Source organism: Pseudomonas sp. Pseusp49 (genome assembly GCF_059491875.1).
In genome coordinates this window covers 2,932,729-2,990,399 of the sequence record NZ_CP168514.1, presented here as the reverse complement: position 1 = coordinate 2,990,399, position 57,671 = coordinate 2,932,729, and the positions used below count along the sequence as shown (strand labels likewise).

Genomic DNA, 57,671 nt, shown 5'->3' with positions numbered 1-57,671 from the left:
CAACTGCTGGGGCATCTCGACCGAGCCTACGAGCGAGTGCAGCCGGATATCGTACTGGTGCACGGCGATACGACCACCAGTTTCATTGCCGCCCTCGCCGCCTTCAATCGCCAGATACCCATCGGTCACGTCGAGGCAGGCTTGCGTACCGGCAACTTGCGCGCCCCTTGGCCGGAGGAAGCGAACCGCCATCTGACCGGTGTCATCGCCGACCTGCATTTCGCGCCGACCACCAATAACGCAGACAACCTGATGCGCGAAGGCGTGCCCAAGGCCAACATCGAGGTCACCGGCAATACGGTGATCGATGCTCTGGTATGGATGCGCAATCACCAACAGCAAGTCCACTGGCACCCGGCCGCCGACTCGCCACTGGCCGTGCTCGACGACACCAGGCGCATGGTGCTTATCACCGGGCACCGCCGGGAAAACTTCGGCGGCGGCTTTCGCAACATCTGCCTGGCCCTGGCCACCCTCGCCGAGCGTTATCCCGATGTGCAATTCGTCTATCCGGTGCACCTCAATCCACAGGTGCAGAAAGCGGTCTACAGCGTTCTCTCGGACAAACCCAATATCTATCTGGTGGCGCCGCAGGATTACCAGCATTTCGTCTGGCTGATGGACCGCGCGTATTTCATTCTCACCGATTCCGGTGGCATCCAGGAGGAAGCCCCCGCCATTGGCAAACCGCTGCTGGTACTGCGCGAAGTCACGGAACGGCCATTGGCGCTTGAAGGCGGAACAGTGGTGCTGGTGGGCACAGATACCGACCGTATCGTCAGGGAATCAAGCCTGTTGTTCGATGATGACGCCACCTTCCAGCGCATGAGCCGAGTCCATAGTCCTTATGGCGACGGACACGCCAGCGAACGCATCGCCAATCGCCTTGGCATTTGGCTGAAACACCGTGCGGTGGCGGGTAAAGCCGTATGAGCCTGGCGTTTGTCGACTTCTTTGCCTATGCGTTGTTCGGACTCAAATACCTCGCCATTACCCTGGCCTTGCTGATGTTCATACTCGGGCTCGATGACCTGTTCATCGACCTGGTGTACTGGACCCGCAAACTGATCCGACGCTGGCGGATCTATGAAAAATTCAGGCGCGCCGATGAAGAACGACTGTACAGCATCGGCGAAAAGCCCCTGGCGATCATGGTACCGGCGTGGAACGAAGTCGGTGTGGTCGGTGAAATGGCGCGCCTGGCCGCCTCGACCATCGATTACGAGAACTATCAGATTTTCGTCGGCACCTACCCCAACGACGCCGAGACCCAGGCCGACGTCGATGCGGTGTGCCGGCATTACCCCAACGTGCACAAAGTGGTGTGCGCACGCCCCGGCCCGACCAGCAAGGCCGACTGCCTGAACAACGTGATCGACGCCATCCTGCGTTTTGAAAACGATGCAAAGATCCAGTTCGCCGGTTTCATCCTGCACGATGCCGAGGACGTGATTTCACCCATGGAGTTGCGCCTGTTCAACTACCTGCTGCCCGCCAAGGACCTGATCCAGATTCCGGTCTATCCCTACGCGCCGGAGTGGAATGGTTTCACTGCCGGGCATTACGTCGACGAGTTCGCCGAGAACCATGGCAAGGACGTCATCGTGCGTGAAGCGCTGACCGGGCAAGTGCCCAGCGCGGGGGTCGGCACCTGTTTCAGCCGTAAGGCCATCAGTGCCCTGCTCGAGGACGGTGACGGTATCGCCTTCGACGTGCAGAGTCTGACCGAAGACTACGACATTGGTTTTCGCCTCAAGCAAAAAGGCATGAAGTGCATCTTTGCCCGCTATTCGGTGACCGACCCGAAACTGGCACTGGAACAACCCTGGGTGTTCGGCATGGATCGCGCGTTTTCCCAGGTAATCTGCGTGCGCGAGCACTTTCCCCGGGACTTGCAATACGCGATCCGGCAGAAGTCGCGCTGGATCGTCGGCATTGTGTTCCAGGGCACCAAGAATCTGGGCTGGAGCCGCAAAGGCCTGCTCAACTATTTTCTGTGGCGCGACCGTCGTGGCCTTATTGCGTACCTGTTGAGCTTCCTGGTGAACCTATTGCTGGTGGTGTTGCTGGCGATGTGGCTGGTCACCGTGATCGCGCCGGATGCCTGGCGGTTCCCATCGATCCTCTCTGACAGCGCCTTGTTGGCGAGCCTGCTGTGGCTCAATGGCCTCATGCTGCTCAATCGGCTATTCCAGCGTGGCTGGTTTGTCACCCGTTTTTACGGGCTGGGCGAAGGGCTGCTGTCGGCCCCCCGGATGGTGTGGAGCAATTTCGTCAACTTCTTCGCCAACCTTCGAGCGTTGCGCCAGGTGATGGAAATGGGCGATTCGCGTCGCGTCGCCTGGGACAAGACCACTCATGAGTTTCCGGCCCTGGCCGAAGCCCAGCGCACCCCGCTGGGCCATCGCCTGGTGGAAAAAGGCCTGCTGACCGAGGATCAACTGGAAGCTGCGGTGACCAACCCGGTGCGTCGACGCCTGGGTCGGGAACTGCTGCTGCGCGGGCACATCGACACCACGCAACTGGTGCAGGCCCTGGCCGAGCAACTGGATCTGGAATGGGCGCCACTCAACCCGTTCAAACTCGACAAGCGCCTGATCGCTGCGGTGCCTCGCAAGATCGCCACGCACTATGGCGTGCTGCCGGTCGCCGAGGAAGGCGACACCCTGGTGCTGGCGTCCGAAGGTCCGGTGAGCCAGGTATCCCTGGGAGCCATCAGCCGTCAACTGAAACGCCCGGTGCGTTGCCGCCTTGCACCACAAGGCCGGGTGACGCTGGGGATCCGCTACTGGTACGCCAGCCCTCGTCAAAGCGAGGAAGTTCATCAGATGCTTGAGGTGCTTGAGAGAAATCAGGACGACGAAGACCTGATCGAGCGCGTCAGCCATCATCAGGTGTTGCTGGGCAACCTGTTGCAAGTACGCGGCATGGTGCCGCCCACCCTGTTCAATCAGGCGCTGATCGATTTCGATGCGGAAAAAATGTCTTTAGGTGAACACTTGATTGAACGCGGCATGATCACACAGGAAATCCTCGAACAGGCCTTGGTCGATCAGGCGAGCGAGCAGCACGCTGCCTACTGCATTGCCCGGGAGGCTGCATGAAGCCTGTCCATCGTCAGACCTTGATGGCCGGTAGCCTGTTGCTCTGCCTGAACACGACAGCGTGGGTGCAAGCCGAACCCATGACCGATTTCGATCAGTTCCGCAGTTACCCCTATATGGACCGCAGTTACCGCGAAGCGAAAGCCGGCAACTGGAAGGAAGTCGAACGGCTGATGCGCCATCTGCTGAGCAAAGTGCCGGGAAACGATGAGGCACGGGCGCTGCTGGTGCAATCGCTGGTCAAGCAGCAACGCTACGAGGACGCCGTGCAAGCGCTGCAGGATACCCCTGCCAATAGCGACACCCTGCTCAACCTGCGACTGGCCTGGATCGAACAGGATCCGCCGGACAGAAAACAGGTGGAGCAATGGATAGCCTCCAGCAATCCGGAGCATCGTGTGCGCCTGTGGCAGGCCTACAGCGCGAGCCTGGCCAAGCGCGGTGGCGCCGCCTCGGCCCATGACTGGCTGGCCCAGTTGCCACCCAAGGGGGACGAGCGCGCGCTGCAACAGGCCCGGGCCAACTGGTCCGAGCAATTACGCGATTGGGATGGCACCATCAAGGAACTCGCGCCCCTGGCCGCGAACCAGCAACTCGATGCCCAAAGCTGGCAACGCCTGGCCAACGCCTACGTGCAACGCCTTGACGAGCAACCCTTGCAGCAATTGCTGCAAACGGCGCCAAGCCCGGAAGCTGCGCGCAAGACTCGACTGGCCATGGTCGACCGGGCGATTGCCATGGGTCACGTCCAGCAGGCGCAACGCTGGATGCAAACGCTGCCGCCCGCCGATCTGGCCGATCCGGCGCAACGCCAGCGCCTGTGGGAACTGGCGCGGCAAACCGGTGACAGCGCAACGGTACAACGCTTGAGTGGTGAGTTGCAGCGGCCGTGCCTGGAGACCGCCGACTGGCTGTCGCGTCGTGATCCGCAAGCGGCGCTGACCCAATTGAAAGCTTGCCAGCCCGAAGACAATCCGCAAGCCTGGCTGGTCCTCGCCCAGCGCCTGCAAGCCACCGACCTGCTGCAAACGACCCGCCTGCCGGAACCCTGGGACACGCAACGCCGCGAACAGCTGCTCGCCGCCTGGCAGGATGAAGGCCGCAGCGACAAAGTCATGGCCTACCTCGCCAGCCAGCCGCAGACCGCCGACGTGGTCAAACGTCGCGCTGAACTGCTCCAGGCATCGGATCACGATACCGAAGCGGCGGCATTCTGGGAGCGGCATTACCAGCAGACAGGCAACCTCAACTCGCTCAATCAGGCAACCTACCTGGCGCTCAAAGCCGGCCAGCGGGAACATGCGCAACAGTTGCTCGAGAGCGCCTTCGACCGCCACGGCGGCAAGCTGCCGACGCCCCTGCTGCAACGGTTGGCGGGGTTGTATGCCGCATCGACACCGACCACGGCACAACAACAACGCATCGTTACGTTGCTCAACCGCGTCGACCCCGCCACTCGCGGGCAACTGCTGGCGCAACTGGCGGAAAACGGCCAGTGCGGCGCGGTTCAACAGGCGATTGGCGATAACCCGCAAGCCGCAGGCGACTACCGCGCCCTCGGTCGCTGTGCAATGCCCGAGCGTCCCGGCGAAGCGGTGGTGTACTACCAGACTGCCGAAAAAATGGGTGACCAGAACACCCGCCTGCCACTCGCCTACGCCCTGGAAGCCTCTGGAGATTCGGCGGGTGCCCTGGCCATCTGGCGCAGCATTGCGGACGCCGAACTCAGCGACAATGCCCGCCTCACCGCCAGCCGTGGTGCCCTGAATATCGGTGACACGCAAACGGCCGAACGTTACTGGCAATTAAGCCGCACCCGTGGCGCCAATGAGTGGACGTTGGGTGCGGCGATTGCCGATGCCCGGGGCGATCACGCGCTCGCACTGCAGCGCCAGCGTTCCGCCCTGCAACTGGTGCCGGATGCCGAGCATTACTATGCGGCTTCGGTCACGGCACAAAAGGCCGGCGACCTGCAGCAAAGTAACGAATGGCTTGCCGAAGCGGTGCGCCGTGAGCCGGACAATCCCCGATATCGTGCCGACTACGGCGTGCGCCTGGCCGGGGCCGAGACCAAGGCAGAACGCGCCAGCTCCATCCCGTATCTGCAACGCGCCACCCAGGACTTCCCGGAAGACTATCGCCTCGGCGAAACCCTGGCCTGGCGTTACGACGAGGTCGAGGACAGCGCCTCGGCGCGCAAGGAACTGGAACGCGTGATTGACCTGGAGCAGAACCCGGTGGCCGCCGATGACGAGGAAGGTAGCATGGAGGCACGGCGCTATCGTCAGCGTCGCGCTCACGAAAGCCTGTCCCGTCGCGACTCATTCACCATCGCCAGTACCTGGTCGCCGGCCGGGATATCGACCAACGATTTCGTGCGCCCTGACCAGAGCACCGGCACGCAGCGACGCTCCAGTTCGCAGAACGTGCAACTGGCCATGTGGGACCACGCACTGGGCGATGAACCCAGCCGCGCCGGCAGCACGCTGTCGGTCTATGGCCGTTTGTTGCTTGGCGGTGTGGGCCGGTCGAGCTATGCCGAATCCCTGGGTGCCGGCGTCGGCCTGCGCTACAAGCCCTGGGGCACGGCCAACATCAACTTCTATGGCGAGATCTACAAACAAAGCCAGTTCGATGACCAGGACAACCATGGCCTGAGCCTCGGCCAAATGCTGGTCCCCGACAAGGTATCCGATCAGGCCGAGGATCACCGCGATGATGGCCACACCACCACCGACTACCTGCTGCGGTCAACGGCGTCGTTCCTTGATCAGGGTCGATTCCGCAACGATTGGCGGGTCGATGAAAGCGATTGGGAGGAGCGCTTCCTCTACCTCGACGCGGCGTGGTGGACCAAGGCCGGCGACCATCAATGGCTGTCGCGCTTCCAGCAAGGTCACACCTGGAAGCTGCCGTTCAACGGCGCGCAAACGGTCATGCCATACGGTTTCCTTGAATTTGCCAGCCAGGACCCGAGCAACGACTGGCGCCAGGATCTGCGCACCGGTCTGGGCCTGCGTTGGCAATGGTGGTTCAACGATGACATTTACAACGCCTATCGCGCGCACCTGACGGTGCGCACCGAGTATCAACAAGCGTTGGGCGGCAATCTGTATGACGGCGGCAACGGCGTGCTGGTGGGCGTGGAGTTGAATTTCTGATGAAGCGACTTCTTTTGGCTTTGTGCCTGTTGTTGGGCGCCACGGCGCCCCATGCCGACGAACGGATTTTCTATCAGCCGCTCAACGCCGATGCCAGCCTGAGCCAGGCGCAATGGCAGCGAATCTGGCAGGACACCGCCCACCAGGGCGTGCATACGGTGATCGTGCAATGGACGGCCTATGGCGATTCGGACTTCGGCGGCGCCAACGGTTGGCTCGCCTCCAGCCTGAAACTGGCCCGGGCGCAAGGCTTGAAACTGGTGCTGGGCCTGCACATGGACCCGGCCTATTACCAACGCATCGATGAGCTGGACAGCGCCGGACTGGCAACCTACTGGCAGGCGCAATTGGGGCAGTCGCGGGCCCGACAGCAAACGCTGCGCGAGGACTGGAAACTGCCGGTCAGCGGCTGGTACCTGCCCATGGAACTGGATGACCTGCACTTTCTGCCGCTTGATCGCCGGAAAACCCTGCAACGCCAGCTCAAGGATTTCGCCGGCAAGCTCGACGCGCCGCTGCACATCAGCGTCTTCAGCGTCGGCAAGCTGTCGCCACAGGTGAATGGCCAGTGGCTTGGGGAACTGGCCAGCACAGGGATTCAAGTGTGGTGGCAGGACGGAGCCGGCACCGGACGCTTGCCAGCCGTGGTTCGCAACGGCTATGCCCAAGCCCTGCCCTGCTCCATCGGCATCGTCAGGGAAGCCTTTCGCCAGGTCAGCGTTGCCGGGCAACCTTTTCGTGCCGAACCCATGCCTCCCCAATCCACATCGCCGGGCTGCCATCCGACGTCGGTTTTCTCCCTGCGCTACCGGCCGTGGGGTAAGGTGATTCTCGACAACCAGCACAACAGCAAGGTCGGCGATGTACAAAACCATTGAAGACGAAGTGCTGAGAAAGTCGGCGCCGGCCAAGCTCAAAGCCGAGTTCCTCCAGCATGAATTTGATCGGCTACGCTCCTTTTGCGTATTGATCTACATCGCCAGCATTGCGATCTGGATTGCTTACGACCTGATCCTCAGTTTCATCGGCGGACAACCATTCACCTGGCTTTCGCTGGTGTTTATCGGCGCCTTCGCGACTTTCGTCATCGTCCTTCGGCTTATCCGCGATGCCCGGCATTTCCAGACGCTGAACCTGCTGTTTGTGTTTGCCATGGCATTCGGCACGCGACTGCTCACCGAAGGCCTACCCGACGATCACCAACCCGGATGGCTGTTGCTGGCGGCTTCGACCACCCTGTTCACGGCCTCGGTATTGCCGCTGAACCGCTGGTCGTTCTTTGCCGCGCAAATCGTCACCTGGTCGTTTCTCAACCCGTTCTACAACACGGATCTCGGACACATGGAGCTGAGGGGGGTGATGGCCATCAGTTACTCGGCATTTATCTGCGGCCTGACCATCTACAGCTTCCTGACACTGCGCAAGGCCAAGCTGTACAACTTCATCATGTCCAAGCTGCTGCTGGACCAGGCCTACATCGACACCCTCACCGAAATCCCCAATCGCCGCTCGTTCATGACCCGCGCCAACCAGCATTTGAACAAAGTGCCGCGGGAGAACGACCACTACTTGGCGATGGTCGATATCGACAATTTCAAGAAGGTCAACGACGTCCATGGCCATGACATTGGGGACGAGGTCCTCAAGCGCATCGCCCAGGACATCAAGTCGGTGATGACCCGTCACGAATATGCGCGCCTCGGTGGCGAGGAGTTCGCGGTTTACCTGGCCGGGGCTCGCCGCGAAGACGCCGAGGCGCTGGCCGCTGAGTTGTGTCGGGTGGTGCGCGAACAAGCCACTCGATACCCGGTGACCATCAGCATCGGCCTGGCCCGGGTGCTCGACGGCGACACGCTGAACCAGGCGCTGGTCAAGGCCGATGAAGCCTTGTATGAGGCAAAGCATACGGGGAAGGATCGGTATACCTTTCATCAATGAACTGATCTATCTCACACTCTGCACTGAGCGTTTCTCATCGGTACCGAACGTTAGGCGTCCATTGAAAAAAGATCTGTTTAAACCCGAAAAAACTGATCACTACTGTCAACTATGACAGTAGACGCTTCGAAGCATAGGAGGAAATACTGGCCGTAACCTTCTGTCAACACCAAAGGGAATCGGACATGAATACGGCCAGAACTCTACTTTTTTGCACAACGCTGGGAATGGGTTTAACGGGCTGCAGCGTCCATCAGGACGCGACTGTTTCTACGGTCAACGAAGAGTGCCACGACTTGGTCGACAGAGGGCGCATTGGCCAGAATGGCCCGGAAGTTTGCGTCACAACCCCCCTTTCAAAAAGTGCCACATCCATCTCCGGGACTGTCGTTGGGACCAAGGCCACAGGCCCTTTCATCGTAACGGCGGTAACCAGCGATGGGGACATCTTGAAACAGGTACCTACTCTGTCGAACCTCAACTTCACGATGTCTCAATTGAATCTGCAAAACCTGCCAGGCAAGGGCATTTCATTTTCGGTGTTTGTAAACGATATGAGTTCACCGCCTACCAACATGGTCATTGGCCAGGAGCCACCTTCAACATGTTTACGTAACACTCCAAACTATCCGCTGTGCGGTACTCACCCGGGCGCAATCTTTTTTCCGATAAAAACATCCATCACCACTATTTTTTTGGTTCCGTCGAAGGCAAATTACGGAGCGACGATGCTCCCCAAATTAATGGGGCTGAACCCGATTAACTGGAAGGTAGACCGATTTATCAGCTACTTGCCAAACGTTCCAGTTCAGATAAAGCCAGGGGAAGTACAAACCGTTTTTGCGACCATTAACGACGACGAATCATTTGCCTACCCGGTCAACCAGACTGTTCTGCCAAGTCAACCGCAGCACTGAGCTGACCTAGTGCTTGAATGACGTCATCACCCGTTCGGCATTTTCATCGCAACTCATGCCCTCAGGCTTCGCCTGGATGGTGTCGATCCACCCCAGCAACTGCGCCTTGCTATGGGCCAGGTGCCGTTGCATCTCTTCGATCTGCTCGACCTTGCGATACAGGCCGGCCATCAGCTCATCGTGCTTGAATGCGCCGGTCACATTGTCGGGGAGCAACTGTTTGAGTTCTTCCAGGCTGAAACCGGCCTGTTGTGCGCATTGGATCAGTTGCAGGGTTTGCAGCGCCTGTTGCGAGTAACGCCGATAACCGTTGGCAGAGCGCTCGACCTGGCGGATCAAGCCCTGAGACTCGTAAAAACGGATCCGCGATGCGGTCAGGCCGCTCAACTGCGCCAATTCACCAATTTTCATTGCGACCTCATTTGCCTGCTTGACATTAAAGTTAACTTTAAGCTTAGCCTCTGCTCATCAGTATGAGGAGTCAAGCATGTCACCCTTCCAAACCTTGAATTTGCCCAACGGCCAGACCATCGGCAATCGCATTGCCAAAGCCGCGATGGAAGAGAACCTCGCCAACACCGATCAAGTACCCGATAAGGCGCTGCTTCGCCTGTATCAGGCCTGGGCCGAAGGAGAAACCGGTTTGTTGCTGACCGGCAATGTGATGATCGACCGCCGCGCCATGACCGGCCCCGGTGGTGTCGCACTGGAGGACGAGCGACATCTGGAACGCTTCCGCCAGTGGGCCCGTGTCGGGCGGGCCGGCGGTGCGCACTTCTGGATGCAACTCAACCACCCTGGCCGCCAGACCATGGCCAACCTCGGCCAGCAGGCACTGGCGCCGTCGGCGGTTGCGCTGGATCTCGGCCAATTCTCGAAGATGTTCGCCGAACCGAAGCCGATGAGCGAGGACGACATCCAGGAGGTGATCCGCCGTTTCGCCACCAGCGCCGCACTGGCGGAGAAAGCCGGTTTTACCGGCGTGCAGATCCACGCCGCCCATGGCTACCTGCTCAGCCAGTTCCTGTCGCCGCTGACCAATCGACGCACCGATCGCTGGGGTGGTTCGCTGGAGAATCGCGCGCGCCTGCTGTTGTCGGTCGTCGAGGCGGTTCGCCAGGCGGTGTCGCCGCAATTTTGTGTGTCGGTAAAGCTCAATTCAGCGGATTTCCAGCGCGGTGGTTTCGATGCCGATGATGCACGGCAAGTGATCCAGTGGCTCAACGAGCAACCGATCGACCTGCTGGAACTCTCCGGCGGCAGTTACGAAGCACCGGCCATGCAAGGCGAAGCGCGCGACGGCCGGACCCTGGCCCGGGAGGCGTACTTTCTGGAAATGGCCGGTGAACTGGCCAGCGTGGCGCGCATGCCAGTGATGGTGACCGGCGGGATCCGGCGTCTGGCAATCGTCGAACAGGTTCTCGACAGTGGCATCGCCATGGCCGGCATCGGCACTGCGCTGGCCGTGGAACCGCACCTGGTCAAGCACTGGCGTGAAGGCCAGAACAGCCACCCGCAACTGCCGCCGATCCGTTGGAAGCGCAAACCCCTGGCGGCGCTGGCGAGCATGGCGGTGGTGAAGTTCCAGCTGCATAGCTTGAGCCGTGGGCGCAAAACCCGACCTGAGGTCTCGGCGCTATGGGCGTTGATTGTCGACCGGTTGTATATAGGCAAGCGTACCCGGCAGTATCGGCAGGCGATGGGCAAGTAATTCAAAATTGATATTGACTGACCCACCGCCTTCGCGAGCAAGCCCGCTCCCACATTTGGAATGCGTTTCCCCCCCTGTGGGAGCGGGCTTGCTCGCGAAGAGGCCAGCCTGGGCAAAGGAGAATTCAGCCAGGAAGCAACTCGTCAATATGCCGATACTCGGCCTGCAACTGCGCCGCCAGCACCCTGCTGCGCCCGAGCCGGATCGGTCCGCGCTCGATGTCGATCAACAGTCCCGGACACGCAAGCACAGGCAACAACGACCAATCCTTCAACCGGCCATCGGTCACCAGCAGCAACCGCTGCTGCTCCGCCGGAAAACGCTTTTGCCTTGCTGCGAGCCATCGCCCCGCTTCGCCCAATGCCGCCAGCAACGGCGTGCCACCACCCGCGCCAAGGCCATCAAGCCAAAGGCGCAGCCCCGTCGAGGCCTTCAGTCCCTGCACCTGCCACTTGGGGGCAGCACCGCTGGCCGTGAGCAACGCCAGTCGCGCACGCTGGCGATAGGCATCGTCGAACAACTGCGCCAGCAAGCCCTTGGCATCGCTCAACGCCTGATGACGGCGGGTCGATGCGGAGGCATCGACTATCACCAGCCACAGTTCATGGGGCGAACGCGTGCGCAGTTGAAACATCAGGTCGTCGCGCTGACGCGGCCGGCCATTGAGCAATGTACCGGGCCAGTTGACCGAGCCATTGCGTGCGGCGTGACGCTTGCCCTGCTTGCCGTGGTCCAGCCGCCCGGCTCGGGGTCTGGCATTCGCCCCCGCGTCGCAACGAGGGCGAATGCCTAGGGCTTTTTTGGCCAGGTCGGCACTTCACGTCGTGCACCGACCGCCAGCGTCTGGGCAGGCAGTTCGCCCCACTGGCCCTGCCCTTCACCCGGATTGTCGTTCTGCGGCGAGGGTTGTGGCGCAGTTTGGGAGTGCGCAGGTGCCGGCGGCGAATGCTCGCGACGACGATGGCGCAAGGCGAACTCGGCGACGGCGTCGATATCTTCCTCGGCGATAGCGCTCGCCCCGCGCCAGGCGGCGTGAGCCCGGGCGGCACGCAGCCAGACCAGGTCGGCGCGCAAACCATCGACGCCAGCGGCAAAGCAGCGCTCGGTAATGTGTGCCAGTGCCTGGTCGTCGAGGGGAATGCTTGCCAGCGCATTACGTGCGTTCTGGCAACGTTCACGCAAATACGCCTGCGCGGATTCCCATTCAGCGCAGAAACCTTGCGGGTCGCTATCGAAATCCAGGCGACGGCGGATAATCTGGCCTCGTTCGGCAGGCGCGGTGTGGCCACCGAGGGCGACATTCAAGCCGAAACGGTCGAGCAGTTGCGGACGCAGTTCACCCTCTTCCGGGTTCATGGTGCCAATCAGCACGAACTTCGCCGAGTGCCGATGGGAAATGCCGTCGCGTTCGACCAGATTGGTGCCGCTGGCGGCCACATCGAGCAGCAGGTCAACGAGGTGATCGGGCAACAGATTGACCTCGTCGACGTAGAGCACGCCACCGTCAGCCTTGGCCAGTACGCCAGGGGAAAACTGGGCGCGACCTTCACCCAGCGCCGCGTCAAGATCGAGGGTGCCGACCAGGCGCTCTTCGGTGGCGCCCAGCGGCAATGTGACGAACTGACCGCTGGCCAGCAGGTCCGCCAGACCACGGGCCAGGGTCGACTTGGCCATGCCGCGCGGGCCTTCGATCAGCACTCCGCCGATTTTCGGGTCGATGGCGGTCAGGTACAGGGCCAATTTCAAATCGTCGGCGCCGACCACGGCGGAGAGCGGGAAATGCGGGGTGTCGGTCATTGTTCTATCTCGGTCATGGTCGGTGATCTCACAGGCGCCTCAATCCTTGTGGGAGCGGGCTTGCTCGCGAAGGCAGTGTCTCATCCAACCTATATGGTGACTGACACGACCTCTTCGCGAGCAAGCCCGCTCCCACAGGTTTTGCGGTGACTAGCTGTCTTCTTCTATATCCAGCAACAGATTCTCCAATGCCTCGCGGTAGGCGCCCGGTTCCTTCCACATCCCGCGTTGTTGCGCCTCGAGCATGCGTTCAGTCATATCGCGCAAGGCATGGGGATTGTGTTCACGGACAAAATCCCGGGTGTCCGGATCAAGCAAATAAGCGTCGGCCAGCAACGCGTACTGGTGATCGTCGATCAACTGCGTGGTGGCATCGAAGGCGAACAGATTATCGACGGTCGCGGCCATTTCGAACGCACCTTTGTAGCCGTGGCGCTTTACCCCATCGAGCCACTTCGGATTGGCCGCCCGGGAGCGGATCACCCGGTTCAGCTCTTCCTTCAAGGTGCGAATCTTCGGCAGGTCCGGCTGACTGTGATCGCCATGATAACTGGCCGCCGCCTCGCCTTTCAGGCTTTCCACCGCCGCGAGCATACCGCCCTGGAACTGGTAGTAATCGTTGGAGTCGAGCAAATCGTGCTCGCGGTTATCCTGGTTTTGCAGCACCGCCTGTACCTGGCTCAGGCGCTGGCTGAACTGTTCTCGTGCGGCGGTGCCTTCGTCGGAACCGCCGTAAGCGTAGCCGCCCCAGTTGAGGTAAACCTCGGCCAGGTCCTCGCGGGTTTGCCACAGGCGACCGTCGATGGCGCCCTGCACGCCTGCGCCATAGGCACCGGGCTTGGCCCCGAAAATCCGCCAGCCGGCCTGACGTCGCGCAGCGTCTTCATCCAGCCCGGCCTGCAACAAGGCTGCATGCTCGGCACGCACTTTGGCCGCCAACGGATTGAGGTCGTCCGGCTCATCGAGGTCGGCCACCGCTTGTACCGCCGCGTCAAACAGGCGGATCAGATTGGCAAAGGCATCACGGAAGAAACCGGACACGCGCAAGGTCACGTCGACCCGAGGACGGTCGAGCAAACTCAACGGCAGAATCTCGAAATCGTCGACCCGCTGACTGCCGGTGGCCCAGACCGGACGCACGCCCATCAACGCCATCGCCTGGGCGATGTCATCGCCACCGGTGCGCATGGTCGCGGTGCCCCACACCGACAGACCGAGCTGGCGCAGATGATCGCCGTGGTCCTGCAGGTGCCGTTCGAGAATCAGGTTGGCCGACTGGAAACCAATGCGCCACGCCGTGGTGGTCGGCAAATTGCGCACGTCCACCGAGTAAAAGTTGCGCCCGGTGGGCAGCACGTCCAGACGACCGCGACTCGGCGCACCGCTGGGGCCGGCCGGGACAAAGCGACCGCTGAGGGCGTCGAGCAGACCGCGCATTTCCGCTGGGCCGCAGGCGTCCAGGCGCGGGGCGACTACTTCGCGAAGGCCATCGATTATGGCACTCACTTCAGCCCAACCTGCCTCCTGTGGGAGCGGGCTTGCTCGCGAAAGCAGTGGGTCAATCGACATCAATGTTGAATGTTCAACCGATTCGCGAGCAAGCACGCTCCCACTGGGGTTATTCAACGCGTCCGAAATCAACTGCGCTGCATACAGTTCCAGGCGTTCACGGGTATCGCCCGCTGTGCGCCAGATCTCGTCACTGATAAGCAAAAGAGACTCGGGACGCGGCCCGGTCCACGGCTCGGCCAATGCACAATCGAGCGGATCAAAGCCCAACGCAAACGCCTTGGCCAGCGCCCGCAGCAGGCTCGATTGCGCACCTCGGCCATCGCCCCGTGGAATGCGCAACAACGCCAGCAAGGTGTCGATACGCAAGCGACCGGTGGGCGATTCGCCGAACACATGCAGGCCGTCGCGGATCTGCGACTCTTTCAAGTCGCACAGGTACGTGTCGAGTCGCGGCAACCAGATCGCTGCGTCGGTATCGCTGTCGAGCTGCTCGTCCAGTTGCAGTTCACGGTCGATGTGTGAGTCACGCACCAGTTGCAGGATGTCGCGCTGCAACTCGCGTGCGCGGCGCGGATCGAGCAACTGAGCTTCGTAATATTCGTCCGCCAGCAGTTCGAGGTTGCGCAGCGGGCCGTAGGTTTCGGCGCGGGTCAGCGGTGGCATCAGGTGATCGATGATCACCGCCTGGGTGCGCCGCTTGGCCTGAGCGCCCTCGCCCGGGTCGTTGACGATGAACGGATAGATGTTCGGCAGCGGCCCGAGCAGCGCATCCGGCCAGCAGTTTTCCGACAGCCCCACGCCCTTGCCCGGCAGCCATTCGAGGTTGCCGTGCTTACCGACGTGGATTACGCCGTGGGCGCCATAGGTGTGGCGCAGCCAAAAGTAAAACGCCAGGTAGCCGTGGGGCGGCACCAGGTCCGGGTCGTGATACACCGCGCTCGGATCGACCTGATAACCCCGCGCCGGTTGAATGCCGACGAAGGTCAGGCCAAAGCGCAGGCCGGCGATCATCATCCGCCCGCTGCGGCACATCGGGTCGTTCTCCGGCACGCCCCAACGTTCGAGCACCGCCGCGCGATTGGCTTCGGGCAGTGCATTGAACATCGCCAGATAGTCGTCCATCCCCAGGCTTTGCTGGCACGGACGCAGGTCGAGGGTATCGAGATCGTTACTGACGCCGCCCAGCAGTTGCTGGATCAGCGCGGTACCGTTGTCCGGCAATTCGGCCGGCAACGGATAACCTTCGGCATGCAGTGCCCGCAGGATATTCAGCGCGGCGGCCGGGGTGTCGAGGCCGACGCCATTGCCAATGCGCCCGTCGCGAGTCGGGTAATTGGCGAGAATCAAGGCAATGCGTTTTTCGGCGTTTGGCACCCGCGCCAGTTCGACCCAGCGCCGCGCCAGTTCGGCAACGAAGTCCATGCGCTCCGGTTGCGGCCGGTAGCAGACCACATCCGACTGACTGCGCTCACTGCGCCACGCCAGGTCCTTGAAGCTGATCGGGCGGCTGATGATGCGCCCGTCCAGCTCCGGCAAGGCAATGTGCATCGCCAAGTCGCGCGGGCCAAGCCCCTGTTCACTGGCGCGCCACCCCGGCTCGTTGTCCTGGGCACAAATCGCCTGGATCACCGGGATGTTGCGGCGAAACGGCCGCAGGTGCGGCGCTTCGGGGCTGGACTGGGCGAAACCCGTGGTGTTCAGGATCACCGAGACGCCGGCTTCATCCAGCCAGTCCTCGACTGCAGCCAGGCAGCCGGGCTCTTTCAGGCTGGCCAGCGCAATCGGCAACGGATTCAACCCCGCAGCCTGCAAGCGTTGGCAAAAAACATCGATGAACGCGGTGTTCGCCGCCTGCAAATGCGAGCGGTAAAACAGCACCGCCGCCACCGGTTGATCGATGTGCCAGTCGGCCTGCCAGTCACTCAGTGCGGCCGAATGCTTGTGCGGATGGTAGATGGCGGTGCGCGGCAGGGTTTGCGGCTCGCCCCAGGTGTAATCGCGGGCCAGCCATCGGTTGGCCAGACAGCGGAAGAAATCCAGGGCGTTGGCCATGCCACCCTGACGCAGAAACTGCCAGAGCCGGTCGCGGTCCTCGGCGCCGACGGTACTCAAGTCACTGAGCTCCGGGTCCGGGCGGTCGTCGCCCGGCACCAGAATCACCTGCACGCCGCGCTGGGACAGCTCGACCAGGCGCTCGATGCCGTAGCGCCAATAGGCGATGCCGCCGTGCAGCGAAATCAGGATCACTTTGGCGTGGCGCAGCACCTCATCGACATACAAATCGACCGAGGCATGGTTCTGCACCTGCATCGGGTTGGCCAGGCGCACGCTCGGGTAATCCTCGGGCAGCTGCTGCGCCGCCTCGGCGAGCAGCGCCAGGCTGGAGTCGCCGCTGCACAGGACCACCAGCTCGGCGGGGGTTTGTCCAAGGTCGGCGATGTTGTCATCCGACACGAAACCGCCGGGCTGGGTCCTGAGCAGGTGCATGGGTTACACGCTGAGCGCAGCGCGCAGTTGCGCTTCTAGTACGGCGGCGTCCAGTTCCTGGCCGATCAGCACCAGACGGGTGATGCGCGCCTCTTCGGCTCCCCACTGGCGGTCGAAGTGCTTGTCGAAACGCGTGCCCACGCCCTGGATCAGCAGGCGCATCGGTTTGTTCGGGATCGCTGCAAAACCCTTGACCCGCAGGATGCCGTGCTGGACCACCAGTTGGGTCAGCGCATCCATCAGCAGGCTTTCGTCGGCTTGTGGCAGTTCGATGGAGATCGAATCGAAGGCGTCGTGATCGTGGTCGTCATGATCATCGTCGCCATCGTGATGATGGTCATGGTGGCTATGGCGGCTGTCGATGTGTTCTTCGGAGCCGGCACCAAGGCCAATCAGTACATCCAGCGGCAGGCGACCGCTGCTGGCTTCGATGATTTTCACCGCAGGCGGCAATTCTTCGGCGACTTCCAGACGCACGCGGGCCAGGTCGGCCGGGTTGATCAGGTCGGATTTGTTGAGAATCACCAGGTCGGCGCTGGCCAACTGGTCGGCAAACAGCTCGTGCAATGGCGATTCGTGGTCCAGGTTCGGGTCGAGTTTGCGCTGGGCATCGACCTGGTCCGGGAAGGCGGCAAAGGTGCCGGCGGCCACGGCCGGGCTGTCGACCACGGTGATCACCGCGTCAACGGTGCAGGCACTGCGGATTTCCGGCCACTGGAAAGCCTGGACCAAAGGTTTTGGCAGGGCCAGGCCCGACGTTTCGATGAGGATGTGGTCGAGATCGCCGCGACGAGCGACCAGTTCGCGCATCACCGGGAAAAATTCTTCCTGGACGGTGCAGCACAGGCAGCCGTTGGCCAGTTCATAGACGCGGCCGTTGGCTTCTTCTTCGGTGCAACCGATGGAGCACTGCTTGAGGATTTCGCCGTCGATGCCCAACTCGCCAAATTCGTTGACGATTACCGCGATGCGGCGACCCTGGGCGTTGTCGAGCATGTGTCGCAGCAGCGTGGTTTTACCCGAGCCGAGAAAGCCTGTGACGATGGTGACGGGAAGTTTGGCCAGTGTTTTCATCGGATGCCCTATGACGAGTGTGGCGGGCATACGGGACGACGACCGGCAACGCAGATGCGCGTGCCTGAAGAGTTCGCCACCGGATCACCCCGCCCGGTTGAATTTGAGAATCTGTGTCGAGGCAGGTCTCCTGGCTGACGGTGTGCCGGCTTGAGCCTGGCATTCGCTGCGCCTTCCCGCCGGCCTCGTGGATTGAGCCTGCAGTGGCATGGCAACGAACATCACCGTTCACAGTTGCGGGGGCAGCCGCGGCATTGACCGCGTTCCCTTCTTAGCTTCGACAAACGCCGAAGAACCTCGAAAGCGCAAGGCTACGCATGGTGGTAAGACCGGTCAATCACTGTAGGAGCTGCCGAAGGCTGCGATCTTTTGATTTTGCTTTTAAAAACAGGATCAAAAGATCGCAGCCTGCGGCAGCTCCTACAAAGAGCCGGGGATCGTTTCGATTCAGTTGAGAACCCTTGCCAATTGACGCCCAACCCTCGCCCATGCTCTCCTACGCATCTTGTTACGGGTGCCCTTCACAGGGTGAAACGGGAAACCGGTGAATCATGTGCTTTACTCTAAAGCCATGTCAGTCCGGTGCTGCCCCCGCAACGGTAAGCGAGCGAAGCATCAGATCCACTGTGCCACTACGGCATGGGAAGGTGATGTTTTCAGGTTCAGGCCCAAGCCTTTGCCCCTCGTGAGCCCGGAGACCGGCCCGCAACATAATGTGACCATAACGATCACTGAAACAACAAACCCGCGGTGGGCGGGCGCTGTTTGAAACCCTGCGCGCCTGGTCGTGCAGGTTTTTGCATGCGCTCTTGATTCCCCGCTGACAGACCAGAGGGAAACGCCATGTCGATCATCAGCAGCACCGGCCACACTACAGCCAGCACCACTTCTACCCTGACCCAACGCCTGACCGCCGCCGTCTGCGCGTCGATCCTGGGCGCGTGCCTGGTGTATTTCGCCGGTTTCTCGCACATCGAAGCGGTGCACAATGCCGCCCACGATACCCGTCACAGCTCCGCGTTCCCGTGCCATTGAGACCTGCTGACATGATCAAGCGTATTGCGCAAACCGCAGGTTTCACCGGGCTGCTGGCCGCCCTGCTGCTGACCCTGCTGCAAAGCTTCTGGGTCGCCCCCCTGATTCTGCAGGCCGAAACCTACGAAAAAGCCGAACCGGCTGCCGTTGAAATGCATGAACACGCCGATGGCGCGATGGCTGCCCACACCCACGACGCCGAAGCCTGGGAGCCGGAAGACGGCTGGCAGCGCGTGCTGTCGACCACTGGCGGCAACCTGGTGGTGGCCGTCGGTTTCGCCCTGATGCTGGCCGGCCTGTACACCTTGCGTGCGCCGACCAAAACCTCCCAGGGCCTGCTCTGGGGCCTGGCCGGTTATGCGACCTTCGTGCTCGCGCCGACCCTCGGTCTGCCACCTGAACTGCCAGGCACGGCCGCTGCCGATCTGGCACAACGGCAACTGTGGTGGATCGGTACCGCCGCCTCCACCGCCGTCGGTATCGCGCTGATCGTGTTCAGCCGTCACTGGCTGATGAAAGTCCTCGGTGCGGCAATCCTTGCCGTTCCCCATGTGATTGGCGCACCGCAACCGGAAGTGCATTCGATGCTCGCTCCGGAGGCACTGGAAACCCAATTCAAAATCGCTTCGCAACTGACCAACGTGGCGTTCTGGCTGGCCCTGGGCCTGATCAGCGCCTGGTTGTTCCGTCGCAAAAGCGATGGCCAATACCACGCATGACGGACGCCAGCACAGCGCCGACCCTGGTGGTCGGCCTGGGCTGCCAAAAGGGCTGCCCCGTCAGCACCTTGCTGGCGCTGCTCGACCAGGCACTGGAGGCGCACCAGATTGCCCGCCATGAAATCAAGGCGCTGGCCAGTATCGATTCGAAGCGCGACGAACCTGCACTGATCGAACTGGCTCAGCAGCTTGGCCTGGAATTGCAGTACTTCAGCAGCGAACAACTGGCCCCCTATGAGCCGCAACTCAGCCATCAATCGCAAATAGCGTTTGAACGCACCGGTTGCTACGGCGTGGCGGAAAGCGCCGCACTGGCCCTGGCCGAACAACTGGCCCAGGCCCCGGCAAAACTGCTGATTCCCCGACAAAAATATGCCCAGGCAACCCTGGCATTGGCCGGCGCGGCATAAAATCCCCGATAATCCCCGCCTCGATCATGAACATTCTTCATCTGAAGCCCTGTTCAGCCCCCTTTTATTCCCACAGGAACCGACGATGACCGTCTACTTCATTGGCGCAGGTCCCGGCGACCCCGAACTGATTACCGTCAAGGGCCAGCGGCTGATTCGCAGTTGCCCGGTGATCATTTATGCCGGCTCGCTGGTGCCTGCCGCCGTACTGGAAGGTCATTGTGCCGAGCAGGTAGTCAACAGCGCCGAACTGCACCTGGAACAGATCATCGACCTGTTCAAGGCCGCCCACGCCAAGGGCCAGGACGTGGCCCGGGTACACTCCGGCGATCCGAGCCTGTATGGCGCCATTGGCGAACAGATTCGTTATCTGCGTGAGCTGGGCATTGGCTTCGAAATCGTTCCGGGCGTGACGGCCACCGCCGCTTGTGCCGCGCTTCTGGGTGCAGAACTGACGCTGCCGGACGTTTCACAGAGCGTGATCCTGACGCGCTACGCCGACAAGACCGCCATGCCACCCGGAGAGGAATTCGCCAGCCTGGCCCGGCACGGCGCGACCATGGCGATTCATTTGGGGGTCAATCACCTGCCGAAGATTGTTGAGGAGCTGCTGCCGCATTACGGCGCCGATTGCCCGATTGCGGTGGTTCACCGTGCGAGCTGGCCGGATCAGGACTGGGTGACGGGAACGCTTGAGGACATTGCCGAAAAGGTTGCCGCCAAAGGGTTTCGGCGCACGGCGTTGATACTGGTAGGACGGGTGCTGGGCAGTGACCATTTCAGCGAATCGTCACTGTATCGCGCGGGGCATGCACATCTCTACAGACCCTAATCACCCGGTGTAGGAGCTGCCGCAGGCTGCGATCTTTTGATCTTGTCTTTTAAAAATCAAAGTCAAAAGATCGCAGCCTGCGGCAACTCCTACACAGGGGTTTCGATAGGGCATAAAAAAACGGCGCTCACGGGGCGCCGTTTTTTTATTTCGCAGCGAACACCTTAGTAGTAGGCGTTTTCTTTCTGCGTGTGGTCGGTCACGTCGCGAACGCCCTTGAGCTCGGGAATACGCTCGAGCAGAGTGCGCTCGATGCCTTCCTTCAGCGTCACGTCGGCCTGGCCGCAGCCCTGGCAACCACCGCCGAACTGCAGGACGGCGATGCCGTCTTCGACCACGTCGATCAGGCTGACCTGACCGCCGTGGCTGGCCAGCCCCGGGTTGATCTCGGTTTGCAGGTAGTAGTTGATGCGCTCGTTGACCGGGCTGTCGGCGTTGACCATCGGTACTTTGGCGTTTGGCGCCTTGATGGTCAGTTGGCCGCCCATGCGGTCGGTGGCGTAGTCGACAACGGCATCGTCCAGGAAAGCTTCGCTGAAATGGTCGATGTAAGCAGTGAAGCTTTTCAGCCCCAGCGCGGTGTCTTCGGGTTTTTCTTCGCCCGGCTTGCAGTAGGCAATGCAGGTTTCGGCGTACTGGGTGCCAGGCTGGGTGATGAAGACGCGGATGCCGATGCCCGGGGTGTTCTGCTTGGAGAGCAGATCAGCCAGATAATCGTGGGCGGCGTCGGTAATGGTAATAGCGGTCATGGAAACTCCTCGCAGGCTTGGGCGCAGTTTACGCCAATCGGCGCGCCGGACAAAGTCCCAGTATTTTTGTCAGGAAAGATTCCGACGATCCCCCTGTGTAGGAGCTGCCGCAGGCTGCGATCTTTTGATCTTGAATTTTAAAAATCAAAGTCAAAAGATCGCAGCCTGCGGCAGCTCCTACACAAGGGTTCGGTGATTGGTCAGAGGTTCTCGTAGCGGTTCATGTCCAGCACGCCCTCTTCCACCGGATCGGTCTCCTGGATGTAGCGGCTCAGGTCATGGAAATACTGCCAGAATTGCGGATGACTGCGCCGTATTCCCCAACGTTCGACGATTTTCTCAAAGCTGTCGCTATCCTTGGCGTTCTCCATCGCATCCACAAACGCCGGTACTTGCCCGACCGGAATGTTGAACATGAAGTTCGGGTAGCTGCTGAGCACACCCGGGAAAATCGTCAGGGTGTCGAGCCCCGGCTGATAGCGCAGCGATTCGCCGAGCAGGAATGCCACGTTGCTGTGGGCCCGGTTGCGCAGCAGGCTGTAGACCTCTCGCTTGCCGCTGCCGGTTTCGATGCGCAGCAGGGTCGCTTCCGGCAGTTGATCAATCACTTTCAACCCCGCCGCCGGACGCGAAGTCAGGCGGCTCAACACCTGCTCGGCATTTTGCAGGTCCGGATCGATGTTCGGCCGCGAGCAGTAGGCGCCGTCGCAGCGGTTGATCGGGTCGGGCCTGGCATTGAGGTCGCCATAACGAGCCAGCAATTGCTGGGCGAAATCGCGCTTGGGATCCTGCGGATCAAGCTTGAGCGCTGTCGGTTTGTCATCGTCGATGGACTCGTAGTCCAGCCACATCTTGAATTTGCCACTGTTCTGATACCAGTCGTCGAGGTAGCCCTCCCGCGAATCGGCGGGCATCAGGCGCAGGAAATTCTGCTCGGCGCCGTTACGGATCAGGTCGAAATACAGGCGCGTCTGGGCCTGATGGGACACATTGCCGAACACATCGAAATTGACTGCCAGTTGATAGTAGGTGCGTTCCAGCAGCGGATAGTCGAACAGCCACATCGTCTGCGGCACTTCACCGATCAGGCCTTTGGTCACCGAGGCGCTGTCGAAATGGCGAAAGATGCTCAGCAGTGCGTTGTCGTTGCCGGCCCACAGGGTCGACCAGCTCGGTGCCGGCTCGTCGGCGTAACTGTCGCGGCGCAGGGCCTCGTATTCGTTGCGTTTGTCGCGGTAGTCATGCCATAGGGTCAGGACGCTGCCGACATCATCATTCTGCCCCGGCATCGCCAGCAAGGGCGTGGCTTGCCCGCGATAGTTCGGGTCGGTGATGTAGAGGTCGTGTTCAGGTGCCTGGAACAGCGCCCAGAAGTTATCGCGAATCACGTCCGTGGCGATCTGCCCACGACACACTGGCCCACGGATAAAGGTGCGCACGAAGTACTCGGCGTTATCGAGCATGAACTGATAGCGCGCCTGGGCCGGGATCGCTTCGAAGGTGGCAAAGGGGTTGGCCCGGCTCTGCGGCCCGTAGCCCGGCAATGCATTGACCTCCCAGTTGCCGCTGTAGAACAGGGATTTGACCCGCGCCAGCTTCGCCGCACTCAGGGGATAGGAGATGTGGGTCTTGTGCACGATCACGCCCTGCACCGGCCACAAACGGTAGTAAAACTCCGTGCCCGGATCATCGTTGGGGCGCCGGGTATTGATCAGGTCAATCGGCTGGCCGGTCGGCGTGCGTGAACGCACCCACTGGAAGAAATGCCCGGGCTCACCCTCCTTGAAGTAAAGATGGGCGAGGAACCAGTGTTCATACAGCCAGCGTCCCACCAGGCTTTGCCGGGCGCCCGGCGAATTGAGCAGGTTTTCCCACTGGATCACTTGCTGCGCTTCCTGCGCACTCGGGGCCAGGGCCTGTTGATCGATAGGTGCGCCTGCGGCCAGCCAGCGTTGCAGCGTCTGGTACTGCTGGTCGGTCAGGCCGGTCACCGCCAGCGGCATGCCTTCCTTCGGGTGCGAAGCGGCGTAGCCATCGAACTGCGCGGGCATGGCACACATGTTCTCCCGGTTCAGGCCCAGGACGATGTCTTGGGGCAGCCTGGCGTTGGGTTGCAAGGGGGTGTTGTGGCCCAATTCCAGCATCCGCGCCATCAATCCGGCCTGGCTACCCTGGGCATCGAGCACCGAAAAGAAGCCCTTTTGCTGCCAGGCGGCTTTTCCGGAGGCGTCCAGAAACAGCCGCGTCGGCGCCACCGCCTTGGTGCGGTCACCGTCGTAGACCGGGACTTTCGTCGCGCCGCGTGCCGCGCCCTCGCCGCTGCCCAGGTTGAGCTGACAGGCGGCGTCGTTGCAGGCGTGGCAGGCCACGCACTTTTCAGTGAAGATCGGTTGAATGTCTCGACTGTAGGAAATGGCAGAGGAATTCGCCGGACTTTGCGCCGCAGCGCCCCAGCTTAAAAGCATCAACACACTGCTGATGACGAAGCGATAAGACATGTCCCTGGTCCCGGATCCTGAAAAAACGCCGCGATTCTACCGGTCTGCCATCCTTTCCAACATGAACGATATTCATGCAAAATCGAGTCATGCTCTAAAAGCGCACAGGTTTGCTATCATCCCGGCCCTTCGTCATGGCCTTACCGAGTAGTCCAAATGTCCGATCGCAGCGTTCGCCTTCAAGCTCTCAAGCACGCCCTCAAAGAGCGCATCCTGATTCTCGATGGCGGTATGGGCACGATGATCCAGAGCTACAAGCTCGAAGAGCAGGATTACCGTGGCAAACGCTTCGCTGACTGGCCGAGCGATGTCAAAGGCAACAACGACCTGTTGGTACTGACGCGCCCGGACGTGATTGGCGGCATCGAGAAAGCCTACCTCGACGCTGGCGCCGACATTCTGGAAACCAACACCTTCAACGCCACCCAGATCTCCCTGGCCGACTACGGCATGCAGGGCCTGGCGTATGAATTAAACGTAGAAGGCGCTCGCCTGGCACGCAAGGTCGCCGACGCCAAGACCCTGGAAACCCCGGACAAGCCGCGCTTCGTCGCCGGCGTGCTCGGGCCTACGAGTCGCACCTGCTCGTTGTCCCCGGACGTGAACAACCCCGGCTACCGCAACGTGACCTTCGATGAGCTGGTGGAAAACTACACCGAATCCACCAAAGGCCTGATCGAAGGCGGCGCCGACCTGATCCTGATCGAAACCATCTTCGACACCCTCAACGCCAAGGCCGCGATCTTCGCCGTACAGGGCGTGTTCGAAGAGCTGGGCGTCGAACTGCCGATCATGATTTCCGGCACCATCACCGACGCCTCTGGCCGCACCCTGTCGGGCCAGACCACCGAAGCCTTCTGGAACTCCGTGGCCCACGCCAAGCCGATTTCCGTTGGCCTGAACTGCGCCCTCGGCGCCAGCGAGTTGCGCCCCTACCTCGAAGAGCTGTCGAACAAGGCAGGCACCCACGTCTCGGCGCACCCGAACGCCGGCCTGCCGAACGAATTCGGCGAGTACGACGAACTGCCGTCGCAAACCGCCAAGGTCATCGAAGAGTTCGCTCAAAGCGGCTTCCTCAACATTGTCGGCGGCTGCTGCGGCACCACGCCGGGCCACATCGAAGCCATCGCCAAGGCCGTGGCCGGTTATGCGCCGCGCCAGATCCCGGACATCCCCAAGGCTTGCCGCCTCTCGGGCCTGGAACCCTTCACCATCGATCGCAGCTCGCTGTTCGTCAACGTCGGCGAGCGCACCAACATCACCGGTTCGGCCAAGTTCGCCCGGCTGATCCGCGAGGACAACTACACCGAAGCCCTGGAAGTCGCCCTGCAGCAGGTCGAGGCCGGCGCCCAGGTGATCGACATCAACATGGACGAAGGGATGCTCGATTCGAAGAAGGCCATGGTGACCTTCCTCAATCTGATTGCCGGCGAACCGGACATCTCCCGCGTACCGATCATGATCGACTCCTCGAAGTGGGAAGTGATCGAAGCCGGCCTCAAATGCATCCAGGGCAAGGGCATCGTCAACTCGATCAGCATGAAAGAAGGCGTCGAGCAGTTCATTCATCACGCCAAACTGTGCAAGCGCTACGGCGCCGCGGTGGTGGTGATGGCCTTCGACGAGGCCGGCCAGGCCGACACCGAAGCGCGCAAGAAGGAAATCTGCAAGCGCTCCTACGACATACTGGTCAACGAAGTGGACTTCCCGCCGGAAGACATCATCTTCGACCCGAACATCTTCGCCGTGGCCACCGGTATCGAAGAGCACAACAACTACGCCGTCGATTTCATCAACGCCTGTGCCTACATCCGTGACGAGCTGCCGTACGCGCTGACGTCCGGTGGCGTGTCCAACGTGTCGTTCTCCTTCCGTGGCAACAACCCGGTGCGTGAGGCGATCCACTCGGTGTTCCTGCTGTACGCCATTCGCGCCGGGCTGACCATGGGTATCGTCAACGCCGGGCAACTGGAGATCTACGACCAGATCCCGGTGGAACTGCGCGACGCCGTCGAAGACGTGATCCTCAACCGCACCCCGGAAGGCACCGACGCCCTCCTCGCCATCGCCGACAAGTACAAGGGCGACGGCAGCGTCAAGGAAGCCGAGACCGAAGAGTGGCGCAACTGGGACGTCAACAAGCGTCTGGAACACGCATTGGTCAAAGGCATTACCACCCACATCGTCGAAGACACCGAAGAGTCGCGCCTGTCCTTCGCTCGCCCGATCGAAGTGATCGAAGGCCCGCTGATGGCCGGCATGAACATCGTCGGCGACCTGTTCGGTGCCGGCAAAATGTTCCTGCCCCAGGTGGTGAAATCCGCTCGTGTGATGAAGCAGGCCGTGGCGCACCTGATCCCGTTCATCGAACTGGAAAAAGGCGACAAGCCGGAAGCCAAGGGCAAGATCCTCATGGCGACCGTGAAAGGCGACGTGCACGACATCGGCAAGAACATCGTCGGCGTCGTACTCGGTTGCAACGGCTATGACATCGTCGACCTCGGCGTGATGGTCCCGGCGGAGAAAATCCTCCAGGTGGCCAGGGAGCAGAAGTGCGACATCATCGGCCTGTCCGGCCTGATCACTCCGTCGCTGGATGAGATGGTCCACGTCGCCCGCGAAATGCAGCGCCAGGACTTCCACCTGCCGTTGATGATCGGTGGCGCCACCACCTCCAAGGCGCACACCGCGGTGAAGATCGAGCCGAAGTACAGCAACGACGCGGTGATCTACGTCACCGATGCCTCCCGCGCCGTGGGCGTGGCGACCCAGTTGCTGTCCAAGGAACTCAAGGCCGGTTTCGTCGAGAAAACCCGCCAGGACTACATCGAGGTTCGCGAGCGCACGTCCAACCGCAGCGCCCGCACCGAACGCCTGAGCTATGGCGCGGCCATCGCCAAGAAACCGCAGTTCGACTGGGCGAGCTACACGCCGGTCAAACCGACTTTCACCGGCACGCGGGTGCTGGACAACATCGACCTCAACGTGCTGGCCGAGTACATCGACTGGACGCCGTTCTTCATATCCTGGGACCTGGCCGGCAAGTTCCCGCGCATTCTCCAGGACGAAGTGGTCGGTGAAGCCGCCACCTCGCTGTACAACGATGCCCGGGAAATGCTCACAAAGCTGATCGACGAGAAGCTGATCAGCGCCCGTGCGGTGTTCGGTTTCTGGCCGGCCAACCAGGTGCATGACGACGACATCGAGCTCTATGGCGATGACGGCAAGCCAATGGCCAAGCTGCATCACCTGCGCCAGCAGATCATCAAGACCGACGGCAAGCCGAACTTCTCCCTGGCCGACTTCGTCGCGCCCAAGGACAGTGAAGTGACCGACTACGTGGGTGGTTTCATCACCACCGCAGGCATCGGTGCCGAAGAAGTGGCCAAGGCCTACCAGGACGCTGGCGACGACTACAACTCGATCATGGTCAAGGCCCTGGCGGACCGCCTGGCCGAAGCGTGCGCCGAGTGGCTGCACCAGCAGGTGCGTAAAGACTATTGGGGCTACGCCAAGGATGAAGTGCTGGATAACGAAGCGCTGATCAAGGAGCAATACACCGGCATCCGTCCAGCGCCGGGCTACCCGGCCTGCCCGGATCACACCGAAAAAGCCCAATTGTTCGCCCTGCTCGATCCAGAAGCTCAGGAAATGCGCGCAGGCCGCAGCGGCGTGTTCCTCACCGAACACTACGCGATGTTCCCGGCAGCAGCGGTCAGCGGCTGGTACTTCGCTCACCCGCAGGCGCAGTACTTCGCCGTGGGCAAGGTCGACAAGGACCAGGTACAGAGCTACACCTCGCGCAAAGGCCAGGAGTTGAGCGTGACCGAACGCTGGCTGGCGCCGAACCTGGGTTACGACAACTAAACCAGGAAAAGGCTTGCTGCGATGGCGCTCCCCGCGACGCCTTCGCGGGCAAGCCCGCTCCCACAGGTTTTTTTGTCGTTCAAAAAATCCTGATCCACACCGGATCCTGTGGGAGATTCTATGGTTGAGGGAAAGCCCTCAACTGGCTTTTTGGTTGATATTCGCTTTGCCCTTTCAGCAAGGCGAATACCACCCGAGCAAGCTTGCGAGCCAGCATCACCAACGCCTGAGTGGTGCTGAACCCCCGAGTTCTTTGTTCTTCGTAATACCCTTTCCAGGCTTTCGTACGGCTAGCCGACATCGCTGCATTGTGCAGAAGTCGGCGGGCCTCGGGGTCACCGCGCTTGGTCAAACTGCGGCGAGCGTCTTTCTGTCCTGATTTCGCCACCCGTAAATCCATGCCCAGGAAGGCGATAAATGCATCCGCGTTTCTAAAATCCCCTCGCTGAAATGCGGTTATCAAGCGGGCCCCAGTCAAAAAACCAATACCCTCAACTTTCAGGCAGCGCTTCAATTGACCGAGCAAACCGGCTTCTTTGAGCTGATCGTTGATCGTCTTTTCGATCAGCGTCTCAAGCTGCTGCATGGACTTCACTTGCTCGGCAAAAGCCGCCTTGAGCAGCGGCTCATTCGACCAGCTCTGCACCAGGCCGACCCTGGCCTGGACCAAGGCTGCGCGACGGCGGAAAAGGCTCAGGAGCTGGCGGTACAGCGGTGAGGGCGGGGTCCAAGGACGCAACTCCTCGGCTTCGTTCTTCAGGTAACGAGCCAGTAGCTTGGCATCCAGCGCGTCGGTTTTGGCGCGGATTTTCACGCCTTCGCGATAATGTTTGAGTTCATAGCCTCCCACCATGTAAATCGTGCAACCGGCCTCATAGGCCAGATCAGCGAAGTCCAGGTGGTAGATGTTGGTCGCCTCAATGGCAATAGCCACCGTCCCCGACAACGCCTTCAGCCACTGCTTGATGGATGTTTTGGTGTTGGCAATCTCTTCAAGAAAATCACCATCAGACTGATAAATCACCAGTTCATTCTTGGCGACATCCACACCCACGATCGGTTTTGATAGAGAGACCGGCATTGCCACAGGATTTCCTCCGGGATAAGGTTTGAGCACTTGAAGGGCTCACCCAGAGGCGCAGGCTTGTTCCTATCGTCGGTCTAGCCAGATGCATTCTTTATCGGCGCTTGGGTGAAAGGAGGAGGGGCGATATCTCCCACGGTCTGTACTGCGTCAACAGTCAGAATCGAGCCTTGTCCCTCCTCCTCCCTTCAAGTCCTACCATACAAGCGAGCCTGCTCGCGATGAGGCCCGCAGATTCAGCATTCTCTTCGCAGACCAGGCTCAAGCGTCTGGTTCAGACGCCCTCGACCTCCTTGCGAGACAGCTCGATCATCTTGCTATTGCGCGCAGCAGCCAGGTCGAACAACTTGACCATCAACGCCGCATCGTCAGCGCCGTCACCCTCCTCCGGCATTTCCGCCTCATCCAGCGTGCGGAATTCTTCAGGGTATTTTTCCTTGAGGTATTGCACCCAGTAATCACGCTGGATCAAGTCTTCATAGAATTTGTCCGATTGTTCCGCGCTGTTCACCTCGATCCGGGCCTCGGCCAGTTGTCGCGGTGTTACGCCCGAGGCATAGGTCATGTGTTTGGGTTGCCCTGGCAGTTCCAGACCGTCGCTCCAGCCATCCGTCAAGCCGATTCGATAACCCAGACGAACTTCCGCTTCATCCCGACCTCTGTGCGCAGCGGCTTTGGTCGCCAGTTCGTCCACCTTGTCCAGGCGGAAAAGTTGCCGGGACAATCTCAGCAGCGCTTCCCCCTTCGCCGCCAACTGCCCGGCAGGAATGTCGAGCAAGGCATTGTGGGTGAAGACTTTGCTCTCCAATCCGCTGAAGGTGAGGATTCGGCCATCGACACAGGTGCCATGGGTATTGGCGCTGGCAAACAGAACCTCCCTCAGTTCGCTATTGCTGGCCGCGGCGTCCATGACCGTCCATACCCGGCGCGTAAGGTCGGCATTCGCCACCCTGAACTCCTGCGTATCCTGCAATCGTGACAACAGATGAAAGAACGCGGCGTTGTCCGGCTCGGCGGCGAGTTGATTCCATACCCGGGTTTTTCCAGCCAGTTCCCTGGAAGTGGCATTGGCCAGCCACGGCGCACTTTGCTGGAAATCGGGTGCTACGTCGGGCAAGGACTCATCGGATTCGAAGCTTTCACTTTCGCCGTCAGCCTCGCCGCTGGCCTCGGCAATCATTTCGTCGAGTTCGGTACGTGAAAGCCCCAACACTCTTTCCCGCGCACCTGCCTCGCGGTAATCCCTGAGTCGTTCGAGACTCTCCAGCGCCACATTGAAGTTTTCGCTCAGATCGGTACCGGACATCAGCGCATCATGCGCACCATCCAGCGCTTGGGCAGGAATCTCCGTGATGTCGTTGCTGCTCAGGTTCAGCTTGACCAGGTGGTTGGCATCCAGCACGCCTTGCGGCCATTCGGTCAGATTGTTGTGGCGCAGATCGAGCGTTTCCAGTCGCACAAACACCGCGACATCAAAGTCGTCCAGGGCGTTGTGCCCCAGATCCAGCCATTTCAGGTGCTCCAGGCGGTTCAACGCGGCATACAAATGCCCGGTATCACCGAAGCGGTTTGCCGAAAGCTCCAGCCGTTCGAGGCTGGTCATGCTCTGGATGGGTTCAGGCACCGCTTGCAGGCCATTGCCATTGAGTTTCAGGGATTTCACCTGGGTAAAGGCCTTGAGAAAGCCATCCGAACCTTGTCTGGACAGCCTTACGCCCGTCAGGTCCAGCGTGTCAACGTGAGAAAAAACTGCAGGCAATTGGGGAAGATCACCCAATTGCAGACCGTTGAGATTCAGGATCTCTCCCGTCGCACCCGAGGTGCCGGTCAGCCCTCCAGACCAACATTCGAGTATGCGTAAAGCACCTTGCCGACGACTTTGCGCCGATACAATCCAGCCCGCGCCACGCGTCTCCCGTGTGAACAGCCAACCGTTCAAGCGACTTGTCAGGTCGTCGAACACCTGGTCCCACTGGCCAAACCGCTCGCGGAGCTGAACGTCAGTCGCACCACGCTCACGCATCTGTTCAATCGCTCGCAGCGCTTGGTCATCGGCAAGCGCCGGATTGAATCGCTGCAGCCGTTGGGCAAAATGCGCACTGCCTTCGCCCGCCGGGACTGCCTGCAGGGGCAGCAAATGCCGAGCGATGGAATAGCCGCTTTCAGTCGGCGGGAAGCTGGCGGGCACCTCTTGCAGATCGAATTTCTCCAGCGTGCCGACCGGCAGGCCATGGGCAATTTCAACGCGCTGGCGAGCCGCTTTGAGCGCCGTAGTCGCTTGCGACGTCAACGATAGGCCGGTCAGTTGGGTCTTGAGCAGCAGGTCATCCACAATATCCTCCGGCAGCGAAGAGATCTTGCTGCCTCGCAGATCCACCCAGGTCAACTGCGGCAGATCCTGCATTCCCGTGGGCCATTGCTGCAGATCCGTATCGCGCAGGTTCAAGGCCTTCAGGCGAGTCATGCCACTGACATCCAGCGAGGTCAGCGGGTTATCGCTCAAGTCCAGGCTCTCGACTGCGTGCAGGCCATCAAGCACTTGCTGCACCTCAGGATTGATGGCGATCCGGTTACCGGAAAGATCCAGACGGTTGAGCTTCGCAAGGGAGCCCGGTGCAATCGGCACCTGGGTCAAACCATTCGCGCTCAGGTCGAGAGTTTGCAGCTCGGTAAACCCTTGGATAAAACCACGGAACTGATCGGCAGGCGCCTGCACGCCCTTGAGATACAACTCTTGCACATGATCGAAAGCCCCGGCGGGCAGCGAGGGGAACTCACTGAACTGCACTTTCGGCAGTGCAAGCACCGAAGCATCGGCGGTCGAGCCGTAGCGCCTGAATACACCGTGCCGCCAGTTAGTCTTGAGGAATGCCGCGGCCCAGGACCGCCCTATCACTTCCTTCAGTTCGATGTTCTGCGCCATGGTATGAGCGGACCAGTCGTTCAGTTGCCCCTCCAACTCCCGGAACTGTGCGCTCAAGGCATCGACGGCTTCGAATCGCGCATCGGCCCCCTTCCACTGCTCGACAAAATTGTTGAACAGGCCCACCGAGGGTTCGTACAAGCCGTCTGCCAGGCGATTGAGCTCACTTCTACAGTAGTCCCTGACCATCTCTTCCCGGTCAATGATGTGTTCCGGATGATTCTTGACGTACTCATAGGCAGGCTTGAAGTTTTCCCGGGTAAAGTGCGACCAGTCCAGCGACAACCCTGACCAGAACTGTTCGTGCCCTTGGAACACGCCATCCGGTAGCGAGCTGATGCCCGTGCTTCTGAGATCCAGACGTACAAGATTGGGTAATTCAAGAACCCCGGCGGGCCATTGATACAGCGAAGGTGCAAGGACTTTCAATTCACGCAGATTGCGCATGCGGCTGACATCCAGTGTCAGCGGCGCATAGCCAGAGGAATACACACTGAGTTCCTCAAGCGTCGTCAGTGCACTCAGCCGGGACGACATATCGGCCGCGTAGGGCGCCGCTGAAGACAGGCTCAGGCTGGTAAGGTCCGGCATCGTGCTCAACGCATTCGGTACGTTGGTCAGCTCGTCGCTGGTTGAATTGATCCGCAGGCGTTTCAGCTTGGGAAATGCGCCCAACAGCGCATCGACATTGGCGTCCGTCACACATCGCCCCCAAAGAAGCAGCCCTTCCACATGCGAAAAATCTGCCGCCAGTGCCGGAAGCGGGTCGTCACAGACCGCCTCCAGTAATCGCAAGTGTGGTTGTTCCTCGGCCAACGGCGCATTGCGCCAGGCTTGCCTGATGTTTCGCGCAGCAGCGCTCTTGCCTCCCAGCATCGAGCGTAAAACCGACTCGGAACCTGGTTCGCCGGCCCATTGGTCGAGTGTGGTCTCAAGCTGTTGCCACTCGCGCATGCGCGTCTGCAAATGATTGAAAATCTGTGCGTCGGTTTTACCTTCTCGTAACTGCTTGAGGATGAAGGCGTTGGCCTGCTGATCGGTGAGTTGCGGATAAACATCCCGCACGCGTGTCACCAGCGACGGATTTATCCCTTGTCCGCGCCCGCTGGCGTAGTAGCCCAACGTACGCTCCGCCACCCGAACGGGCGGCTTGAACGCTTTGCGCCTTCCCGTGCGCTGCAGCAGCCGTTGCGCCAGTTCAGTGCGATGCTCACCTGCCGACTCAATCACCGCTTTGCGCAGCGCGCTGCTCTGCGCCACATGCGGAACGCCCAGTGCCTGGCGAGACTGATCAGGCAAGGCATGCATGATCGATGCGAAAAAATTGTCGCCCTCCGACGGCACGCCATTGAGTGCTTCGCCTGCCTCATCGAACGCTTGATAGGTCGGTCCGCTTTTCACCAGGTATTTGCGACTGGTTGCAGTCTCGCTGCCGATGCCATCGAGCAGCGGACCAACGACGCTGCCATCGCGTATTTCCAGACGCACCTCGTCGGACCAGCCGGGCAACCTTTCCAGCGCATGCAGTGCGAGCCATCGGCTATCGGCGGACGCCATGCGCTGCTGTTGCAGGCTGGCAAACGCCTGATTTACCCGCCCTTGCCGCGCATACCAACGCGCGTCCTCGAGCATTTTCAACGGCACCCGACGGGTTGCTTGCAGGCGTGTCAGTTCTTCGGCATTGGCATCGAGCAGCACCCGTTGCGCTGCGGATTGTTCGAGGCCGGGGCATGCGCGTTGCAACATGCCGACCATGGACCCGCGATTGGCCTGGAGGACATGAACCGATTTCGCGTCTGCCTCGAACAGGCGCAAGGCATCGGTCAGTTCAGGTGGCGGCGGCAGATGATCCCTGTGCATTTTGCGCAAGGCGTTGTCACTGATACCGCTGACGTCGGCGATCTGCAGCAGTTGCTCATCGGTAAACGCCTCGGTGACAGGGCCCATGCGCCGCAGCAACGTCAGGCGGTCCCACTGAAGCGGGCGCTCCAGCGTATGACGCCAGGCGCCGTGGCCGTTGTGTTCGAGTATCGGTTGGTAGGCCTGCGCGTTGTGCGGATGCTGGATGCGCCACTTTTTCAGCGATTCATCAAAACGGGTTTCATAGACCTTGCCTGACTGGCGGATGTAGGTCTTGCCGTTGAGTCGATGGTGTCCCACTGCATCGGGAGCGGAATGGCGATCGAGCACATCGTCACACTCATAGGCGCTCAGATCGGGTTTCCATAAACGGCTTTGTCCACTGGGCAGCGTGACGGGCTCCAGGCATTCAACCACCGGTTCGGGTTTCACCGCGGTCAGTTTGCCGAGCCCCTTGCCCACGCCGGCCATGACGCCGATCAGCGCCAGGTTTTCTGCCACGTCGATCAGGTGCCTCTTGGCGGCTTCGCGATCCCCCTCGCTCCACTCGATCGCGCCCTCGAAGGACTCGTACAACAGTTGCCCGGCCATCACCGTGAGCATGATCTCGCCCAGCACCGGGACGAACATCGACACCATGTTCAACCCCAACAAACCGATTTCCAGCAGATGGTTGAGTTTTTCCGCTCGCACTTTCGCGTCGACATCAGCCGTTGGAACCGCATGGCTACGCGCATCGGCAATCACCTTGTCGCGACTCTGCTCGTACAGATAGACGAACAGATCGGTGTTGGCGGACCAGAGCCCGTCGACCCCCTTGCGATTGACACCGAAAGCGTTGAGGTATGGGTCTTCAACAGGCTCGCGAGGGGGCTGACGCTCCGGCGGCAGTTCTTTGATGCGGGCAATGGTAGAAAACGGCGGGATGAATTGGGCGACTTTGACCCAGATGGAGTGCAACGGATCGGACGGCGCATCCGCCGCTCTGCGAGTGAACTGACTGAAGTAATACGGTCGGTCGGCATAGGCGACGAACTGGCTGAAAAAGCGCTGGTGAGCCGTCGGCCCCTGTGCGCCGGAGGCTGACGCATCGCGGGCGGTGAATTGACGTTTGAACTCATCACGCCACTGCGCTTTGGTATAGCGCTTGAGCGGGTGTTCTGGATCATGAGGGATGTAGACAATGAAATCATCGGTGTAGCGATATTGTTCGCAGATGCTGAACACCACGCAGCCCGTCATCCGGCGCTTCATCAGGCTCAGGTCGCGAAACCACACCGGCCTGTTGCCGACGCTCGGATGAACCTCGCCGTTGACGATCGAGACAATCATTGTGTAGTCGTCGGGTTCGATGTCTTTTTTCAACAGCGCCAGTTCGGCAGCTGCTTTCAGCGCAGTTTTCTGACTGGCGATGAATGACTGGCGAAGGGTCGCCTCCTGTGCCGTCGCAGACTGGAAGAATGCTTGAACGCAGGTTTGATACTGCGCGCCGATATCCAGGGCACGACAAAGCGACAGGAACGCCCTGACCGTCATGTTCAAGGTAATGGGCTCGAAAGATCCGGGCGTGGTTGTTTCCACGACAAATCCGGACGCACGATGAAAGGCACCTTCCTCGCATTCCGAGGCTTCGAAGTTATGCAACGCGGCCTGCAGCAACGTGAGCTTCATTACCTCGAAGTGGGAGATTTCGATCTCGAAGTCACTGACTTCCAATGGTCGCCTCAGACACAACAAGGTTGTATTGACGTCCACGTCCACACCGAACCGATCCTTGAGCGCACTGGTCAGCAACGGCGCGGCGAACGCGTCGATGTCCTGCAAGGCCGACATCGCGTTGTCGAGCTGTGTCTGGGCCGTGAAACTGGCGTTGAAACTGCTTTTCAACGCCTGCTGTTGCTGGACCGACGCGTGCCGGTACCAGCCTGGCAGGCGCGTAGCGGATGCTCTTATGGCGGCCTGCCTTTCTGGCGCGGCCTTGATCAACCAGTCGGGAGCCATCTGCTCGAGCAGGTCGCGATGAATGCTGGTTTTTTCCGGGGCAATGGTGAGCATGTTGTCTCTCCTGGCAAATGGAGGGACAGGACACCATTTCGCAAACACGGGTTTGCGGTAGATAGTTATGGCTCTGGCACTGGTTTGTTACCAACGGCGTCAATAGATGGCCGCCGCCCCGCACACGAATCGCCGGATTGACTATGCTTTTTGAGGACCACTTTCAGGCGAGGGTTTTATGGACGATCCGGCCGACAACAAGCCGCCGAGCTTCTGGCAAATGCTGCACAGCGTCATGGCGGCGGCGTTCGGGGTGCAGAGCGGGAAGAACCGGGCCCGTGATTTCACGCACGGCAAGCCCAGCCATTTCGTGATTCTGGGGATCCTGTTCACGGTGGTGTTCGCCTTGACGCTGTTCGGCATCGTCAAGCTGGTGCTACTCCTGGCCGGGGTTTGACGCGGCTCAGTGCATCAGGGTTTGCAGGGTGAACGGGTAACGCCAGGACGCGGGACGCCCCTTGGCCGAGAGTTTGTGAAAATCCACACCGAAGTCCTGCGTGGCGCCCATCGCCAGCAGTCGCCTGGCCTGTGCCCGGTCGATCAGTTGCAACAACGGTATCTGGCGGTCGCGGCCGCCGTACTGGCTGATGTCCACGCCTTCATCGTAGTCATGCAATTGCACCAGCGCCCAGCCACCCAGACTGAAGTGCCCGCCCAGCAACACGCTCAGGCGACGGTCCAGCAGTGCCTGCAACGCTGCGGGTGAATTGTTGATCGCGCCGAACAGTACGCCTTTGCCTGGCTCTCCACCGGCCTCGACATACGCCTGCATCACACCGAACGCCATCTCGTCGTTCGCGGCCCAGACCAGCGACGTCTGCGGGTAGCGCTTGAACAACAACCTGGCCTGCTCGTAGGCACGTTGCCGGGTCCAGCCGCCGTACACCAACTGGCGCAAACGCACCTCCGGGTGCTCGGCCAAGGCGCGCCGCAGGCCTTTCTCGCGATATTGCGCGGAGGGGGTGATCTTCAAACCGGAAAAGGCCAGCAGTTCAATCGTCTGGCCGGGGGCCACCGGGCCGTGCTGCCGGATCAGTTCCTTGAGCATCAGGTAGCCGCCCTCTTCGTCATTGGGCACCAGGCTGCCGAGCAGATCGGGATACTTGTCAGGCCGCGCGCCAATCAGTTTCATCTGATCGGCCGTCAGGGCGTTGTTGACCATGAACAGCTTCACCCCGCTGCCTTTGGCCAGCCGCAGGATCTCGGGGGCGATGTATTGTTCGTTGACGAAGACCAGGTAGTCGGGACGATGGTCGCCCTGAAGGGCTTCACGAGCCTGGCGAATGGTGTTTTCGGAGACGCGGTCGGAATACTGGATACGCAAGTCCATCCCCAGGTCCGTCGCCGCAGCCTGCATGAACTGCGAGTAACTCGACCAGAAAGCTTCCGTTGGGGTTCCCGGATTCAGGAACAGCACTGACGCCGCTTGGGCACAAGGTCCCACGACCATGCCCAGCGTCAGCAATACGCCATACAGAAACTTCAACATTGGTCGTCCGAGCCCCCGGAAATTCGCCGCGCATTATAGCCAGCGAACTTCCGTAGAACGGCGATTTTTCCGGTTTTTGTCGGACAATCGTCGGAACCGGGCCCGGACGGGTCGTTTATTGGTGGCTGACCCAGAAAACCGCCGTCCCCACGACCAGAATGATCAGGAACAAGATTGCCCAGGCATCTACGCTGCTATCGCTTTTCCGTGCTTTGGTTGGGTTGCTCATTGCATCGCCTCTTGTCGGTTTTATCGGTGATTGCATAAAGACTCGAGCAGAGTAAAGACGACGATTGCCCGCATCACAAACAGGGTCTTTGCAACAACGATTCTCATTAGGCGATTTGGTTCTTTACATATGCTCAAACATCACTTTTACGCATAACTGCAAACTGGTATCTTGCCCCGGCTCCGTAGGGAGTGCGCGGCCGTGCGCGCAGAATTGCCGAGGTTTTATCGGACGCCAGCCAGCCAAAAAACGCCGCTGTTTCCGACCGGCCCAAGCCTGAGAACAGGACTTATATGTACGTATACGACGAATACGATCAGCGGATCATCGAGGACCGCGTCAAGCAGTTCCGTGATCAGACCCGACGCTATCTGGCAGGCGAGCTGAGCGAAGAAGAATTCCGCCCCCTGCGCCTGCAAAATGGCCTTTATATCCAGCGTTTCGCACCGATGTTGCGAGTCGCCGTGCCTTACGGCCAACTGACTTCGCGGCAAATGCGAATGATGGCCAAAATCGCCCGGGACTACGACAAGGGCTACGCCCACATCAGTACCCGGCAGAACGTGCAGTTCAACTGGCCGGCCGTGGAAGACATTCCGGACATTCTCGCTGAACTGGCCACCGTGCAGATGCACGCGATCCAGACCAGCGGCAACTGCCTGCGCAACGTCACCACCGACCAGTTTGCCGGTGTCGCCGCCGACGAACTGATCGACCCGCGCCCATGGTGCGAGATCGTGCGCCAGTGGACGACTTTCCACCCGGAATTCGCCTACCTTCCGCGCAAGTTCAAGATCGCCGTCAACGGTTCGACTTCCGACCGCGCCGCCATCGAAGTCCATGACATCGGCCTTGAGCCGGTGCACAACGCCGCTGGCGAACTGGGCTTCCGTGTGCTGGTCGGTGGTGGCCTGGGCCGTACGCCGGTGGTGGGGGCATTCATCAACGAGTTCCTGCCATGGCAAGACCTGTTGAGCTACCTCGACGCCATCCTGCGGGTCTACAACCGCTATGGCCGTCGTGACAACAAGTACAAGGCGCGGATCAAGATCCTGGTGAAAGCGCTGACGCCTGAAGTCTTCGCGCAGAAAGTCGACGCGGAAATGGAGCACCTGCGCGGTGGCCAGACCACGCTGACCGAAGCCGAAGTGCAGCGCGTCGCCAAACACTTCGTCGACCCGGACTACAAGGCGCTGGACAACCAGACCGCTGCCCTGGCCGAGCTCGACCTGCAGCACCCGGGCTTCGCCCGCTGGCGCGCACGCAACACCCTGGCCCACAAGAAACCGGGCTACGTGGCCGTGACCTTGTCCCTCAAGCCTACCGGCGTTGCACCGGGCGACATCACCGACAAACAGCTCGACGCCGTGGCCGACCTGGCCGAGCGTTACAGCTTCGGTCAACTGCGTACCTCCCACGAGCAGAACATCATTCTGGCCGACGTCGAGCAGGACAAGCTGTTCGTCCTGTGGGGCGAGCTGCGCGAGCAAGGCTTCGCCACGCCGAACATCGGCTTGCTGACCGACATCATCTGCTGCCCGGGTGGCGACTTCTGCTCCCTGGCCAACGCCAAGTCGATCCCGATCGCCGAATCGATCCAGCGCCGTTTCGACGACCTGGACTACCTGTTCGACATCGGCGAGCTGGACCTGAACATCTCCGGTTGCATGAACGCTTGCGGCCACCACCACGTGGGCCACATCGGCATCCTCGGGGTGGACAAGAAAGGCGAAGAGTTCTATCAGGTTTCCCTCGGCGGCAGCGCCAGCCGTGACGCCAGCCTGGGCAAGATCCTCGGCCCGTCCTTTGCCCAGGAAGCCATGCCTGACGTGATCGAAAAGCTGATCGACGTGTACATCGAACAACGTACCGAAGACGAACGCTTCATCGACACCTATCAGCGTATTGGTATCGACCTCTTCAAGGAGCGTGTCTATGCAGCGAATCATTAAGAACAACGAGGTCGTCGACGAGACCTGGCACCTGCTGCCCAAGGACTTCAGCATCGACGAGATCACCAACTGCGACGACTACATCGTCCCGTTGCAGTTGTGGCGCGAACACAGCCGTATGCTCCTGGCCCGCGATGGCGGCCTGGGCATCTGGCTGGACGCCGATGAAGAAGCCGAGGAAATCGGTGAAGACGTCGCGCAGTTCCAGGTCATAGCCCTGAACTTCCCGGCATTCACCGATGGCCGCAACTACTCCAACGCCCGCCTGCTGCGTGACCGCTACGGCTTCAAGGGTGAATTGCGGGCCATTGGCGACGTGCTGCGTGACCAGTTGTTCTACATGCATCGCTGTGGTTTCGACGCGTTCGCCATTCGCCCCGACAAGGATCCGCACGAAGCCCTTGAAGGTCTCAAGGACTTCTCGGTGACCTATCAGGCCGCGACCGACGAACCGCTGCCGCTGTTCCGTCGCCGCTGACCGTCACCCCTTGAACCCCGACCCCGGGGTTCAAGGGGTTTTACCCTTCGCGCTAGAACACCGGATGATCCGCCAGTGGAATCGGCCGCCCCATGGCCACCCAGTCACGGTATAGCCGGACTCGTTCTTCCAGCACCACGAACATCCTGAACGGGTTTTGCGCATCACCAACCCGCGTTTCGATACTCTGACGCAACCAGCCCCACAACTCTTCTGACGTATCCGCTTCGTGCAGCAAGCGCCACACACGCGCCTGCAGCGCCCGATAGCCGACCTGGAAATCCGCCGTCAGGCGCAATCCATCCATGACCCGCAGCAATGCACTGCCCGATGGCTTGACGGCCAGTCGTTGCCAGATCTGTTGCCGCGCCTCGCGCACGCCTTCATCGCCCTCCTCCAGCCAGGGCGTCGCACTGCCGTAATCGGCACCCGGTTCACTCAGCCACAGGTTGATGCCGGTACGCTCGCGATGATCGACCAGGCGCAGCAAGGTATCTTCATCCGTCAGCGGATTACCCCACAGCTTCACCCGGTCCCGGGAGACCGCCTGATTCAGTATCGCCTGGGGAACCCGGCTGATCCGGTTGCCTCGCAAGTCGAGCAAGGTGAGGTACGGCTGATCGGCGATGCCCACCGGGCAACGGCTGATCCCGGTGTTTCTCAGGTTCAATACACGCAACTCATTGAGCCCCAGGACAACGGGCGGGACGGTCAGAGGGTTGTCACTCAGGTCCAGCTCTTGCAGGCTCACCAGATCACCCAACTGTGCAGCCGTGCTCTCCTGAAGCTGCAGCAAAGTGGCGCTCAGGTTCAGCGTAGTGAGACGGGTCATTTGCCGAATCGGTGGAGGCAACACACCCTCCAGTACGCCGTCGGCGTTGAGTAGACGCAGGTCGACACGCTCCAGGTTCAGGGAACGCAAGTTTGGAAAACTTTCGAGAAAGGCGCTCAGGCTATCTCGCTCGACCAGGTGCAGGCCCTGCATCGATAACTCGACGACCTCATTGAAGCGTACGTTCATCGTCGGCAACCGATGGTAGTCCTCGAAAGCCAGGTCCAGCCTGTACCCGGAGAACGCCTCACCCGCCATCACTCTATTGATCCGGGGCGGGCATTTTTGCCAGATGCTCATCAGTTCATCGCCCAGCTCGGTCCGAGTTTCACGCTCGAAATCGATCACGGTTTGCAGCAGTTGGACATTGTGCGCCGCCACCTGCCCCAGGGTCATTCCCTCTGCTTCATCATCGCCAACGGACAGAAAATCGATGTCCATGTCATCGGCATCCAGCACGGACTGGTCGATCCACTGGCGCAGATCGGCATGCAACTGCTGCATCTGTGCTATCAGGCGATCCACCAGTGCCTGAGCCCCGGCACCCGCTTCAATCAGCAACTCATCCGCCTGGGCATCGGTGAAATCCGGATACAGATCCTTGACCTGCAGACGCATGACTCCATGGGACAGCTCTGCGGCCTGTGGCGTGTTCGGGAAGCCGCCACCGCGCAATCCCCCGGCTTCGAAAGGCAACCGCGAATCCATTCGATTCAAGCCCAGTATCAACTCGGAACGGGCCAAGGCATGACCGCCAATGCGCAACCGCAACGCGCTGGCAGCATCCGGCGAGTCAAGCGACATCGCCGTACGTTCCTCCACGGACAAGAGGTCGACCAGCGCGGTAAACAGATCCGAACCCTCGCCGTCGGTAACCGCCACCGCGGTGTATCGATAGCGCTCGCCGACCTTGATCAAACGCCGGCAATCCATGGAATCGAGCGGACCGCAGCGGTCGAGGACACGGCCGCTGATTGCCCCGTCGAGTACCTCGATGCGCAGGCCTTGCGGCCAGTCGGGCAGGCGCTGCAGGGAGTGCAATGCCAGGACATCGGTGTCGGGGTACTGGACCGAACGCAAGTACAAGCCTTCATAGGCCCGGTTGAGTCGTACATGCTGTTGGTAGTCTCGCGATTTGTTGTCCAGTCGCTTGAGCAATTGCAGCGCCTCATCAGCGTCGAAGGGCCGATGGATGTCGACTCCCGAACGGTCGAGGATTTGCTCCACGGCGCCTTTCGGCAATCCGGGGTATTCGCGCTGAAACAGGCGAACCCATTCCCGCTCCGAGTGCTGGAGCGCCTGATAGCGGGCGTTGAACAATCCGGCCCGCGCTTGCGCATCGGTGACGCCTTCGAGTTCCTGATCGAGCTTGAAGCGCGTGATGGTATCGGCCAGCAACGGCGTTGGCGGGCGACCTGCCTGCATCAGGCGCAGCATATCGTCGTCGACCGTGCTGACCCGGGCGATCTGCCCCAGTACCTCATCAGTGAAAGCCGCATGGGGTGCGCAAACCTCACGCAACAGCGCTACGCGGGTCGACACCGGCGCCGGAATCGATCCGCCTACGGGCTTGGCCAGCGTACCGGGATGCGGCTCAATCGCGGGCTCTCCGGGCTCGTGCAGAATTCCGGCGATTTTTTCTTCGCCTTTGAGTGCCACCACGGCCCCGACCAGCGGGAGCGCATTGAGCAAGCCGAACACGCTGCGCGTCACGCCCTCGGAGCGCTGCTCCGGTGTTTTGCCGTTGATGGCCTGATCAAGGCCATAACCGGCGTCGATCAGGCCGGCCAGCACCAGGACGCCCTCGCCTCCCGGAATGAACAATGCCAATGGCCCCAACCGGTTGATCCAGCGCACCAGCGGTTCCACCACCGCGCTCAGGTTGTCGCGATTGACCTGGGCATCGTCACGAATGGTTTTGACGCTGGCCATCGAGGCCTGCTTCATGGCCAGCACCAGTTGCGCGAACGGATCGGTGCCGGAGGGCGGGCGCTCAAGATCGATGTAATCCTGCGGGTCCCAGAAACCGTCATCATTGAAGAGCCCGGCGCTCCTTTTCAGCCAGTGTTCCTTCGGGTAAACCGCCATGCCCTCCAACGCGGTCGACACGCCCGCATGGAAGGTGCCGTCTTCCCGATCGTCCTCGGCAAAATGCGCGAGCAGCGCCTGGCGTGTGGTCGGCACCTGGCCCTGGGCCACGATCCATTGGCGCAGGTGCCGCCAGTCGGCGAATTCATGCAAGGGTGAGGAGTTGCCCGGGATATTCAGCAGGATCCGGCCGCTGTGACGGTGGCGATAACACCAGATATCGTCCGACGTGTAGCGATAGATCGTCAGCCGACCGGCCTCGATCGGCGCGCTGACACGCGTCGGCGCCTGTAGCTGATCGAGGGTCAAGGCACTCCACGCCTGCCCCGCTGGCAAGCCGGCGGCCTGCATGGCCAGGGCCAGGCCCTCCTGACTCAAACTGCCCTCCTGCTGTTGCAGGCAGGCGCTCATGATAAAGGCGGCCTTGGCCGAGGTTCTCAGGTCGCAAGGTTGCGCCTGGACGATTCGCTTGTCAGAGGGCCATGTGCGATCAAGGTAAGCCTGGTAGCGGGTTTGCAAATCCAGATCCCACACCCACTGTTTGAACGCCGCCGGCCTGAGGGCAATTTGCGTTGCCGGTCCATACGCCTGGGGTGTGGTCTGGCGGTAGATGCCTTCGTAGGTATGGTGGTTGCCATTGCCGTGCTCGGCGAACTCATCGACATGCTCCACGATGCGAATGGACGGGCCGACATCGGGCGGTGTGTACAAGCCAAACGCGCTTTCGGCGAAGCGCCCGTCGCCGACTGTCTGGTAGTTCTCCAGCAACGCCTGGACCAGGGTTTGGGTGCTTGCCACTTGACCTTGCTCGATGCCGTCCTGCGCCGGGTGCCCGTGGTAGCGGTAATCCAGGGTGACCAACAGCGCGGTTTGCGGGTCGATGTCTTGCCCCCATTTCTCCTTGATCAACTGTGCACCGAACTGCTCGGGAGACTGCGGTAAAGCCGCGCTCACCACAGACTGCAGTGTTTCGCGCAGAGGCGCAGGCTTGGGATTTAGCGGTGTCTGAAGGTCATTCATGTGCATTCCATGGCAACTATTTTTGGAACACCAACATAACCAGCCACCGCGTTGCCGAAAGCAGGAACGGTCACCTGCCGACTACAGAGATTTCGCCGCGCCGTGGAAGACATAGGGCAAGCGTTCGCAGGCAAAAAAAAGATTCCCGGGAACCTGTAGGAGCCAGCCTGCTGGCGATGGACTCCTATGCGCCGCGTTCATCCGGCTCACACGCGTTATCGTTAACGACCATCGCTGGCCAGTTCCTACCGATAATTGAAGACGACACAAATGCCGAAGTGCTTGAGGGCATCACGCTGCGCGGTTTATCCCGTTCAGCGAGCTGTTCTGAAACGGCACGAACCCTGTAGGAGCTGCCGCAGGCTGCGATCTTTTGATGTTGTCTTTCAAGATCAAAAGATCGCAGCCTGCGGCAGCTCCTACAGGGTTCGTGCCCACGCTGAAATTGACGTGCCTTCCGAACCAATGCCCCGGCTGGATGTTTGGCAATATTTCCTGGCCCGTTACCAGAAACGTTGCTGGGTCAAACGACTCCACCAACTCAACAGCACGCGATCGACCGAGCCGCTGGCAGCCATGCCGATGCGCTCCGGCAGGCTTTTGCGTTCGGCGTAATGCAAGTGATAGAGCTCGGACTTGCTGGCGCGCTCGGCGAGGTATTCATCGCTGGTCTTGAGTTCGTCGACCAGGTGCTTGTCCAGCGCCGCGACGCCCAGCCAGATTTCGCCCGTGGCCACTTCATCGATCGCCAGTTGCGGACGGTAGCGCGACACGAAGTTCTTGAACAGTTGATGGGTGATGTCCAGATCCTGCTGGAACTTCTCCCGGCCTTTCTCGGTGTTTTCGCCAAACACGGTCAGGGTACGTTTGTATTCACCGGCGGTCAGCACTTCGAAATCGATGTCGTGCTTTTTCAGCAGGCGATTGACGTTGGGCAACTGCGCCACCACGCCAATCGAGCCGAGGATCGCGAACGGTGCGCTGATGATCTTCTGGCCGATGCACGCCATCATGTAACCACCGCTGGCCGCAACCTTGTCGATGCACACGGTCAGGGGCACGCCGGCTTCGCGGATACGCGCCAGTTGCGAAGAAGCGAGGCCGTAGCTGTGAACCATGCCGCCGCCGCTTTCCAGGCGCAGGACCACTTCGTCCTTGGGGGTGGCGAGGGTCAGCAAGGCGGTGATTTCGTGGCGCAGGCTCTCGGTGGCCGAAGCCTTGATATCGCCGTTGAAATCGAGCACGAACACCCGGGGTTTTACCTCGGTTTTTTTCTTCTGCTTCTTGTCGGTCTTAGCCTGGGTCTTGCGCAGGGCCTTGAGCTGATCCTTGTCAAGCAAGGTTTGCTCCAGGCGTTCACGCAGCCCTTTGTAGAAATCATTCAGCTTGCTGACCTGCAACTGCCCGGACGACTTGCGCCGCCCCTTGCTGCGCAGGGCCGCAAAACTGGCCAGGACCACCAGAATGGCGATCACCAGGGTCACGGTCTTGGCCAGAAAAATGGCGTACTCGGAAAAAAACTCCACGGGGACTCCTCAAACGATGCGCGGCTTGAACGCGCGCGGGATACCTCCAGCATACCCATGCGCCGACCTTGCGACCAGCCGTGAAACCTCTGGCAACGAGCCTGTAACGAGCATTTCAAACAAGCGTATGTTTTTTCATTGACAGCTCACCGCCATCCTCATAACCTCGCCAAACCTTCAACGTACCGGGATGACGCGGACGTGGGCAGTATCTATTTGATTCGACATGGCCAGGCCTCCTTCGGTGCAGACGACTACGACGTCCTGTCGCCGACCGGCATCCGTCAGGCGGAAATCCTTGGCCGGCACCTGGCCGAACTCGGGATCAGCTTCGACCGCTGCCTGGCAGGGGATCTGCGCCGCCAGCAGCACACGGCCAACAGCGCGCTGGAACAATTCGCCGCGGTGGGCCTGCCGGTGCCGCTGCTGGAAACCGACTCCGCCTTCAACGAATTCGACGCCGACGCGGTGATCCGCGCGCTGTTGCCGGCCATGTTGCCGGACGAACCCGAAGCGCTGAACATCTTGCGCAACGCCGCACAAAACCGTGGTGAGTTCCAGCGCATCTTCGCCCTGATCATCGAACGCTGGCTCGCCGGTACCTACGACACACCGGGCCTGGAAAGCTGGCTGGGGTTTGTCGAGCGGGTGCGGGCCGGCTTGCATCGCATCCTCGACCAGGCCGACAACACCCAGAAAATCGCCGTGTTCACTTCCGGCGGCACCATCACCGCCCTGCTCCACCTGATTACGCAAATGCCTGCCCGGCAGGCCTTTGAATTGAACTGGCAAATCGTCAACACCTCGCTCAACCAGCTGAAGTTTCGTGGTCGCGAGGTGTCGCTGGCTTCCTTCAACAGTCATGCGCACCTGCAACTGTTGAAGGCCCCGGAACTCATCACGTTTCGCTGAGTCCGGACTATTGTGACCCTGGCTGTAATCACCCAGCTCTTATTACCCAAGAAAGGATCGAACCATGACCTCCGTAGCAGACGCCGTACAAGCAATGAAAGCCAAGTTCAACCCAGCCGCTGCTGCCGGTCTGGACCTGGTCTTCGGTTTCCGCATCGACGACACCAAGAACTTCTCGCTGATCGTCAAAGACCAGACTTGCGAGCTGCAGGAAGGCGAGAACCCGGACGCCCAGGTGACTCTGGTGATGGACGGCGAAACCCTGGAAGGCATCGTCAGCGGCGAAACCGACGGCATGCAAGCGTTCATGGGCGGCAAACTGCGCGCTGAAGGCGACATGATGCTGGCCATGAAACTGTCCGAGCTGTTCCCGTCCTAAGCACCTGGCTCCCGATCTTCGGGAGCGTGCAAGGCCGCAATCGAATCCCGCCCCTCGTGGCGGGATTCGTCGTTTCAAGGCTCAACGAGTACCGGCGTCATCCATTTCTTCGAAGACTTTGATGTACCCTTCGTGCTCTTCGTTTGTGTTGTCCACTTCCACCACCTCACCGTCGAAAGCAAGGTTGCCATCGTCTCCATCAAGCTGAACACCGATGACAAACCGGCGATAGCTCACTTGCAGATAAAGGTTGTAAATATCCGACGGCTTGTCCGGGGCGCTGAAGACGCTGTAGTCGTAACGCACACGCCGGGTCAGTACTGGCCAGGCATTCCAGACGGGACTGGTGTTCACTTCGGGCTGAACATCCTCCAACGCCTCAATGGCTGCCTGGATCAGAAACTCGTTGTCCTTGGCCTTGAAAACAAAGGGCTTGCTGCGAGTCATGATGTAGGGATTCACCTTGCCATCGAGTTCCTGAGGCACGTACATGCCACTGCGGAACCATTTCGTGGCATCGAACATGGGCCCGCTCGCCCCTGTCGCGCGACTCGTCATCATGATGGTGTCAGGCAGGTTGCTGGCTGAGATGGTGCGCACAGGAGTCCCGGCCAGGCCGACGGCTATCAGCGCCGCGATCAAGAGGCCTTTTGGGTTACTGCCATTAAGAAATAACACTGGGTAGCTGTCCTTGTCTGTCGGATCGAGCGGGGGAATCTACCCGATCTATCACGGAGTTAAAACTGACTGCCGGAGAATGTGTCGTCCGTGCACTGGCAGGGCAATCATGGAAGCGGCCTGGCTTGGGTATCCGAAGGGAGTGAGTGAACTTACAATGCCCGAACTCCCCACACCGGCCGCCCCATGGACATCGACCTCGCCCGCACCTTCCTCGAAATCGTCCGCCATGGCAGCCTGGCTGCCGCCGCGCAAAAGCTCCATGTCACCCAGACCGCGATCACCGCAAGGGTGCAGAAACTCGAGAGCCAACTGGGCAGTACCCTGTTCGTGCGCAACCGTGCCGGCGCTCGCCTGACGCCCAACGGTGAAGCGTTCGTGGTGTACGCCAATCAACTGGTGCAAACCTGGGACGCCGCGCGGCGTGATCTGCCCTTGCCCGAGGGTTATCGCGATGTGCTGCACATCGGTGGCGAGGTAAGCCTGTGTAACCCGCTGATGCTCGGCTGGGCCGGCGCAATCCGCAAGCACATCCCCAGCCACGCCCTGCGCATGGAAATCCATGACGGCGAAAACCTCCTGCGCCAACTGGAGTTGGGCGTTCTGGATGCTGCGCTGGTGTATCAGCCCGAGTATTGGCCGCGTTTGCAGGTCGAGCAGGTGCTCGAAGAAAAACTGATTCTCGTGCGCCTGGCCGACAGACCCGATCCTTATGTGTACATCGATTGGGGCGCCGAATTCCGGCGCCAGCACGATGCCGCCCTGCCGGAAAAAGCCAAGGCTGCGCTGAGCTTCAATCTTGGCCCGTTGGGCTTGCAGTTCCTTCTCGAAAACGGCGGCAGTGGTTACTTCCGCACCCGTGTCGTGCAAAGTTATCTCGATAGCGGTGCCCTGGAACGGGTGCCCAAGGCTCCGGAATTCAGCTACCCGACCTATCTGGTCTACTCCCGCGATCGTGACTCGTCGACGCTGCAACACGCCTTCGACCTGCTGCGCGAGGTGATCGATTCCGACGAAGACTGGTCGCAACGCTGGGACCCGCTGACCTGAGACCGGTTTGCACCGGATCATGGCCGTTGTGTCCTCAAGGTTCACCCCGCCAGAACAGCGCAATCGACTAATCTGCAGGAGATAACAATAACCACAGGTGATTGCAGTGAGGCAGACCACCGAAGGATTCCGCAGCCGTTACCGCGCCGCCATTCATCCGCTCTACAACCCTTGGCTGCACGGCGCGTTCGTCCTGTTGTTCGGGGCGCTGGCGATCAGCGCTTTCTGGAGCAACGTGCATCAGGTACAGCCAAGGGAATGGCTTGCAGTACCCGTCACGCTGCTAGCGTTCAACCTCGGCGTGTACGTGGTGCATCGCCACTTGGGGCATCATAAAAAGCGCTTCGCCCGGATGTTTTATGCCCGTCACGCCGGCGACCACCACAGTTTTTTCACCCCTGGCCACATGACCTACGACAGCGCCCGCGACTGGCGGGTGATCCTGTTTCCGGCCTGGCTGATCGTACTGCACACGCTCGCCGTGGCCCTGCCCATCTGGTGGCTGCTCAAGCACTTCGATAGCAACGTCGCCGGACTGGTCGGCGGCGTTCTTGTCCTCGGCTACCTGGCTTATGAAGTGTTTCATGCCTGCGAGCATCTGCCGTCGCACAATCCGCTCACACGGCTGCCGTGGATCCGCCAGATGCGCCGGCTGCACGAACTGCACCACCGCCGCGAACGGATGCAGGAGCGCAATTTCAACATCGTTTTCCCGCTGATGGACTACCTGTTCGGCACCCTCTATTGGGAGCCGGAACCTGCGCCGCTCAACCCGACGAGAACGCCCATGACCCGCATGCAGCATCAGATTGTCATTGCCGGACACCCGATCGATGTATTGGCCTACGCCAGCACCGTGACCCTTTGGCCGCAATGGCACCCGTCGTCGCTGCATATCGACGGGCCAAAAGGTCCATTGCAGGCCGGCGCACGTTTCGAGGAAGACATCCGTGCCGGCGGCCGTGAAGGACACTTGATCTGGGAAGTGGCGCACTACCTGCCCGGCCAGCGCTGGAGCGCACGCGCCCAGGGTGACCATGGCCTGTCGCTGGTGGTGACCTACGAATGCGAAGCCGAGGGCCAGGACACACGTTTCGTCCGCACCCTGGAATACCGATTCAGCGGTCTGGCGATGCGGATTGCCAACCGGTTGTTGCTCAAGCGGCGAATCGATCGGGAATCGGCGGCGTCGATGCAAGCATTGCGCGAGATGGCGCAGAAATACCTGGTGGCAACTGGAGTCAACGCGTGAGCAGAATCCTCAAATGCCTGCTGCTGGTCCTTGTCGTCATCGGCGCCTTCCTGCTGCTGATGCCGACCAAGGTGCGACCGGTGGCCTGGACGCCAAAACCCGCGCCATCCCTCTCCAGCGGCATCTACGCCGACAATCAGCGCCTCAAAGGCGTGGAGCGCGTCGGTGCCGCCGACATCGACGGGCCGGAAGCCCTGCTGCTGGAAAACGACACGCTCATCACCGGCCTGCACGACGGGCGCCTGATCCGCACCAGCCTGGATGGCAAGACCACCAAAGTCCTGGCCGACACCGGTGGCCGGCCATTGGGCCTGGCCCGGCATCCCAATGGTCTGCTGGTGATCGCCGATGCCGTCAAAGGATTGTTGTCTCTCGACGCCCAGGGTCGCCTGGTGGCCTTGACCACAGAGGCTGGCGGCGTTCCCTTCGGATTTACCGATGATGTGGTCATCGACAAACCCGGTCACTACGCTTATTTCAGCGACGCTTCGAGCCGCTTCGGTTATGGCCACGACGGAGAGGCCGTGCTCGAACACGGTGGTGACGGTCGATTGCTGCGCTACGACTTCCAGACCGGCAAGACGGCGGTTGTGCTGGACAAGCTGGAGTTTGCCAACGGCGTGGCCCTGGGACCGGACGATGCCTACGTACTGGTCAATGAAACCGGCGCCTACCGCATCAGCCGCTATTGGCTCAGCGGCCCCAAGGCCGGCACCCAAGACCTGTTCATCGACAACCTGCCGGGCCTGCCGGACAACCTGTCGTTCAATGGTCACGACCGGTTCTGGGTAGCGCTGTATGCCCCCCGAAACGCCCTGCTCGATGGCACGGCGGCGCATCCGTTCGTGCGCAAGATGATCGTGCGAGCCATGACCGTCCTGCCCAAACCCGTGGAAAAGCGCGGGTTCGCCCTGGGCCTGGACCTTGAAGGCAAAGTGATCGCCAACCTGCAGGACGGCAGCAGCGACAACTACTCACCGATCACCACGGTGCGCGAGTATGGGGACTGGTTGTATTTCGGTTCACTGAAGGCACGGAACATGGCGCGGCTGCCTTTGAGCAAGGCGTTGCAATGATCTGTTGAGTTCAACCAAGCACCAATGTGGGAGCGAGCTTGCTCGCGATGGCGCCCGACCAGTCCGTATTTATATCGACTGACCCACCGCTATCGTCGGAACGCCGCCCGGAGCAAGCTCGCTTGTATGGTAGGACTTGAAGGGAGGAGGAGGGACAAGGCTCGATTCTGACTGTTGACGCAGTACAGACCGTGGGAGATATCGCCCCTCCTCCTTTCACCCAAGCGCCGATAAAGAATGCATCTGGCTAGACCGACGATAGGAACAAGCCTGCGCCTCTGGGTGAGCCCTTCAAGTGCTCAAACCTTATCCCGGAGGAAATCCTGTGGCAATGCCGGTCTCTCTATCAAAACCGATCGTGGGTGTGGATGTCGCCAAGAATGAACTGGTGATTTATCAGTCTGATGGTGATTTTCTTGAAGAGATTGCCAACACCAAAACATCCATCAAGCAGTGGCTGAAGGCGTTGTCGGGGACGGTGGCTATTGCCATTGAGGCGACCAACATCTACCACCTGGACTTCGCTGATCTGGCCTATGAGGCCGGTTGCACGATTTACATGGTGGGAGGCTATGAACTCAAACATTATCGCGAAGGCGTGAAAATCCGCGCCAAAACCGACGCGCTGGATGCCAAGCTACTGGCTCGTTACCTGAAGAACGAAGCCGAGGAGTTGCGTCCTTGGACCCCGCCCTCACCGCTGTACCGCCAGCTCCTGAGCCTTTTCCGCCGTCGCGCAGCCTTGGTCCAGGCCAGGGTCGGCCTGGTGCAGAGCTGGTCGAATGAGCCGCTGCTCAAGGCGGCTTTTGCCGAGCAAGTGAAGTCCATGCAGCAGCTTGAGACGCTGATCGAAAAGACGATCAACGATCAGCTCAAAGAAGCCGGTTTGCTCGGTCAATTGAAGCGCTGCCTGAAAGTTGAGGGTATTGGTTTTTTGACTGGGGCCCGCTTGATAACCGCATTTCAGCGAGGGGATTTTAGAAACGCGGATGCATTTATCGCCTTCCTGGGCATGGATTTACGGGTGGCGAAATCAGGACAGAAAGACGCTCGCCGCAGTTTGACCAAGCGCGGTGACCCCGAGGCCCGCCGACTTCTGCACAATGCAGCGATGTCGGCTAGCCGTACGAAAGCCTGGAAAGGGTATTACGAAGAACAAAGAACTCGGGGGTTCAGCACCACTCAGGCGTTGGTGATGCTGGCTCGCAAGCTTGCTCGGGTGGTATTCGCCTTGCTGAAAGGGCAAAGCGAATATCAACCAAAAAGCCAGTTGAGGGCTTTCCCTCAACCATAGAATCTCCCACAGGGGACGGTGTTTACTCTGGATCGTTGTCGACACCTTCATCGTCCGGCCATTCATCGATGCCCGGTTCTTCCTCGGGATTGACCGTGGTGTGTTCGGGGCTCAGCGGTTCGGGATGAGTGGGTATCGGGTCGTAGCCACCCTGTTGTTCACTGGGATATTTGGGCTGGGTCATGAGGCACCTCGTCGAGAGCCGTAATATCGGTCTCTGAGCATTCGAGGTGCCGGTTCTGGTGGCCGTTCCAACTTTCCAGTCACCGATCGTCGGTGGCAGGCACGCTGGATCAGGACCGCAACTGGAGTTGTTTGACGATCTTGTCCTTGACCTCCAAGCGCTTCGCCTTGAGCTTCGTCACCGCATCATCGCTGGATTTGGCTTGCTCCGCTTTCACCACATCGGCATCAGCCTGGGAATACTTGTTGATCAGTGAATCCAGTAACGGATCCTTGGTGCGTTTCTGCTGGATTTCTTCCTTTGTGCAACTCAGATCCTGAAAAAGGTCATGGGGCACCGGCATGGAACACCTCCGTTTGTTAATCGGTAGCAAACGCCGACTGATTGCGTTCACCAACTATCAGAATGGCCTCGGTTGGCCCATTCTGTCGACCACCTGTCAGACCAGCGGTGCCCGTTCGTCGTCCTGTCGCAAATGCGATAAAACCTTTGTCTGCGCCGTCGCCTCCACCGGTTAACGATCACTCGATCACCTTTGGAAACCTGCGTGGAGAATCACCAATGGACAGACTCAACGTGCGTCACCTGGCCCTGGTTATCGCTATGAGCAGCTGCATGGGCAGTGCCCTGGCTGCCACGTCCAATGACTTTGTCGACAAAGCGGCCGCCGGCGGCATCGCCGAAGTCGAGACCAGCCGGCTGGCCCTGGAAAAAAGTGCATCGGCCGACATCAAGAAATTCGCCAAGATGATGATTACCGATCATTCCAAGGCCAACCATGACCTGGCCGCCCTGGCGAAAAAATTCGACATCGAAGTGCCGGACAGCACGACGCTGACCAAGCAAGCCAAGGAAAAAATTCTCGACATGCGCGACGAATCCTTCGACGCGGCCTATGCCGACAACCAGGTCAAGGCCCATGAAGAAACCATCGACCTGTTCAAGAAGGAAGCCAATACAGTGACGGACGACCGGGTCAAAGGCGCCACCGAGCTCAAGGGCTTTGCGCAAGAAATGCTGCCGACGCTGGAAAAACACCTGAAAATGGCGAAAAAACTCCAGGCCGCCCATCCGAGCAAATAACTGCGTCATCCATGGTACTGATGGAAGAGTGTTTCCCTGTAGGAGCTGCCGCAGGCTGCGATCTTTTGATCTTGATCTTCCGCCCCCTTCGACATTGTCAAAAATCAAAATCAAAAGATCGCAGCCTTCGGCAGCTCCTACAGGCCGAGCGTTAGCTCGCCCACAGGGACTTGTGTCAGCCGCCAAGAACTGTCCGCACCATTTGCGTCAACGCTTCAGCACTGTAGGGTTTGCTGAGCAAATGGGTATCCGGACTAAGCTGGTGATTGCGCGAGATGATGTCGCGGGTATGCCCCGAAGTGAACAGCACCGCCACCGGCGGCTCCTGCACCTTAGCCCAGGCCGCCAGGTCCGAACTCTTGATCAGGCCGGGCATGACCACGTCGGTGAATATCAGGTCCACCGTCACCCCATCCAGCAACATTTGCATGGCGACGTCTGCGTTGGCGGCAGTGAGGACTTGATAACCCTCCTCGCCCAGCAACTCCACCGCCGACACTCTCACAGCCTCATTGTCCTCGACCACCAGGATGCGTTCGTGCCCGCCCCGTTGCGGCATATCAGGGCCCGGCCTTTCACTGGGTACCGCGCGCAGGGTACGCGGAAAGTACAATTGCACCCGGGTCCCCCGACCCACGTCACTGGCGATTTCGATATGACCGCCACTCTGCTTGACGAAGCCAAACACCATGCTCAAGCCCAAGCCGGTGCCCTGCCCGTCGGCCTTGGTGGTGAAGAACGGCTCGAACGCCTGGGCCAGCACCTGTGGCGGCATGCCGACGCCGGTATCGGTTACGGACACCCGCACATAGTCCCCCGGGGCAATGCCCCTACCGGCGCAAAACGTGCGATCGAGGACGATGTTTTCCGCGCACAGGTCAATCCTGCCCTCGCCTTGAAGGGCGTCACGGGCATTGATCGCCAGATTGAGAATGGCGTTTTCCAGTTGGTTGCGATCAACAAACACATTCCACGAATCCTCGGGTGCCGTCATGTGAACCTGAAGGGTTTCACCCAGGGCACGCAGCAACAACTCCGCCAGGCCATCGAAAATCTGCCGCAATGTGAAGACCGCGGGCGACAAGGGTTGGCGGCGGGCGAACGCCAGCAATTGCGAGGACAGCTTGGCGCCGCGCTCGACGGCGGCAATCGACGCCGAGACCCGGCGCTGCACATTGGCGTTACCCCGCTCATGGCGCGCCAGCAAGTGCAGGTTGCCAGCGATCACTTGCAACAGGTTGTTGAAGTCATGGGCCACACCGCCCGTGAGGCCGCCGATGGCTTCCAGCTTCTGTGACTGGCGCAATTGATCTTCCGCCGCCAGCCGCGCCTCGACCTCATCGGCCACCCGCTGCTCCAGGTTGCGGGTGAACTTGAGCAAGGACTCTTCGGCGGTCTTGCGTTCGTGGATGTCGATCAGCACGCCGGGGAAACGAAACGCCTCGCCCTGTTCATTGAACTCGCAACAGCCACTGGCGAGTATCCAGAGGTAACTGCCGTCGGGGCGCTGGATCCGGTATTCGACGTTGTAGGGCTCGCCCGTCTCCACCGACAATCTGACGCGTTCCCTGACCCAGCTGCGGTCATCTGGATGGATGCGGCTTTCTGCGGTTTCCTGGGACAGGTTTTCCAGGTCTTGCCCGAGGGGATAGGAAAACGTGCGGGCGAAACGCTCATCGCCCGACAGCACGTTGGCCTTGATGTCCCAGACAAAGGAGCCGAGCAATGCACCGGCGTTCAGCGCCAGGCGCACCCGTTCGTTGTCGGCGCGGTAGGCGTCTTCAGCCGCCTGTCGCCGACGTTCGGAGATCACCCGATCCGTGGTTTCCACCACCATGGCCATGACCCCGGCCGGGCGTCCGTCATCGTCGGCTACCGGGCTGTAGTACAGGTCCATCCAGACATCTTCCGGAACCCCGTCACGCAGCAGCACCAGTTCTTTGTTGCGAAAGGACAAGGTGCCGCCCGCCAGGCAGGTGTCGACCACGTGGCGATTGAATTCGGCGACCTCGGGCCAACCCAGTTCCACGGCGGAGCCGAGCAGGTACGGATGACGCCCACCGGCAAACTTGGAATAAGCGTCGTTATAGATCATGTACCCGGACTGGCCCCAGAGCATCACCATTGGCAGCGGCGAAGCGAGCATCAGCTGCACCGCGCTGGTCAGGCTCCTGGACCATGAGTCGAGCGGGCCCAGTTCGGTCCGGCTCCAGTCGAACGCACGAATGCGCCCGGCCATTTCGCCGCTCCACCCGGCACATCCGTGGCTATCCGCTAGAAACTGCATCGGCTGGCTCTATCCCGGTAAATGGCACCCGTTTGTTTCGAGCATTCCGGGCGCGATTCGTTTCATAGAGGTATAGCTGATGCAATGAAATAGGTACCCCCTGTAGGAGCTGCCGCAGGCTGCGATCTTTTGATTTTGATTTTTAAAAGATCGCAGCCTTCGGCAGCTCCTACACCTCAATCAGATGCTTGAGCGGGTTGTAACTGCTTTTCAGGGTGGCCGCGACATCGAGAATGGCCTTCTCGATGCCATTCAAATGCATGCAGGTCAACTCGATGGCCGCGCTCTGGTTGCCCGCTTCGATGTACTCGATCAACCGCAGGTGTTCATCGTCGCGGCAGGCTTCGTGGCTGTCGTCATCCAGTGCGGCGGCATACAGCGAGGCCCGGGAAATCAGCTTCTGGAACCAGTCGAGCAATACCGGGTTGTTCAGGCTGCGGGCCAGTTTGATGTGGAACTCGCCGAGCAGGTGAATCAGCCGTTCGTGATCACCGCTTTGATGCGCTTCATCTTCCAGCAGCAGGTGATCGCGCAGGTCCTGGGTCACCGCTGTATCACGGCGACGGCACAGTTCACTGACGATACCGATCTCGACCAGGCGCCGGGTTTCGAACAGCGAGCGGATCTCCTCGTCACTGGGCAATGACACCGATGCACCTTTATTGGGCTCGGTGGTGACCAACCCATCGGCCTCCAACTGCTTGAGCGCAGCCCGCACAGACGTGCGGCTGACGTTGAACAGCTCGGCCAGCGAGGCTTCGCCCAGCTTCATCCCCGGACGCAACGAGCGCTTGCTGATCGCCTCGTAAACCCCTTGGTAGACGCGGTCGACCGTGGTTTCCAGTTTCTTTTCCGTCATTCATCAACTCCTTGCGCCCTGTGCAAACGCCCCTGGCGAATGATCAGCCTTTGAAAAAGGGGCTTGCACGAGCAGGTTAATCCGGGTATTTCTAAATTGCATCCAGATTTTGCATACAATAATTAGAGGAATGCACCATTATGGGTCATCCAGTTGCAATTGAAGTGCGAAACGTCTCCAAACGATATTCCGACGACCCTGGGCTGGCGCCAGCCCTGGACAATGTTTCTGTCGACATCGCCGACAACGAATTCTTCACCCTGCTCGGCCCCTCGGGCTGTGGCAAGACCACCCTGCTGCGCACCATTGCCGGCTTCGAGCACGTCAGCGACGGTGAGATCCGCCTCGCGGGCGAGCCGGTCAACGATTTGCCGCCGTTCAAGCGTCGGGTCAACACGGTGTTCCAGAGTTACGCGCTGTTTCCACACATGAGTGTTGCGCAGAATATCGCCTTCGGCCTCGAGATGCAGGGCCTTGATCGCAAACTGATCCCGCAGCGGGTCGAGGAAATGCTCGCGCTGGTGCAAATGCAGCACCTGGCCAAACGCAAACCGGCCGAACTCTCCGGCGGCCAGCAGCAACGGGTGGCTCTGGCCCGGGCCCTGGCGCCGAAACCGAAAGTACTGTTGCTCGACGAGCCGCTGTCGGCGCTGGACCTCAAGCTGCGCAAGGAAATGCAGGTCGAGCTCAAGCGCGTGCAAAAAGAGGCCGGGATCACCTTCATTTTCGTCACCCACGATCAGGAAGAAGCGCTGACCCTGTCCGATCGCATTGCCGTGATGTCCGCCGGCAAGATCCTGCAAATCGGCACGCCCAACGAAATCTACGAGCGTCCGCAGCACCAGTTCGTCGCGCAATTCATCGGCGACATCAACTTCCTCCCCGGGCATCTCAAGCGTGGCCAGCAGAACGAAAAGCTCTTCGTGCCCAACGGCATGCCCGTGGAAATTCCCTGCCCGGCCCAGGGCTTTGACGGCAGCAAGGTGCAACTGGCGTTCCGCCCCGAGCGTTCGCAACTGGTCGAGCCGTCGCAGCCCCATCACCTGCGCGGCGTGATCGAGGCCGTGCTCTACGTCGGCACGGCCACGCTCTATCAGTGCCGCTTGAACAACGACATCAAGGTCATGCTGCGCGAGAACAACGAAGGCCTGAGCCACGGGCGGGTGGTGGGCGATCGCGTCGCGGTCAACCTGCCGCCCCACGCCTGCCTGTTGATGGAGGCCTGAGATGAGCGTCAGCAGCACTTCCCCGGCCCTCAACCGCGCGCTGT

42 protein-coding genes and 2 riboswitches (2 of these 44 only partly in view) are annotated in these 57,671 nt (G+C 60.4%); of the genes, 25 read left to right on the top strand and 17 right to left on the bottom strand.

The window, feature by feature from the left end; translation table 11 throughout:
• The 6 genes from wecB to ACEN83_RS13465 all read left to right on the top strand — a co-directional run.
• Positions 1 to 933, top strand: partial view of a non-hydrolyzing UDP-N-acetylglucosamine 2-epimerase gene (wecB, locus tag ACEN83_RS13490; protein WP_116580605.1) — the 3' portion only. Its footprint begins 222 nt before the window's first position; the window shows 933 of its 1,155 coding nt (coding positions 223–1,155); its start codon lies beyond the left edge, outside the window; the stop codon is at positions 931 to 933.
• Positions 930 to 3,104, top strand: coding sequence for a cyclic di-3',5'-guanylate-activated glycosyltransferase NfrB (gene nfrB / locus ACEN83_RS13485; RefSeq protein ID WP_495580582.1), 2,175 nt, complete (start codon positions 930 to 932; stop codon positions 3,102 to 3,104). Before wecB ends, nfrB begins: the two co-directional genes overlap by 4 nt.
• Positions 3,101 to 6,265: an NfrA family protein gene (locus ACEN83_RS13480; RefSeq protein WP_495580581.1), complete on the top strand. Its 3,165-nt coding sequence runs from the start codon at positions 3,101 to 3,103 to the stop codon at positions 6,263 to 6,265. The genes nfrB and ACEN83_RS13480 overlap by 4 nt, the downstream gene beginning before the upstream one ends.
• The gene (locus ACEN83_RS13475; protein ID WP_495580580.1) at positions 6,265 to 7,143 is read left to right on the top strand and encodes a DUF4434 family protein; all 879 of its coding nucleotides are present in this window, start codon (positions 6,265 to 6,267) and stop codon (positions 7,141 to 7,143) included. Before ACEN83_RS13480 ends, ACEN83_RS13475 begins: the two co-directional genes overlap by 1 nt.
• On the top strand, positions 7,127 to 8,203 hold the full coding sequence (locus tag ACEN83_RS13470) for a GGDEF domain-containing protein (protein WP_495580579.1): 1,077 nt from the start codon (positions 7,127 to 7,129) through the stop codon (positions 8,201 to 8,203). The genes ACEN83_RS13475 and ACEN83_RS13470 overlap by 17 nt, the downstream gene beginning before the upstream one ends.
• Positions 8,204 to 8,388: 185 nt before the next feature.
• Positions 8,389 to 9,120: a hypothetical protein gene (locus ACEN83_RS13465; protein WP_495580578.1), complete on the top strand. Its 732-nt coding sequence runs from the start codon at positions 8,389 to 8,391 to the stop codon at positions 9,118 to 9,120.
• Between the two features lie 6 nt (positions 9,121 to 9,126).
• Here the strand turns inward: ACEN83_RS13465 and ACEN83_RS13460 are convergent, their stop codons facing one another.
• On the bottom strand, positions 9,127 to 9,531 hold the full coding sequence (locus ACEN83_RS13460; protein WP_007974662.1) for a MerR family transcriptional regulator: 405 nt from the start codon (positions 9,529 to 9,531) through the stop codon (positions 9,127 to 9,129).
• Positions 9,532 to 9,607: 76 nt separating this feature from the next.
• Between ACEN83_RS13460 and ACEN83_RS13455 the strand changes: the two genes are divergently transcribed.
• Complete coding sequence (locus tag ACEN83_RS13455; protein WP_495580577.1) at positions 9,608 to 10,831, top strand: NADH:flavin oxidoreductase/NADH oxidase family protein; 1,224 nt, start codon at positions 9,608 to 9,610, stop codon at positions 10,829 to 10,831.
• 124 nt (positions 10,832 to 10,955) lie between these two features.
• Here the strand turns inward: ACEN83_RS13455 and ACEN83_RS13450 are convergent, their stop codons facing one another.
• The 4 genes from ACEN83_RS13450 to cobW form a co-directional block, all read right to left on the bottom strand.
• On the bottom strand, positions 10,956 to 11,501 hold the full coding sequence (locus ACEN83_RS13450) for a VWA domain-containing protein (protein ID WP_173900857.1): 546 nt from the start codon (positions 11,499 to 11,501) through the stop codon (positions 10,956 to 10,958).
• Between the two features lie 119 nt (positions 11,502 to 11,620).
• Positions 11,621 to 12,628 carry a magnesium chelatase ATPase subunit I gene (locus ACEN83_RS13445; RefSeq protein WP_495580576.1) on the bottom strand — a complete coding sequence of 336 codons (1,008 nt, stop codon included), beginning with the start codon at positions 12,626 to 12,628 and terminating at the stop codon, positions 11,621 to 11,623.
• 150 nt (positions 12,629 to 12,778) lie between these two features.
• Entirely contained in the window at positions 12,779 to 16,627 is a 3,849-nt protein-coding gene (gene cobN, locus ACEN83_RS13440; RefSeq protein WP_495580575.1) for a cobaltochelatase subunit CobN, read from the bottom strand.
• A gap of 3 nt (positions 16,628 to 16,630) precedes the next feature.
• Positions 16,631 to 17,701, bottom strand: a complete 1,071-nt coding sequence (cobW, locus tag ACEN83_RS13435) for a cobalamin biosynthesis protein CobW (RefSeq protein ID WP_108228175.1) — start codon at positions 17,699 to 17,701, stop codon at positions 16,631 to 16,633.
• A gap of 103 nt (positions 17,702 to 17,804) precedes the next feature.
• Positions 17,805 to 18,016: riboswitch (cobalamin riboswitch) on the bottom strand.
• Between the two features lie 180 nt (positions 18,017 to 18,196).
• Positions 18,197 to 18,422: riboswitch (cobalamin riboswitch) on the top strand.
• A 122-nt stretch (positions 18,423 to 18,544) separates the two neighbouring features.
• Between cobW and ACEN83_RS13430 the strand changes: the two genes are divergently transcribed.
• The 4 genes from ACEN83_RS13430 to cobM all read left to right on the top strand — a co-directional run bounded on the left by ACEN83_RS13430 (position 18,545) and on the right by cobM (position 20,697).
• The gene (locus tag ACEN83_RS13430) at positions 18,545 to 18,736 is read left to right on the top strand and encodes a CbtB domain-containing protein (RefSeq protein ID WP_007974650.1); all 192 of its coding nucleotides are present in this window, start codon (positions 18,545 to 18,547) and stop codon (positions 18,734 to 18,736) included.
• Between the two features lie 11 nt (positions 18,737 to 18,747).
• Entirely contained in the window at positions 18,748 to 19,455 is a 708-nt protein-coding gene (locus ACEN83_RS13425; protein ID WP_104448364.1) for a CbtA family protein, read from the top strand.
• A complete protein-coding gene (locus ACEN83_RS13420; RefSeq protein ID WP_495580574.1) occupies positions 19,452 to 19,865 on the top strand; it encodes a cobalamin biosynthesis protein in 414 nt (137 codons plus the stop codon). Before ACEN83_RS13425 ends, ACEN83_RS13420 begins: the two co-directional genes overlap by 4 nt.
• Before the next feature lie 85 nt (positions 19,866 to 19,950).
• On the top strand, positions 19,951 to 20,697 hold the full coding sequence (gene cobM / locus ACEN83_RS13415; protein ID WP_095966803.1) for a precorrin-4 C(11)-methyltransferase: 747 nt from the start codon (positions 19,951 to 19,953) through the stop codon (positions 20,695 to 20,697).
• Positions 20,698 to 20,861: 164 nt separating this feature from the next.
• Here cobM and nfuA read toward each other — a convergent pair whose 3' ends face one another.
• Positions 20,862 to 21,446 (bottom strand): Fe-S biogenesis protein NfuA, encoded by a 585-nt coding sequence (nfuA, locus tag ACEN83_RS13410; RefSeq protein ID WP_007912592.1) that lies wholly within the window; start codon positions 21,444 to 21,446, stop codon positions 20,862 to 20,864.
• Between the two features lie 200 nt (positions 21,447 to 21,646).
• On the bottom strand, positions 21,647 to 23,944 hold the full coding sequence (locus ACEN83_RS13405) for a fatty acid cis/trans isomerase (protein WP_495580573.1): 2,298 nt from the start codon (positions 23,942 to 23,944) through the stop codon (positions 21,647 to 21,649).
• 156 nt (positions 23,945 to 24,100) lie between these two features.
• Here ACEN83_RS13405 and metH point away from each other — a divergent pair, with 156 nt between their 5' ends.
• Positions 24,101 to 27,811, top strand: coding sequence for a methionine synthase (gene metH, locus ACEN83_RS13400; protein WP_495580572.1), 3,711 nt, complete (start codon positions 24,101 to 24,103; stop codon positions 27,809 to 27,811).
• Between the two features lie 118 nt (positions 27,812 to 27,929).
• Here metH and ACEN83_RS13395 read toward each other — a convergent pair whose 3' ends face one another.
• The gene (locus ACEN83_RS13395; protein ID WP_495580838.1) at positions 27,930 to 28,892 is read right to left on the bottom strand and encodes an IS110 family RNA-guided transposase; all 963 of its coding nucleotides are present in this window, start codon (positions 28,890 to 28,892) and stop codon (positions 27,930 to 27,932) included.
• A 277-nt stretch (positions 28,893 to 29,169) separates the two neighbouring features.
• Positions 29,170 to 35,733, bottom strand: coding sequence for an NEL-type E3 ubiquitin ligase domain-containing protein (locus ACEN83_RS13390; RefSeq protein ID WP_495580571.1), 6,564 nt, complete (start codon positions 35,731 to 35,733; stop codon positions 29,170 to 29,172).
• A gap of 178 nt (positions 35,734 to 35,911) precedes the next feature.
• On the opposite strand from ACEN83_RS13390, the gene ACEN83_RS13385 reads away from it, so the two are divergent.
• Complete coding sequence (locus tag ACEN83_RS13385) at positions 35,912 to 36,130, top strand: DUF2970 domain-containing protein (RefSeq protein ID WP_007980782.1); 219 nt, start codon at positions 35,912 to 35,914, stop codon at positions 36,128 to 36,130.
• Positions 36,131 to 36,136: 6 nt separating this feature from the next.
• Here the strand turns inward: ACEN83_RS13385 and ACEN83_RS13380 are convergent, their stop codons facing one another.
• Positions 36,137 to 37,222, bottom strand: coding sequence for an ABC transporter substrate-binding protein (locus ACEN83_RS13380; RefSeq protein WP_495580570.1), 1,086 nt, complete (start codon positions 37,220 to 37,222; stop codon positions 36,137 to 36,139).
• Between the two features lie 522 nt (positions 37,223 to 37,744).
• On the opposite strand from ACEN83_RS13380, the gene ACEN83_RS13375 reads away from it, so the two are divergent.
• Positions 37,745 to 39,403, top strand: a complete 1,659-nt coding sequence (locus ACEN83_RS13375; protein WP_116580622.1) for a nitrite/sulfite reductase — start codon at positions 37,745 to 37,747, stop codon at positions 39,401 to 39,403.
• The gene (locus ACEN83_RS13370) at positions 39,387 to 39,881 is read left to right on the top strand and encodes a DUF934 domain-containing protein (RefSeq protein ID WP_007976503.1); all 495 of its coding nucleotides are present in this window, start codon (positions 39,387 to 39,389) and stop codon (positions 39,879 to 39,881) included. The genes ACEN83_RS13375 and ACEN83_RS13370 overlap by 17 nt, the downstream gene beginning before the upstream one ends.
• Positions 39,882 to 39,933: 52 nt before the next feature.
• Here the strand turns inward: ACEN83_RS13370 and ACEN83_RS13365 are convergent, their stop codons facing one another.
• Together ACEN83_RS13365 and sohB are read right to left on the bottom strand one after the other, a co-directional pair.
• The gene (locus tag ACEN83_RS13365; protein WP_495580569.1) at positions 39,934 to 43,821 is read right to left on the bottom strand and encodes a dermonecrotic toxin domain-containing protein; all 3,888 of its coding nucleotides are present in this window, start codon (positions 43,819 to 43,821) and stop codon (positions 39,934 to 39,936) included.
• A gap of 503 nt (positions 43,822 to 44,324) precedes the next feature.
• Positions 44,325 to 45,347, bottom strand: coding sequence for a protease SohB (sohB, locus tag ACEN83_RS13360; RefSeq protein WP_007976507.1), 1,023 nt, complete (start codon positions 45,345 to 45,347; stop codon positions 44,325 to 44,327).
• A 201-nt stretch (positions 45,348 to 45,548) separates the two neighbouring features.
• Here sohB and ACEN83_RS13355 point away from each other — a divergent pair, with 201 nt between their 5' ends.
• Together ACEN83_RS13355 and ACEN83_RS13350 are read left to right on the top strand one after the other, a co-directional pair.
• Positions 45,549 to 46,259: a histidine phosphatase family protein gene (locus ACEN83_RS13355; RefSeq protein ID WP_015094879.1), complete on the top strand. Its 711-nt coding sequence runs from the start codon at positions 45,549 to 45,551 to the stop codon at positions 46,257 to 46,259.
• Between the two features lie 64 nt (positions 46,260 to 46,323).
• A complete protein-coding gene (locus ACEN83_RS13350) occupies positions 46,324 to 46,638 on the top strand; it encodes an SCP2 sterol-binding domain-containing protein (protein ID WP_007987439.1) in 315 nt (104 codons plus the stop codon).
• Positions 46,639 to 46,719: 81 nt separating this feature from the next.
• Here ACEN83_RS13350 and ACEN83_RS13345 read toward each other — a convergent pair whose 3' ends face one another.
• Complete coding sequence (locus ACEN83_RS13345; protein WP_495580568.1) at positions 46,720 to 47,316, bottom strand: hypothetical protein; 597 nt, start codon at positions 47,314 to 47,316, stop codon at positions 46,720 to 46,722.
• A 186-nt stretch (positions 47,317 to 47,502) separates the two neighbouring features.
• Here ACEN83_RS13345 and ACEN83_RS13340 point away from each other — a divergent pair, with 186 nt between their 5' ends.
• The 4 genes from ACEN83_RS13340 (at position 47,503) to ACEN83_RS13325 (ending at position 51,988) form a co-directional block, all read left to right on the top strand.
• Positions 47,503 to 48,366: a LysR family transcriptional regulator gene (locus ACEN83_RS13340; protein WP_495580567.1), complete on the top strand. Its 864-nt coding sequence runs from the start codon at positions 47,503 to 47,505 to the stop codon at positions 48,364 to 48,366.
• A 106-nt stretch (positions 48,367 to 48,472) separates the two neighbouring features.
• Complete coding sequence (locus tag ACEN83_RS13335) at positions 48,473 to 49,618, top strand: sterol desaturase/SRPBCC family protein (protein WP_495580566.1); 1,146 nt, start codon at positions 48,473 to 48,475, stop codon at positions 49,616 to 49,618.
• Positions 49,615 to 50,694, top strand: a complete 1,080-nt coding sequence (locus ACEN83_RS13330; RefSeq protein ID WP_495580565.1) for an SMP-30/gluconolactonase/LRE family protein — start codon at positions 49,615 to 49,617, stop codon at positions 50,692 to 50,694. The genes ACEN83_RS13335 and ACEN83_RS13330 overlap by 4 nt, the downstream gene beginning before the upstream one ends.
• 331 nt (positions 50,695 to 51,025) lie before the next feature.
• The gene (locus ACEN83_RS13325; RefSeq protein WP_495580838.1) at positions 51,026 to 51,988 is read left to right on the top strand and encodes an IS110 family RNA-guided transposase; all 963 of its coding nucleotides are present in this window, start codon (positions 51,026 to 51,028) and stop codon (positions 51,986 to 51,988) included.
• 22 nt (positions 51,989 to 52,010) lie between these two features.
• Here the strand turns inward: ACEN83_RS13325 and ACEN83_RS13320 are convergent, their stop codons facing one another.
• Both ACEN83_RS13320 and ACEN83_RS13315 read right to left on the bottom strand, forming a co-directional pair.
• Positions 52,011 to 52,172, bottom strand: a complete 162-nt coding sequence (locus ACEN83_RS13320; RefSeq protein WP_007976519.1) for a hypothetical protein — start codon at positions 52,170 to 52,172, stop codon at positions 52,011 to 52,013.
• Positions 52,173 to 52,281: 109 nt separating this feature from the next.
• Complete coding sequence (locus ACEN83_RS13315) at positions 52,282 to 52,515, bottom strand: DUF465 domain-containing protein (RefSeq protein WP_116580630.1); 234 nt, start codon at positions 52,513 to 52,515, stop codon at positions 52,282 to 52,284.
• Here ACEN83_RS13315 and ACEN83_RS13310 point away from each other — a divergent pair.
• Complete coding sequence (locus ACEN83_RS13310) at positions 52,514 to 52,690, top strand: hypothetical protein (RefSeq protein ID WP_165824763.1); 177 nt, start codon at positions 52,514 to 52,516, stop codon at positions 52,688 to 52,690. The two genes, ACEN83_RS13315 and ACEN83_RS13310, sit on opposite strands and share 2 nt — an antisense overlap.
• 43 nt (positions 52,691 to 52,733) lie before the next feature.
• Entirely contained in the window at positions 52,734 to 53,255 is a 522-nt protein-coding gene (locus ACEN83_RS13305) for a DUF4142 domain-containing protein (protein ID WP_218481853.1), read from the top strand.
• 175 nt (positions 53,256 to 53,430) lie between these two features.
• Here the strand turns inward: ACEN83_RS13305 and ACEN83_RS13300 are convergent, their stop codons facing one another.
• A complete protein-coding gene (locus ACEN83_RS13300; RefSeq protein WP_495580564.1) occupies positions 53,431 to 55,542 on the bottom strand; it encodes a hybrid sensor histidine kinase/response regulator in 2,112 nt (703 codons plus the stop codon).
• 169 nt (positions 55,543 to 55,711) lie between these two features.
• On the bottom strand, positions 55,712 to 56,401 hold the full coding sequence (locus tag ACEN83_RS13295; RefSeq protein ID WP_007973313.1) for a GntR family transcriptional regulator: 690 nt from the start codon (positions 56,399 to 56,401) through the stop codon (positions 55,712 to 55,714).
• A gap of 140 nt (positions 56,402 to 56,541) precedes the next feature.
• Here ACEN83_RS13295 and ACEN83_RS13290 point away from each other — a divergent pair, with 140 nt between their 5' ends.
• Both ACEN83_RS13290 and ACEN83_RS13285 read left to right on the top strand, forming a co-directional pair.
• The gene (locus ACEN83_RS13290) at positions 56,542 to 57,627 is read left to right on the top strand and encodes an ABC transporter ATP-binding protein (RefSeq protein WP_104448379.1); all 1,086 of its coding nucleotides are present in this window, start codon (positions 56,542 to 56,544) and stop codon (positions 57,625 to 57,627) included.
• Position 57,628: 1 nt separating this feature from the next.
• Positions 57,629 to 57,671 carry the 5' portion of an ABC transporter permease gene (locus tag ACEN83_RS13285; RefSeq protein ID WP_007973317.1) on the top strand. Its footprint extends 875 nt past the window's final position, so only the first 43 of its 918 coding nucleotides appear in the window; the start codon lies at positions 57,629 to 57,631; its stop codon lies off the right edge, out of view.

Bases quoted from the DNA above. Each gene is read 5' to 3' on its own strand.
- nfrB (WP_495580582.1), top strand. From the start codon at position 930: ATGAGCCTGGCGTTTGTCGACTTCTTTGCCTATGCGTTGTTCGGACTC.
- ACEN83_RS13480 (WP_495580581.1), top strand. From the start codon at position 3,101: ATGAAGCCTGTCCATCGTCAGACCTTGATGGCCGGTAGCCTGTTGCTC.
- ACEN83_RS13475 (WP_495580580.1), top strand. From the start codon at position 6,265: ATGAAGCGACTTCTTTTGGCTTTGTGCCTGTTGTTGGGCGCCACGGCG.
- ACEN83_RS13470 (WP_495580579.1), top strand. From the start codon at position 7,127: ATGTACAAAACCATTGAAGACGAAGTGCTGAGAAAGTCGGCGCCGGCC.
- ACEN83_RS13465 (WP_495580578.1), top strand. From the start codon at position 8,389: ATGAATACGGCCAGAACTCTACTTTTTTGCACAACGCTGGGAATGGGT.
- ACEN83_RS13460 (WP_007974662.1), bottom strand. From the start codon at position 9,531: ATGAAAATTGGTGAATTGGCGCAGTTGAGCGGCCTGACCGCATCGCGG.
- ACEN83_RS13455 (WP_495580577.1), top strand. From the start codon at position 9,608: ATGTCACCCTTCCAAACCTTGAATTTGCCCAACGGCCAGACCATCGGC.
- ACEN83_RS13445 (WP_495580576.1), bottom strand. From the start codon at position 12,628: ATGACCGACACCCCGCATTTCCCGCTCTCCGCCGTGGTCGGCGCCGAC.
- cobN (WP_495580575.1), bottom strand. From the start codon at position 16,627: ATGCACCTGCTCAGGACCCAGCCCGGCGGTTTCGTGTCGGATGACAAC.
- cobW (WP_108228175.1), bottom strand. From the start codon at position 17,701: ATGAAAACACTGGCCAAACTTCCCGTCACCATCGTCACAGGCTTTCTC.
- ACEN83_RS13430 (WP_007974650.1), top strand. From the start codon at position 18,545: ATGTCGATCATCAGCAGCACCGGCCACACTACAGCCAGCACCACTTCT.
- ACEN83_RS13425 (WP_104448364.1), top strand. From the start codon at position 18,748: ATGATCAAGCGTATTGCGCAAACCGCAGGTTTCACCGGGCTGCTGGCC.
- ACEN83_RS13420 (WP_495580574.1), top strand. From the start codon at position 19,452: ATGACGGACGCCAGCACAGCGCCGACCCTGGTGGTCGGCCTGGGCTGC.
- cobM (WP_095966803.1), top strand. From the start codon at position 19,951: ATGACCGTCTACTTCATTGGCGCAGGTCCCGGCGACCCCGAACTGATT.
- nfuA (WP_007912592.1), bottom strand. From the start codon at position 21,446: ATGACCGCTATTACCATTACCGACGCCGCCCACGATTATCTGGCTGAT.
- ACEN83_RS13405 (WP_495580573.1), bottom strand. From the start codon at position 23,944: ATGTCTTATCGCTTCGTCATCAGCAGTGTGTTGATGCTTTTAAGCTGG.
- metH (WP_495580572.1), top strand. From the start codon at position 24,101: ATGTCCGATCGCAGCGTTCGCCTTCAAGCTCTCAAGCACGCCCTCAAA.
- ACEN83_RS13395 (WP_495580838.1), bottom strand. From the start codon at position 28,892: ATGCCGGTCTCTCTATCAAAACCGATCGTGGGTGTGGATGTCGCCAAG.
- ACEN83_RS13390 (WP_495580571.1), bottom strand. From the start codon at position 35,733: ATGCTCACCATTGCCCCGGAAAAAACCAGCATTCATCGCGACCTGCTC.
- ACEN83_RS13385 (WP_007980782.1), top strand. From the start codon at position 35,912: ATGGACGATCCGGCCGACAACAAGCCGCCGAGCTTCTGGCAAATGCTG.
- ACEN83_RS13380 (WP_495580570.1), bottom strand. From the start codon at position 37,222: ATGTTGAAGTTTCTGTATGGCGTATTGCTGACGCTGGGCATGGTCGTG.
- ACEN83_RS13375 (WP_116580622.1), top strand. From the start codon at position 37,745: ATGTACGTATACGACGAATACGATCAGCGGATCATCGAGGACCGCGTC.
- ACEN83_RS13370 (WP_007976503.1), top strand. From the start codon at position 39,387: ATGCAGCGAATCATTAAGAACAACGAGGTCGTCGACGAGACCTGGCAC.
- ACEN83_RS13365 (WP_495580569.1), bottom strand. From the start codon at position 43,821: ATGAATGACCTTCAGACACCGCTAAATCCCAAGCCTGCGCCTCTGCGC.
- ACEN83_RS13350 (WP_007987439.1), top strand. From the start codon at position 46,324: ATGACCTCCGTAGCAGACGCCGTACAAGCAATGAAAGCCAAGTTCAAC.
- ACEN83_RS13340 (WP_495580567.1), top strand. From the start codon at position 47,503: ATGGACATCGACCTCGCCCGCACCTTCCTCGAAATCGTCCGCCATGGC.
- ACEN83_RS13325 (WP_495580838.1), top strand. From the start codon at position 51,026: ATGCCGGTCTCTCTATCAAAACCGATCGTGGGTGTGGATGTCGCCAAG.
- ACEN83_RS13320 (WP_007976519.1), bottom strand. From the start codon at position 52,172: ATGACCCAGCCCAAATATCCCAGTGAACAACAGGGTGGCTACGACCCG.
- ACEN83_RS13310 (WP_165824763.1), top strand. From the start codon at position 52,514: ATGGAACACCTCCGTTTGTTAATCGGTAGCAAACGCCGACTGATTGCG.
- ACEN83_RS13315 (WP_116580630.1), bottom strand. From the start codon at position 52,515: ATGCCGGTGCCCCATGACCTTTTTCAGGATCTGAGTTGCACAAAGGAA.
- ACEN83_RS13305 (WP_218481853.1), top strand. From the start codon at position 52,734: ATGGACAGACTCAACGTGCGTCACCTGGCCCTGGTTATCGCTATGAGC.
- ACEN83_RS13300 (WP_495580564.1), bottom strand. From the start codon at position 55,542: ATGCAGTTTCTAGCGGATAGCCACGGATGTGCCGGGTGGAGCGGCGAA.
- ACEN83_RS13295 (WP_007973313.1), bottom strand. From the start codon at position 56,401: ATGACGGAAAAGAAACTGGAAACCACGGTCGACCGCGTCTACCAAGGG.
- ACEN83_RS13290 (WP_104448379.1), top strand. From the start codon at position 56,542: ATGGGTCATCCAGTTGCAATTGAAGTGCGAAACGTCTCCAAACGATAT.